The sequence below is a fragment of the Pinisolibacter sp. genome (assembly GCF_036782435.1).
Taxonomy (GTDB): domain Bacteria; phylum Pseudomonadota; class Alphaproteobacteria; order Rhizobiales; family Ancalomicrobiaceae; genus CALBKH01.
Map to the genome: position 1 here is coordinate 1 of NZ_DAIPZB010000023.1, position 57,121 is coordinate 57,121.

General features: G+C 68.8%; 46 protein-coding genes, 3 tRNA genes and 2 pseudogenes (1 of these 51 cut by a window edge). 27 read left to right on the plus strand and 24 right to left on the minus strand.

Annotation, left to right across the window (positions count from 1 at the left end; all coding sequences use genetic code 11):
• The 3 genes from V7Q42_RS11405 to V7Q42_RS11415 form a co-directional block, all read right to left on the minus strand.
• On the minus strand, positions 1-284 hold a 284-nt coding region (locus tag V7Q42_RS11405; RefSeq protein ID WP_333824195.1), incomplete at its 3' end, for a GTP-binding protein.
• Between the two features lie 113 nt (positions 285-397).
• Positions 398-471 (minus strand) — tRNA-Gly (locus V7Q42_RS11410).
• A 42-nt stretch (positions 472-513) separates the two neighbouring features.
• Positions 514-598 (minus strand) — tRNA-Tyr (locus V7Q42_RS11415).
• Between the two features lie 239 nt (positions 599-837).
• Here V7Q42_RS11415 and V7Q42_RS11420 point away from each other — a divergent pair.
• The 3 genes and pseudogenes from V7Q42_RS11420 (at position 838) to V7Q42_RS11430 (ending at position 4,755) form a co-directional block, all read left to right on the plus strand.
• Positions 838-1,699: pseudogene (locus V7Q42_RS11420) on the plus strand (TrmH family RNA methyltransferase).
• A 128-nt stretch (positions 1,700-1,827) separates the two neighbouring features.
• Positions 1,828-1,902: transfer RNA gene (locus V7Q42_RS11425), tRNA-Thr, on the plus strand.
• A gap of 444 nt (positions 1,903-2,346) precedes the next feature.
• Entirely contained in the window at positions 2,347-4,755 is a 2,409-nt protein-coding gene (locus tag V7Q42_RS11430; RefSeq protein ID WP_333824197.1) for a putative bifunctional diguanylate cyclase/phosphodiesterase, read from the plus strand.
• Between the two features lie 51 nt (positions 4,756-4,806).
• Here the strand turns inward: V7Q42_RS11430 and V7Q42_RS11435 are convergent, their stop codons facing one another.
• The 5 genes from V7Q42_RS11435 to V7Q42_RS11455 all read right to left on the minus strand — a co-directional run bounded on the left by V7Q42_RS11435 (position 4,807) and on the right by V7Q42_RS11455 (position 10,620).
• Complete coding sequence (locus tag V7Q42_RS11435; RefSeq protein ID WP_333824199.1) at positions 4,807-5,214, minus strand: hypothetical protein; 408 nt, start codon at positions 5,212-5,214, stop codon at positions 4,807-4,809.
• A 188-nt stretch (positions 5,215-5,402) separates the two neighbouring features.
• Entirely contained in the window at positions 5,403-5,978 is a 576-nt protein-coding gene (locus V7Q42_RS11440) for a sarcosine oxidase subunit gamma (RefSeq protein ID WP_333824200.1), read from the minus strand.
• The gene (locus V7Q42_RS11445) at positions 5,971-8,973 is read right to left on the minus strand and encodes a sarcosine oxidase subunit alpha family protein (protein ID WP_333824201.1); all 3,003 of its coding nucleotides are present in this window, start codon (positions 8,971-8,973) and stop codon (positions 5,971-5,973) included. Before V7Q42_RS11445 ends, V7Q42_RS11440 begins: the two co-directional genes overlap by 8 nt.
• On the minus strand, positions 8,970-9,272 hold the full coding sequence (locus V7Q42_RS11450; protein WP_333824202.1) for a sarcosine oxidase subunit delta: 303 nt from the start codon (positions 9,270-9,272) through the stop codon (positions 8,970-8,972). Before V7Q42_RS11450 ends, V7Q42_RS11445 begins: the two co-directional genes overlap by 4 nt.
• A gap of 97 nt (positions 9,273-9,369) precedes the next feature.
• A complete protein-coding gene (locus tag V7Q42_RS11455) occupies positions 9,370-10,620 on the minus strand; it encodes a sarcosine oxidase subunit beta family protein (RefSeq protein ID WP_333824203.1) in 1,251 nt (416 codons plus the stop codon).
• A gap of 290 nt (positions 10,621-10,910) precedes the next feature.
• Between V7Q42_RS11455 and V7Q42_RS11460 the strand changes: the two genes are divergently transcribed.
• A complete protein-coding gene (locus tag V7Q42_RS11460; protein WP_333824204.1) occupies positions 10,911-11,369 on the plus strand; it encodes a c-type cytochrome in 459 nt (152 codons plus the stop codon).
• Positions 11,370-11,617: 248 nt separating this feature from the next.
• Here the strand turns inward: V7Q42_RS11460 and cutA are convergent, their stop codons facing one another.
• Together cutA and V7Q42_RS11470 are read right to left on the minus strand one after the other, a co-directional pair.
• The gene (gene cutA / locus V7Q42_RS11465) at positions 11,618-12,016 is read right to left on the minus strand and encodes a divalent-cation tolerance protein CutA (protein ID WP_333824205.1); all 399 of its coding nucleotides are present in this window, start codon (positions 12,014-12,016) and stop codon (positions 11,618-11,620) included.
• Between the two features lie 188 nt (positions 12,017-12,204).
• Positions 12,205-12,720 carry a hypothetical protein gene (locus V7Q42_RS11470; RefSeq protein ID WP_333824206.1) on the minus strand — a complete coding sequence of 172 codons (516 nt, stop codon included), beginning with the start codon at positions 12,718-12,720 and terminating at the stop codon, positions 12,205-12,207.
• 827 nt (positions 12,721-13,547) lie between these two features.
• On the opposite strand from V7Q42_RS11470, the gene V7Q42_RS11475 reads away from it, so the two are divergent.
• Both V7Q42_RS11475 and V7Q42_RS11480 read left to right on the plus strand, forming a co-directional pair.
• Positions 13,548-14,342: an NAD kinase gene (locus V7Q42_RS11475; protein ID WP_333824208.1), complete on the plus strand. Its 795-nt coding sequence runs from the start codon at positions 13,548-13,550 to the stop codon at positions 14,340-14,342.
• A gap of 172 nt (positions 14,343-14,514) precedes the next feature.
• Positions 14,515-15,093: an Hpt domain-containing protein gene (locus V7Q42_RS11480; protein ID WP_333824209.1), complete on the plus strand. Its 579-nt coding sequence runs from the start codon at positions 14,515-14,517 to the stop codon at positions 15,091-15,093.
• Between the two features lie 70 nt (positions 15,094-15,163).
• Here V7Q42_RS11480 and V7Q42_RS11485 read toward each other — a convergent pair whose 3' ends face one another.
• Positions 15,164-17,035 (minus strand): DUF2336 domain-containing protein, encoded by a 1,872-nt coding sequence (locus tag V7Q42_RS11485; protein ID WP_333824210.1) that lies wholly within the window; start codon positions 17,033-17,035, stop codon positions 15,164-15,166.
• A 195-nt stretch (positions 17,036-17,230) separates the two neighbouring features.
• Complete coding sequence (locus V7Q42_RS11490; protein ID WP_333824212.1) at positions 17,231-18,727, minus strand: hypothetical protein; 1,497 nt, start codon at positions 18,725-18,727, stop codon at positions 17,231-17,233.
• Between the two features lie 124 nt (positions 18,728-18,851).
• On the opposite strand from V7Q42_RS11490, the gene V7Q42_RS11495 reads away from it, so the two are divergent.
• Positions 18,852-19,331, plus strand: coding sequence for a MaoC family dehydratase (locus V7Q42_RS11495; RefSeq protein ID WP_333824213.1), 480 nt, complete (start codon positions 18,852-18,854; stop codon positions 19,329-19,331).
• Between the two features lie 32 nt (positions 19,332-19,363).
• Positions 19,364-20,236 (plus strand): HpcH/HpaI aldolase/citrate lyase family protein, encoded by an 873-nt coding sequence (locus V7Q42_RS11500; protein WP_333824214.1) that lies wholly within the window; start codon positions 19,364-19,366, stop codon positions 20,234-20,236.
• A 343-nt stretch (positions 20,237-20,579) separates the two neighbouring features.
• Here V7Q42_RS11500 and V7Q42_RS11505 read toward each other — a convergent pair whose 3' ends face one another.
• Entirely contained in the window at positions 20,580-22,901 is a 2,322-nt protein-coding gene (locus V7Q42_RS11505) for an exopolysaccharide transport family protein (RefSeq protein ID WP_333824215.1), read from the minus strand.
• A 131-nt stretch (positions 22,902-23,032) separates the two neighbouring features.
• On the opposite strand from V7Q42_RS11505, the gene V7Q42_RS11510 reads away from it, so the two are divergent.
• From V7Q42_RS11510 to V7Q42_RS11540, 7 genes are all read left to right on the plus strand, one after another.
• On the plus strand, positions 23,033-24,562 hold the full coding sequence (locus V7Q42_RS11510) for a hypothetical protein (protein ID WP_333824216.1): 1,530 nt from the start codon (positions 23,033-23,035) through the stop codon (positions 24,560-24,562).
• A 12-nt stretch (positions 24,563-24,574) separates the two neighbouring features.
• Positions 24,575-25,744: a glycosyltransferase family 4 protein gene (locus V7Q42_RS11515; RefSeq protein ID WP_333824217.1), complete on the plus strand. Its 1,170-nt coding sequence runs from the start codon at positions 24,575-24,577 to the stop codon at positions 25,742-25,744.
• Complete coding sequence (locus V7Q42_RS11520) at positions 25,741-27,270, plus strand: glucosamine inositolphosphorylceramide transferase family protein (RefSeq protein ID WP_333824219.1); 1,530 nt, start codon at positions 25,741-25,743, stop codon at positions 27,268-27,270. Before V7Q42_RS11515 ends, V7Q42_RS11520 begins: the two co-directional genes overlap by 4 nt.
• Positions 27,267-28,580 (plus strand): lipopolysaccharide biosynthesis protein, encoded by a 1,314-nt coding sequence (locus V7Q42_RS11525; RefSeq protein WP_333824220.1) that lies wholly within the window; start codon positions 27,267-27,269, stop codon positions 28,578-28,580. Before V7Q42_RS11520 ends, V7Q42_RS11525 begins: the two co-directional genes overlap by 4 nt.
• 101 nt (positions 28,581-28,681) lie before the next feature.
• Complete coding sequence (locus tag V7Q42_RS11530) at positions 28,682-29,518, plus strand: WecB/TagA/CpsF family glycosyltransferase (protein ID WP_333824221.1); 837 nt, start codon at positions 28,682-28,684, stop codon at positions 29,516-29,518.
• 2 nt (positions 29,519-29,520) lie between these two features.
• Positions 29,521-30,672 (plus strand): glycoside hydrolase family 5 protein, encoded by a 1,152-nt coding sequence (locus V7Q42_RS11535; RefSeq protein WP_333824222.1) that lies wholly within the window; start codon positions 29,521-29,523, stop codon positions 30,670-30,672.
• A gap of 56 nt (positions 30,673-30,728) precedes the next feature.
• A complete protein-coding gene (locus V7Q42_RS11540) occupies positions 30,729-32,534 on the plus strand; it encodes a serine aminopeptidase domain-containing protein (protein WP_333824223.1) in 1,806 nt (601 codons plus the stop codon).
• Between the two features lie 40 nt (positions 32,535-32,574).
• Here the strand turns inward: V7Q42_RS11540 and V7Q42_RS11545 are convergent, their stop codons facing one another.
• Positions 32,575-33,192 carry a flavin reductase family protein gene (locus tag V7Q42_RS11545; protein WP_333824224.1) on the minus strand — a complete coding sequence of 206 codons (618 nt, stop codon included), beginning with the start codon at positions 33,190-33,192 and terminating at the stop codon, positions 32,575-32,577.
• Positions 33,193-33,197: 5 nt separating this feature from the next.
• The gene (locus tag V7Q42_RS11550; RefSeq protein ID WP_333824225.1) at positions 33,198-33,767 is read right to left on the minus strand and encodes a nitroreductase family protein; all 570 of its coding nucleotides are present in this window, start codon (positions 33,765-33,767) and stop codon (positions 33,198-33,200) included.
• 188 nt (positions 33,768-33,955) lie between these two features.
• Here V7Q42_RS11550 and V7Q42_RS11555 point away from each other — a divergent pair, with 188 nt between their 5' ends.
• From V7Q42_RS11555 to V7Q42_RS11565, 3 genes are read left to right on the plus strand one after another with little or no spacing between them, the layout of a single operon-like run.
• On the plus strand, positions 33,956-35,026 hold the full coding sequence (locus V7Q42_RS11555; RefSeq protein WP_333824226.1) for a hypothetical protein: 1,071 nt from the start codon (positions 33,956-33,958) through the stop codon (positions 35,024-35,026).
• A gap of 23 nt (positions 35,027-35,049) precedes the next feature.
• The gene (locus V7Q42_RS11560; protein ID WP_333824227.1) at positions 35,050-35,403 is read left to right on the plus strand and encodes a hypothetical protein; all 354 of its coding nucleotides are present in this window, start codon (positions 35,050-35,052) and stop codon (positions 35,401-35,403) included.
• Positions 35,400-35,822 (plus strand): CoA-binding protein, encoded by a 423-nt coding sequence (locus V7Q42_RS11565; RefSeq protein ID WP_333824228.1) that lies wholly within the window; start codon positions 35,400-35,402, stop codon positions 35,820-35,822. Before V7Q42_RS11560 ends, V7Q42_RS11565 begins: the two co-directional genes overlap by 4 nt.
• A gap of 9 nt (positions 35,823-35,831) precedes the next feature.
• Here the strand turns inward: V7Q42_RS11565 and V7Q42_RS11570 are convergent, their stop codons facing one another.
• Positions 35,832-36,338: a hypothetical protein gene (locus V7Q42_RS11570; RefSeq protein WP_333824229.1), complete on the minus strand. Its 507-nt coding sequence runs from the start codon at positions 36,336-36,338 to the stop codon at positions 35,832-35,834.
• Positions 36,339-36,590: 252 nt separating this feature from the next.
• Here V7Q42_RS11570 and V7Q42_RS11575 point away from each other — a divergent pair, with 252 nt between their 5' ends.
• Positions 36,591-37,865, plus strand: a complete 1,275-nt coding sequence (locus V7Q42_RS11575) for an O-acetylhomoserine aminocarboxypropyltransferase (RefSeq protein WP_333824230.1) — start codon at positions 36,591-36,593, stop codon at positions 37,863-37,865.
• Positions 37,866-38,069: 204 nt separating this feature from the next.
• Here V7Q42_RS11575 and V7Q42_RS11580 read toward each other — a convergent pair whose 3' ends face one another.
• Complete coding sequence (locus V7Q42_RS11580) at positions 38,070-39,344, minus strand: O-antigen ligase family protein (RefSeq protein WP_333824232.1); 1,275 nt, start codon at positions 39,342-39,344, stop codon at positions 38,070-38,072.
• A 330-nt stretch (positions 39,345-39,674) separates the two neighbouring features.
• Here V7Q42_RS11580 and V7Q42_RS11585 point away from each other — a divergent pair, with 330 nt between their 5' ends.
• The gene (locus tag V7Q42_RS11585; RefSeq protein WP_333824233.1) at positions 39,675-40,421 is read left to right on the plus strand and encodes a TylF/MycF/NovP-related O-methyltransferase; all 747 of its coding nucleotides are present in this window, start codon (positions 39,675-39,677) and stop codon (positions 40,419-40,421) included.
• A 105-nt stretch (positions 40,422-40,526) separates the two neighbouring features.
• Here the strand turns inward: V7Q42_RS11585 and V7Q42_RS11590 are convergent, their stop codons facing one another.
• From V7Q42_RS11590 to V7Q42_RS11600, 3 genes are all read right to left on the minus strand, one after another.
• On the minus strand, positions 40,527-42,092 hold the full coding sequence (locus V7Q42_RS11590; protein WP_333824234.1) for an undecaprenyl-phosphate glucose phosphotransferase: 1,566 nt from the start codon (positions 42,090-42,092) through the stop codon (positions 40,527-40,529).
• Positions 42,093-42,147: 55 nt separating this feature from the next.
• On the minus strand, positions 42,148-43,347 hold the full coding sequence (locus V7Q42_RS11595) for a glycosyltransferase (RefSeq protein ID WP_333824235.1): 1,200 nt from the start codon (positions 43,345-43,347) through the stop codon (positions 42,148-42,150).
• 244 nt (positions 43,348-43,591) lie between these two features.
• On the minus strand, positions 43,592-44,149 hold the full coding sequence (locus V7Q42_RS11600) for a polysaccharide biosynthesis/export family protein (protein WP_333824236.1): 558 nt from the start codon (positions 44,147-44,149) through the stop codon (positions 43,592-43,594).
• A 156-nt stretch (positions 44,150-44,305) separates the two neighbouring features.
• On the opposite strand from V7Q42_RS11600, the gene V7Q42_RS11605 reads away from it, so the two are divergent.
• A complete protein-coding gene (locus V7Q42_RS11605; RefSeq protein ID WP_333824237.1) occupies positions 44,306-46,468 on the plus strand; it encodes a GumC family protein in 2,163 nt (720 codons plus the stop codon).
• A 55-nt stretch (positions 46,469-46,523) separates the two neighbouring features.
• Here the strand turns inward: V7Q42_RS11605 and V7Q42_RS11610 are convergent, their stop codons facing one another.
• Together V7Q42_RS11610 and V7Q42_RS11615 are read right to left on the minus strand one after the other, a co-directional pair.
• Positions 46,524-47,738 (minus strand): GNAT family N-acetyltransferase, encoded by a 1,215-nt coding sequence (locus tag V7Q42_RS11610; protein ID WP_333824239.1) that lies wholly within the window; start codon positions 47,736-47,738, stop codon positions 46,524-46,526.
• Positions 47,739-47,944: 206 nt separating this feature from the next.
• On the minus strand, positions 47,945-48,160 hold the full coding sequence (locus tag V7Q42_RS11615) for a DUF2842 domain-containing protein (protein WP_333824240.1): 216 nt from the start codon (positions 48,158-48,160) through the stop codon (positions 47,945-47,947).
• A gap of 150 nt (positions 48,161-48,310) precedes the next feature.
• On the opposite strand from V7Q42_RS11615, the gene V7Q42_RS11620 reads away from it, so the two are divergent.
• Positions 48,311-49,429 carry a COX15/CtaA family protein gene (locus V7Q42_RS11620; RefSeq protein ID WP_333824241.1) on the plus strand — a complete coding sequence of 373 codons (1,119 nt, stop codon included), beginning with the start codon at positions 48,311-48,313 and terminating at the stop codon, positions 49,427-49,429.
• Between the two features lie 46 nt (positions 49,430-49,475).
• On the opposite strand, the gene V7Q42_RS11625 is transcribed toward V7Q42_RS11620, so the two are convergent.
• The gene (locus tag V7Q42_RS11625) at positions 49,476-50,090 is read right to left on the minus strand and encodes a LysE family translocator (protein WP_333824242.1); all 615 of its coding nucleotides are present in this window, start codon (positions 50,088-50,090) and stop codon (positions 49,476-49,478) included.
• A 261-nt stretch (positions 50,091-50,351) separates the two neighbouring features.
• On the opposite strand from V7Q42_RS11625, the gene V7Q42_RS11630 reads away from it, so the two are divergent.
• The 4 genes and pseudogenes from V7Q42_RS11630 to V7Q42_RS11645 all read left to right on the plus strand — a co-directional run bounded on the left by V7Q42_RS11630 (position 50,352) and on the right by V7Q42_RS11645 (position 55,480).
• On the plus strand, positions 50,352-51,188 hold the full coding sequence (locus tag V7Q42_RS11630) for a glycosyltransferase (protein ID WP_333824243.1): 837 nt from the start codon (positions 50,352-50,354) through the stop codon (positions 51,186-51,188).
• An 87-nt stretch (positions 51,189-51,275) separates the two neighbouring features.
• Positions 51,276-52,118, plus strand: coding sequence for a sulfite oxidase heme-binding subunit YedZ (locus V7Q42_RS11635; protein WP_333824244.1), 843 nt, complete (start codon positions 51,276-51,278; stop codon positions 52,116-52,118).
• An 803-nt stretch (positions 52,119-52,921) separates the two neighbouring features.
• A pseudogene (locus tag V7Q42_RS11640) lies at positions 52,922-54,366 on the plus strand (putative bifunctional diguanylate cyclase/phosphodiesterase).
• 229 nt (positions 54,367-54,595) lie between these two features.
• The gene (locus V7Q42_RS11645) at positions 54,596-55,480 is read left to right on the plus strand and encodes a DMT family transporter (protein ID WP_333824245.1); all 885 of its coding nucleotides are present in this window, start codon (positions 54,596-54,598) and stop codon (positions 55,478-55,480) included.
• Between the two features lie 233 nt (positions 55,481-55,713).
• Here V7Q42_RS11645 and betI read toward each other — a convergent pair whose 3' ends face one another.
• On the minus strand, positions 55,714-56,430 hold the full coding sequence (gene betI / locus V7Q42_RS11650; protein ID WP_333824246.1) for a transcriptional regulator BetI: 717 nt from the start codon (positions 56,428-56,430) through the stop codon (positions 55,714-55,716).
• Positions 56,431-57,101: 671 nt separating this feature from the next.
• Between betI and V7Q42_RS11655 the strand changes: the two genes are divergently transcribed.
• On the plus strand, positions 57,102-57,121 hold the start of the coding sequence (locus tag V7Q42_RS11655) for a choline ABC transporter substrate-binding protein (protein WP_333824247.1). Its footprint extends 922 nt past the window's final position; 20 of the gene's 942 nt are visible here — the first part of the coding sequence; the start codon lies at positions 57,102-57,104; its stop codon lies beyond the right edge, outside the window.

Sequence of the window (57,121 nt, forward strand, 5' to 3'; positions counted from 1 at the left end):
CCGGTGATCATGTTCTTGACGTAGTCGGCGTGGCCGGGGCAGTCGACGTGAGCGTAGTGACGCTTGGTCGTCTCGTACTCGACGTGCGCGGTGTTGATGGTGATGCCGCGCGCCTTCTCTTCCGGCGCAGCGTCGATCTGGTCGTACGCCTTGAAGGTGGCGCCGCCGGTCTCCGCCAGGACCTTGGTGATCGCCGCGGTCAGCGACGTCTTGCCGTGGTCGACGTGCCCGATCGTGCCGATGTTGCAGTGCGGCTTCGTGCGTTCGAACTTTTCCTTCGCCATCGACGTCGCTTCCTACTGTTGACCGTGGCCCGCCCTCGGTTGCGGCGGTCTCGGCATCGTGAATGTCGTATCGGGTTCCGATCGTACGTCCGTCACGAGGTTCGGCCGGATGGTGGAGCGGGTAGCGGGAATCGAACCCGCGTATTCAGCTTGGAAGGCTGCTGCTCTACCATTGAGCTATACCCGCACGCCTGACCGCGAAACGACGACACGTTCGGCAGAAGAGAGATGGTGGGGGAAGTAGGACTCGAACCTACGAAGGCTTAGCCAGCGGATTTACAGTCCGCCCCCTTTGCCGCTCGGGACATTCCCCCGGATCTCACTTCGACCGTTCGCGTCGGCCGCATCACGGCCTCCGAACGTTCGGACGAACGAAACGCCCCGCCTCGTCGGCGAGGATTCCCGTTGCGGCCGGTGTTATGGCGACCCGAACTCCCCCTGTCAACCGTCGAACCATCGATCGTCACGCGGTTTTTCCGCGAGCGCGAAAAAGCCCGGCGCGACGTCCGTCGGGGTGATCGGCGAGCTATTGCGCGGCGGCGCGCTTCGGGCCATCAAGACGGCACGAGATCCGCGTCCGAGGAGCCCTCCCCCGAATGTCCGAGCCCGACAAGCCCGCCCGCATCGCCAAGGCCGGACGGCATCCGACTCGACCACCGATCCATCAGCGCCGGCGCGGCAAACCGGGGTCGGGCGCGCCGGAGGGACGCGTCTTCCTCTACGGCCTGCACACGGTCGAAGTGGCGCTCGCCAATCCGAAGCGGGTGATCCACGCCATCTACACGACGCGCAACGCGCTCGCCCGTCTCGAAGAGCGGGGAATCGTCTTCCCGGTGACGCCCGAGGTGGTCGACGTGCGTTGGATCGACGCGCGGGTCGGCGAGGACGCGGTGCACCAGGGGGTGCTGGTCGAGACGCGGCCGCTGGAGCCGGTCGAACTCACCGATCTCGGCCGGGCGAAGCTCGTTCTCGCCCTCGATCAGGTGACCGACCCGCACAACGTCGGGGCGATCATGCGATCGGCGGTGGCGCTCGGGGCGGATGCGCTCATCACCCCCACCCGCCATTCGCCGCAGGAGACCGGGGTGCTCGCCAAATCGGCCTCGGGCGGTCTCGACCTCCTCACCCACATCGAAGTGGTCAATCTCGCCCGCGCCCTCGACACGCTGCGCAAGGAGGGTTTCACCGTCGTCGGGCTCGACAGCGAGGGTCCCGCGCCGCTCGAGGAGACCGAGGTCGGCCGGCGCACCGTGTTGGTGCTCGGCGCCGAGGGCAAGGGGCTGCGACCGGTGACCCGCGAGGCCTGCAACGCGCTCGCCCGGGTCGACGTGCCCGGGCCGATCAAGTCGCTCAACGTCTCGAACGCCGCGGTGCTGGCGCTCTACGTGGTGGGGCGCAAGCACGCCGTCGGCTGATTCCACGAGCGCGCCGGCACTCGTCGCGACCGCGACCGGGCCGCGCGCAACGGATCGGCGAGGCCGGCCGCGAGGGCGATCGACGGATCTTTGCCCCCTCCCCGCCCGCGTGCTAAGGGGTGGCCGGCGCCGGCGTAGCACAGCGGTAGTGCAGCGGTTTTGTAAACCGAAGGTCGGGGGTTCGATCCCCTCCGCCGGCACCATTTCTCGCATTCGTCGACGAAGAGGATCCGACCGCGGCCCGGTGATCGGCAGCGCGACGGTTCCCCTGTCCATCGAGGCGAGGCGGGACGAGGATGTTCATCCGACGATTTCCGAGATCACCGCGCGTCGACAGTCGTCATGGTTGTGGACAACTGTCGGCGACGATGAATCCCGCCGTCCCGTGCCATCTCGGTCGTTGCGAATGCCGGATGCGGTCGCACTCACCTTGCCGGCGCGATGCGGGCGTCTTTTTCGATCATGCCGAATTGTCACCGGGAACGAAACAAAACTTGCGAACGGCCACCCGAAAATTCGGGGGGATACCGACGAAACCGCCATCGGATGCATTTTCGTTAAATCGCCGTTGGGGATTCTCTCGGTAGATTCCGCCGAGTTCGGCCAACGACACTGACGGCGATGGTATGGGGAACGTCTCCTCGGAGGTGAAGAAAGGACTGCTGGCGCGCGGCGCGTGGGCCTTCTTCGGCCTGCGCTCCGACGACGTCGCGGTGGACGAGGAGACGGCACGGCGAATCCGGGGCGAACAGGTCTCGGCCATCGTCGAGCTGGTTCCGATGAGCGCGATCGCCAATCTCATGTGCGCCGCGATCGTCGCCGCCGCCTTCCAAGGAACGTCGTCGGAAGTCTTCGCGCCGATCTGGGCGCTCGCGGTCTTCGCCTTCGCCGGTATGGCTCTTCGCAACTGGTGGCGCAGCCGCGGCAAGACGCGGGTCGGCGCGAGCCCGCGCGCCATCACTCGGCTGACCACCAATTCGGTGATCCTCGGCATCCTCTGGGGCATGGCCCCGATCTTCATGTTGCCGGACTCCGACACCTATCGCCAACTGCTCCTGCAGATTCTGGTGACCGGCATGACCGCCGGCGGCGCCTTCGGTCTGTCGACGGTGGCGCGGGCCGGGCTCTCCTACGTCTGGATCATCGTCATCTCGTCGGCCATCGCGATGCTGCTCACCGTCGACGGGGAGGGCTTCCGCAGCGCCTCGGCGATCGTGGCGATGTGGCTCGGTTACGGCGTGTATCTCAGCCGCAACATCGCCATCCACGCGGCGCGCTTCTACGAGAACGTCAAGAACCGCGCCGAGATGATCGAGAAGAACGAGGTCATCGGCCTGCTGCTCAAGGACTTCCAGGAGCACGGCGGCGACTGGTTGTGGGAGACGGACGCCGAGGGGCGGCTGGTCGACCCGACGCCGCGGCTCGCCGAAGCGGCGGGGCGGACGCTCGACGAACTCGACTCGATGCCGCTCAGGGTTCTGCTCGCCGGCGGGCACGCCGAAGGCGACGACGAGCTCCTCGAAGCGATGGAGTGGTACGAGATCTTCCGCGATCTCGTCGTCACCGTGCGGATCGGCGACAAGACGAGACACTGGAGCCTGACCGGCCGGCCGGTGTTCCGTGGCAACGGCCGCTTCTGCGGCTATCAGGGCGTCGGCTCCGACATCACCGAACGGCGGGCGGCGGAGGAGCGCATCACCTACCTCGCCGAGACCGATCCGGTCACCGGCCTCGTCAACCGGACGAAGTTCTCCGCGGTGCTCGAAGCGGCGATGGTCGATCCCGGCAACTTCGGCCGCAACATCCTGTTCTATCTCGATCTCGACCAGTTCAAGTCGATCAACGACACGATGGGCCATCCGGTCGGCGACGCGCTGCTCGATCAGGTCGGTCGCCGGCTGGTCGACTGCACCGGCCCGAACGACGTGGTCGCCCGCATCGGCGGCGACGAGTTCGCCATCCTCATCCCCGGCTCGGACCGCCCCGACCACGCCGCGGAGATCGCCGAGCGGATCCTGGCGACCTTCGATCTGCCCTTCACGCTCGACGGCGCCGACTTCTCGGTCGGCACGTCGATCGGCATCGCCATCGGCCCGGACGACGGGTCGACGCCGATGGATCTGATGAAGAGCGCCGATCTCGCGCTCTATCGCGCCAAGGCGGAGGGCCGCGACGGATTCCGCTTCTTCGAGCCCGGTATGGACGAGAAGGCGCGCCGCCGCCGCCTGCTCGAACAGGGTCTGCGCACCGCGATGGACACCGACCAGCTCTATCTGGTCTACCAGCCGATCGTCGATCTCGTCTCCGATCGCATCGCCGGCTTCGAGACGCTGATCCGCTGGCGCTCGCCGGAATTCGGCAACGTCTCGCCGGCGGAGTTCATTCCGATCGCCGAGGAATGCAAGCTGATCGTGCCGATCGGCGAGTGGATCCTGCACGAGGCGACCCGGCAGGCGGCGACCTGGCCGCGCGACATCCGCGTGTCGATCAACCTGTCGCCGGTGCAGTTCCGCAATCGCCGTCTGCTCGCCACCATCGTGTCGGCGCTGGAGCATTCGCGCCTGCCGCCGAACCGGTTGCAGGTCGAGATCACCGAATCGACCCTGCTCGACGCCAGCGAGAACACGCTCGCCATGTTGCGCGACCTGCGCGAACTCGGGGTGCGCGTCGCGCTCGACGACTTCGGCACCGGCTATTCGTCGCTCAACTATCTGCGCAAGTTCCCCTTCGACAAGATCAAGATCGACAAGAGCTTCGTCGACGACATCGACCAACGCGAGCTGAGCCGCGCCATCGTCCGCGCCATCATGGATCTGACCTCGGCGCTCGGCATGTCGACCGTCGCCGAAGGGGTGGAGACGAATTCGCAGCTCGCCACCCTGCGCGATCTCGGCTGCGACGAGATCCAGGGCTACGTCATCTCCGCGGCGGTGGATGCCGAAGCGATCCCCGACATGCTCTCGGCCAACTTCGATTCGACCACCGGCGATCTGGTCGAGCCGATGGATCTCGAACTGATCGACGTCGAGCCGAGCAGATCCGGCGCGGCGGCGTGAGGCCGCCGGACAGGGCGGCATCCTCGGCAGCCGGCGCGCGGCGGCTCGCGTTCAGTGGTGACCGCGCACCGACGACGCGGCGGCGGCGGCCACCGCGGCGGCGATCATCACCGGCAGAACCACGACGATCGCGAACATCCCCGCGCTGAAGGCCGCCTGGTCGGCCGCGACGCGCGACGTCGCGGCGCCGAGGACGGCGGCGCCGAAGAAGGCGGCGAAGGTCGCGGCCAGCCCGATGCCGACGGCGCGGCCGTAGGAGACACCGTCGGGGCGCACCACCAGACGTCCCCACAGGGTGAAGACGACGAGCCCGGCGCCGACCGCCGCGCCGAGAGCGGCAAGCGGCTCGCCGACGATCTGATAGGCGAGGAGACCGGCGAGCGCGGCGAGCAGCGGTCCGGCGAACAGACGGCCGATGAAGCGGCGATGATCGAGATCGTGGTCGTGATTGTCGTTCACCGCGCCGAACTCCTCTCCGGCGCCACGCGCCCTTTCCGACTGACGGCGAAGCCATGCCCGGAACCGCCCGCCACCGCAAGGGTCGATCGTGACGCGGCGGCGACCTCAGCCTTCCCCGGACATCGCGCGGCAGCCGTCATCGCCCGTCGATCGGCGTCTCGGATCGGTCGCAACCGCGTGCCCCGGCTTCAGTCGGCGACCGCGAATTCCGCCGCCGCATCGGCGAGGACGCCGTGGACGTAAGGGGCGAAGGAGCGGCCGCATTCGAGACGGAAGCGGTCGACGGCCCGGCGCCAGAGCACGATCTCGGCCTTGGCGTAGAGCGTGCGGGTGCACATGCCGACCGGGAATGTGGTGAGGTGGAGATCGAGCGGGCAGCCGCTGGCGATCACTTTCGTCACCTCGCTGCCCGACAGGGTCACCGCGGTGTTGCGGTGGGAGACTTCGACGAGCGAATGCGGCGCTTCGATCGCCCGGAAGGCGGCGGCGATCGCCTCGCCCTCCCCGTCCGGCGCGAGGAGCAGCCATTCGTCGGGGCCGAGCCACAGGGCGGCACGCTCGGCGGCCTCGGCGGCGCGACAGGCCTCGCGCGGCAGGGCGACGCCGAAGGCGGTCGCCGCCGCGTCGATCGCCGGTCCGCGACCGCGGAAGACGAAGCGGGTCGCCGGGCCGACCGGTGTCGCGGCGAACCGGGAGCCGTGGGCGAGCGACGGCAGCGCGCCGAAGGCGTCGACGCGAGCCGGTCGGAGCGCGAGATCAGCCATCGAGGCGCTTCCCTTCCTTGTCCCAGAACACCGGATCGACCACGGTCACGGCGATCGGACCGGTGGGCATCGGCACGTGCAGCTTGGTTCCCATGCGCGACCGGCCGCCCTCGACCATCGCCAGGGCGATGCCGCGGCCGACGTTCGCCGACCAATAGGCCGAGGTGACGTGGCCGAGCGCGTGGGCGCCCTTCGCCGGGTTCGCCTCCGCGGTGATCTGTGCGCCCTCGTCGAGCACGCACTTCGGATCGTCGGGCAAGAGGCCGACGATCTCTTTGCGGTGCGGACCGGTGAGGTCGGGCCGCGCCATGCCGGCCTTGCCGACGAAATCCGGCTTCGACTTCCCCACCGCCCGGGCGAGGCCGGCGTCGGCGGGGGTCAGCGTGCCGTCGGTGTCCTGACCGACGATGATGTAGCCCTTCTCGGCGCGCAGCACGTGCATGGTCTCGGTGCCGTAGGCGCAGCCGCCGAGCGCTTCGGCGCGGGCGAGCAACGCGTCCCACAGCGCCGCGCCGTAGTCGGCCGGGACGTTCAGTTCGTAGCCGAGTTCGCCGGTGAAACTCACCCGGAAGAGCCGGCCGGGGAGCCCGAGGATGCGGCAGTCGGCGACGCTCATGTGGGGGAAGGCGGCGGTCGAGAGATCGACGCCGGCGACGAGGGGGGCGATCACCTCGCGCGCCTCGGGGCCCTGGATGGCGACGACCGCCCATTGCTCGGTGGTCGAGGTCAGCCAGACGTCGAGTTCCGGCCATTCGGTCTGGAGGTAGTCCTCCATCATCATCAGGACGCGCGGCGCACCGCCGGTGGTGGTGGTGACGTGGAAGCGATCCTCGGCGATGCGGCCGATCACACCATCGTCGTAGACGAAGCCGTCGTCGCGGCAAAGGATGCCGTATCGACATCTGCCGACGCCGAGCTTCAGGAACGGATTGACGTACATCCGATTGAGGAACTCGGCCGCATCGGGGCCGACCACCTCGATCTTGCCGAGCGTCGAGGCGTCGAAGACGCCGACGGTCTCGCGCACCGTGCGGCATTCGCGGGCCACGGCGGCGTGGCGATCCTCGCCGTCGCGCGGGAACCACCAGGCGCGCTTCCACAGGCCGACGTCCTCGAAGGGCGCGCCGCGGGCGGCAGCGGCGTCGTGGCTCGGCGTCCGGCGGATCGGATCGAAGAGACCGCCGCGGTTGACCCCGGCGAAGGCGCCGAAGGAGACCGGCGTATAGGGACGGCGGAAGGTGGTGAGGCCGACCTGCGGCACGTCGAGGCCCATGGTCGCGGCGGCGACGGCGAGGGCGTTCATGTTGGACGCCTTGCCCTGATCGGTCGCCATGCCGGTGGTGGTGAAACGCTTGACGTGCTCGATCGAGCGGAAGCCCTCGCGGGTGGCGAGGCGGATGTCCTTCGCCGTGACGTCGTGCTGGAGATCGACGAAGCACTTCACGCGGGAGGCGTCGCGGCCGTGCGGCACTTCGCCGAAGTGGCCGCCGATCTCGATGGCGAGGCCCTCGGCGGCGTAGGCGCGCTCGGCGACCTCGCCACCGGTGGCGGCGCGGGCCGCGGCGGCGCCGGCGGCGTGGCCTGCGGCGAGGCAGGCGGCGAGCGTCTCGGCGCCGTTGCAGGCGCCGGCCGAGGTCGCGTCTTCGTGCGGCTCCCCGGGGAGGAAGACGCCGCGATCCGCATCGAACCGCAGTTTGCCGCGCGATTGCGAGAAGAGATGCACCGTCGGGGTGAAGCCGGCGGAGTGGAGGACGAGGTCGCAGGCGATGGTCTCGCCCGGCGCGATCGAACCGTTGGCGGCGACGCGGGCGAGACGGACGCTCTCGACCGACAAGCCGCCGGAGGTCGCCTCGATCGTCGTGGCGAGATCGACGCGGATGCCGGCGGCGCGGGCGGCCTCGGCCGCGGGCGACGCCTCGCGGCGCAGGTCGGCGACGAGGGCGACGCTCACGCCGGCCGCCTTCGCCTCGATCGCCGCGGCGTAGGCCGAATCGGTGGCGGTGAAGACCACGGCACGCGAGCCGGCGGCGACGCCGTGGCGGGCGAGGAAGGTGCGCGCCGCATCGGCGAGCATGATGCCGGGGCGGTCGTTCTCAGGGAAGACGAGCGGGCGCTCCAGCGCCCCGGCGGCGATCACCACCCGCTTCGCCCGGACCTGCCACAGGCGTTCGCGCGGCAGATGGTCCGGCGGGTCGGCGAGATGGTCGGTCACCCGTTCGAGGAGGCCGACCATGTTGTCCTGGTACCAGCCGAAGGCCGTCGTCCGGGTGAGGAGCGTCACGGTTTCGCGGGCGGCGAGATCGGCAGCGATCGAGGCGGCCCAGGCGGCGCCGGGCTCGCCGTCGATCACCGCGGAGGGATCGGCGAGGAGCGAACCGCCGAGTTCCGGGTTCTCGTCGCAGAGGATCACGCGGGCGCCGGCGTCCGCCGCCGCACGTGCGGCGGCGAGGCCGGCGGGACCGACGCCGATCACCAGCACGTCGCAATGGGCGAAGCGGTTGGCGTAGCGATCGGGATCGGCGGCCTTCGGCGCCTCGCCGAAGCCGGCGGCGGCGCGGATGCGCGGCTCGTAGACCTTCTGCCAGAAGGAGCGCGGCCACATGAAGGTCTTGTAGTAGAAGCCGGAGACGAAGATCGGCGAGAAGAGATCGTTGAGCGCGCCGACGTCCCACTTCAGCGACGGCCAACGGTTCTGGCTGACCGCGACGAGGCCGTCGTAGAGCTCTACCGTGGTGGCGGCGAGGTTGGGCGTGGTACGGCCGTCGTCGCGGATCACGGTGACGAGGGCGTTGGGCTCCTCCGAGCCGGCGGCGACCAACCCGCGCGGCCGGTGATACTTGAAGGAGCGGGCGAGGAGGCGGACGCCGTTGGCCGTGAGCGCCGAGGCGAGGGTGTCGCCCGGGTGGCCGATCATGCGGACGCCGTCGAAGGTGAAGGCGAGCTGCTTCGATCGATCGATACGGCCGCCGCTCGCGGTGCGGAAGGCGGCGCTCATCGGGTCCCCTCCCCTGCACCGGCGGGAGCTGCGAGATCGGGCCGCGGCTCACCGACCCGGTAGGTGGCGACGAACTTGTCGGTCACGGTGTGGCGCAGCGCATCGAAGAAGCGGCCGCAGCCGGCGACGTGACGCCAGCGCTCGGCGATCACGCCTCTCGGGTTGGAGCGGACATAGAGCGACGCGGCGACCGCTTCGCCATCGGCATCGGGCGCGGCGCGGGCGACATGGGCCTCGCCGCGGGCGGCGAACTCGATCTCGGGGCGCGGTCCGCAATAGGGACAGGTGATCAGCAGCATGCGGGCGTCCTCAGTGCATGTCCCGGAAAAGTGGATACCGCTTTTCCGAATGGGACATGCTGAAATTGAAACACGAACGGTTCCTCCCGGAACCGTTCTAGTGCGCCACGGCGGCGGCGGCCGCTTCGTCGATCAGCCGGCCGCGGGCGAAGCGGTCGAGCGAGAAGGGCGCGGCGATCGGATGGGGTTCGCCCTTGGCGATGGTGGCGGCGAGCAGGTGGCCGGCGCCGGGCGTCGCCTTGAAGCCGCCGGTACCCCAGCCGCAATTGACGTAGAGACCGGGAACCGGCGTCGTCCCGAGGATCGGCGAACGGTCGGCGGTGGTGTCGACGATGCCGCCCCAGTTGCGCATCATCCGCACCCGCCGGAGCACCGGAAAGAGCTCGCAGATGGCGTCGAGCGTGTGGGCGGTGATCTGCATGCCGCCGGTCTGGGAATAGGAGACGTACTGGTCGGTGCCGGCGCCGATCACCAGATCGCCCTTGTCCGACTGGGAGATGTAGGCGTGGATGGTGTTGGACATCACCACGCAGGAGACGATCGGCTTCAGCGGCTCGGAGACCAGCGCCTGGAGCGGGAAGCTCTCGATCGGCATGCGGACGCCGGCCATGTCCATCACCACCGAGGTGTGGCCGGCGGCGGAGACACCGACCTTCTTGGCGGCGATGACGCCCTTCGTGGTGTCGAGCGCCTCGATCGAGCCGTCGGCGGCACGGCGGATGCCGGTGACCTCGCAATTCTCGAGGATGTCGACGCCGAGCGCCGAGGCGGCGCGGGCATAGCCCCAGGCGACCGCGTCGTGGCGGGCGACGCCGCCGCGCTTCTGCAGGGTGGCGCCGACGATCGGGTAGCGGATGTCCCTGGCGATGTTCAGCCCCGGGCACCAGTCGCGCGCCTCTTCCGGCGTCAGCCATTCGGTGTCGATGCCGGCGAGGCGATTGGCGTGGAAATGCCGCTTGAAGCTCTGCACGTCGTGGGTGGTGTGGGCGAGCATCATGACGCCGCGCGGCGAGAACATGACGTTGTAGTTCAAGACCTGCGAGAGGTTCTCCCACAGCTTCAGGGCATGGTCGTAGAGCGCCTCCGATTCCTCGAGCAGATAGTTCGAGCGGACGATGGTGGTGTTGCGGCCGGTGTTGCCGCCGCCGATCCAGCCCTTCTCGACCACCGCGACGTCGCGGATGCCGAACTCGGCGGCGAGATAGTAGGCGGCGGCGAGGCCGTGGCCGCCACCGCCGACGATGACGACGTCGTAGGCCGGCTTCGGTTCGGGTGAACGCCATTGTTCCGGCCAGTCGCGATGGGCGGAGAAGGCGTTGCGCAGAAGCGACAGGAACGAGAAGTGCAAGGCGCGAATCTCCCCTCGGCGCACGGCCGTCAGCGGTCGCGGCCTCTTTCGGCCACGGCACCCGGTTCGCTCCACGAGGATCGATCGAAACCGTCGCGCTGTCGATGGCCGACGGCGCATGGCTCGTCGACCCGCGACACGGTCATCGCCGCGTCCGCGAGAGTCGACGGGCGCGTTCACGTTTCTTTGAACGGTTCGCGACCGGACCGATGGCATTGCGATGCGTGCCAATACGTATACGTTGTGTCGTCACCGACGATCGGCGGCGACCGAACCCCGGGAGATCGTTCATGTCCATCCGCACCACCACCCTCGTCTCGGCCGCCCTCGTCGCCGTGATCGCCGCCGGTACCGCTTTCGCCGCCGATCCGATCGAGGCCCGCAAGAAGACCATGAAGGCCATCGGCGGATCGTTCGGCGGCGTGCTGGTCAAGATGGTCAAGGGCGAGACCCCCTATGACGCCGCCGCCGCCAAGAAGGCCGCCGCAACGCTGAACGAGACCGCCGCCGGCATCGACATCGCGGCGCTGTTCCCGAAGGGCTCGGAGAAGGGCGGCGACACCGAGGCGCTGCCGGCGATCTGGTCGGATGCGGCCGGCTTCAAGGCGGCGATGGACAAGATGAAGTCGACGGTCGCGGCGCAGGCCGGCAACGTCGACCAGGGCGCCGACAAGCTCAAGATGGCGGTCGCCGAGATCGGCAAGACCTGCAAGGGCTGCCACGACACCTACCGGGCTCAGAAGCCCTGATTCCGTCGGGCGTCGGAAACGACCGACGGAATTCCCGACGCGAATTTCTCGTGGCCGCGACGATCATGAGAAATTCGCGTGTCTTCGAAGGCCGGGTGCGCCAGCACCTTCGGCCTTCGGCACGAGGTCCGGCGCGATCCGGCGGTGAAAGAGGAGGGGCAGCGGGTTCGCCCGCGTCACGAGAGGACCCTTCACCGTCGGAGAGCCCGCCTTCGAGAAGGCCGTGTCGAGCGATCGGCGCGGCCTTCTCACGTTTCGGACCCCTCCCCTCGGCCGTCGGTCTCGGCCTCGATCCAGGCGCCGTAGGCGGCCGATGCCGCGGCGACGGGCAGGACGAGGAGGGCCGGCAACTCGTAGGGATGAGTGGCGCGCAGCGTCGCCATCACCGCCTCGGCGGCGGAGGCGCGGGTCTTGGCGAGGAGGACGGCTTCGTCGGAGCGTTCGATCGCACCCTGCCAGCGATAGACCGAGACGATCTTCGGCACGATCGCGACGCAGGCGGCGAGCCGGCGTTCGACGAGGTCGCCGGCGGCGCGCTCGGCCGCCTCGGGGCCGGGATAGGTCGACCAGACGACGGCGTATCGGCCCGGCTCGGCCGAAACCGCGATCGCGGCCGGTGGGATGGGGTCGACGGGCTCGGGCGCCATGTCGCAGCCTCCGATGGTACGATTGATCACCGGATCAGTGGGAATGGTTGATGGTGTGGCCCGTTTATTTATGGATAACGTCTTAAAATACAACGACCTGTACTTGACCACGATACTGGTCAGTGGTGCCTAACGGCGCGGATCTAGTTGAGTAATTCGTGCAGCCCCCCTCAGGTGGGCGCTTAAATTCAACTATGACCGGTCCGTGCATGGCTTCTGATGTGCACCCCGGCATGAAACACGAACGAAGATGGAATGAGGTTGGAAAATACTGGATACAATGCACCTGTAACGATAATCACAAAGAAAAATTCAATTGCGAACAACAGGGCAGCGACTGGGCTGTTCAGCATGACCGCTAGAAGCGACATTGAGTAGAAATCATTAATTTTTTTCTTCTCGATGTGGTTCAGATCGGAATACTGATCACGATAAATCTTCCCAGACAGCACCCCGTGAATTGTGGCCGGGATGACAGTCAGAACAAAAAACCACGCTATGAACGGTGATGTGATCTCGTCCATTAGCGTACAAATGTTGTCTTTCTTGGATTCTGACAAATGCCCATTCGCAATAAGATCTTCACCAAGGTTAATAATTTTGTCGCGAAGTGGTGCCGTAGCCATCATCAGCCGCCTGGTGATGAGAGCGTAAATAGTGACTACAACGAACACCGTTATGAACATAACGTATTGACCGCCCATAACTACCTCTTTCTACCGAAAGGCGAATTAGCGCCGCTTTTTTCTTCTTGACCTTCGGTGCGGCTGTCCATTTTGTTTCGATAGATCATCTCTCCGCTTATTCAGTCTTATCTGCTCTTGCCTTCGTGGTTCTGATGCGATGAGCCACCAAATTGCGACATTCAAGATGACGGTCCCGATGGCTCCTTCCGGGTATCTCTTTGCAAGCTCCCATGATGGCTCGAACCACGCCAGGGTAGCTGCTATAATTCCGTGCTTCTCGAGTACGTCATAAGCGCCTTGGGAGTCTGATATGACCCCAACAACAGCGCTATAGACCATGAATACTAGAAATAAAGCCTTAACGAGATTCTTCAAGCGGGTGCTCCGCGTTCGTGTTCTTGGTCGCCGGAGGAATGCTGCCGACCCCAGGTGCACGGAAAAATTGCGCCGACGCGTTAGCGCTAAAAGATCGTTAACGATTTTGCAATCTGGACCCCGAATTTCGCGAGCGCTGAACGGCTAGTGAAAATGAGCGCAATTAGACTATAGTATGATTCGACTTTCGTATTAATCGAACAGATTTGACCGAAAAATCGGCCCATCAATATGGGATTTCACGTTTCCCTGAGGGGAGCATCGCGAGGTTTGCGGATACGGGGCAGCTTATTCTCTAGGATATTCCGATAAACCGCGCCCCACATCGATCATGGCCCTGCGGCGTTGACCGCGGACCGGCTCGCGTGGGATCAATCGCCGCGGAGCGACGCGCCGCAGCATGGACCACGAGCCGCCCGCGAGGGAAGGCCGGGCCGAAGAACGGGCGCGGGACGCGGGGACGTGAGCGCATGACGGGTTCGAGCGAACCGGCGGGACGCAAGTTCGAGAACATCGCCTTCGTCGCCTCGGCGAGCGAAGAGGCGGAGAAGGCGCGTCGCCACCTCTCCCATCTCTACGGCTCGTCGCCGCCCGACATGGCCGACGTGATCGTGGCGCTCGGCGGCGACGGTTTCATGCTGGCGACGCTGCGCCGCTTCATGAACACCGGCAAGCCGGTCTACGGCATGCATCGTGGAACCGTCGGCTTCCTGATGAACGAGTTCCTCATCGACGGTCTCATCGAGCGGCTGGAGCGCGCCGAGATCACCTCGATCCGGCCGCTGCTGATGACCGCCCGCGACGTCGCCGGCGAAACCCACGAGGCCCGCGCCTTCAACGAAGTCTCGCTGTGGCGCCAGACCTATCAGGCGGCCAAGCTCCGCATCTCGATCGACGACAAGGAGCGGCTCGACGAACTGGTCTGCGACGGACTGATCGTCGCGACGCCGGCCGGCTCGACCGCCTACAATCTCTCGGCCCACGGTCCGATCATTCCACTCGGAGCTCCGCTTCTGGCGCTGACGCCGATCAGCCCGTTCCGGCCGCGGCGCTGGCGCGGGGCGCTGGTGCCGGATCGCGCCGTCATCCGGGTGGAGGTGCTGGACGGCGCCAAGCGGCCGGTCGGCGCGGCGGCCGATCACACCGAGATCCGCGACGTCGTCGACGTGGTGGTGCGCCAGGACACCGGCTCCGAGAGCCTGTTGATGTTCGACACCGAGCACAGCTGGGAAGAGCGCATCCTCGCCGAGCAGTTCCAGTATTGAGCGGCGTTCGGCGGATCGCTCGGCGGCGCCGGATCCGACGCATCGACAGGCCTCCCGTTCGACAACGGAAACTTAAGGGGATCGCCTCATCCTTCCGACGAGGAAGGTACGGACCGACACGGCGTGGCCGCGCGTGATCGCGGATACGGAACGGGCCGTCCCGGAGGGTGCGATGCGCAAGAAGTCCAAGACCGCGACGGCGGAACCGGAAGTCGCCGAAGAGGTGGCCGCGGAAAGCGCCGACGGCATCGAAATCGGCGCCGATGCCGAGTTCCTTCAGCCGCCGTCCGACCTTCGCAAGAAGGTCAAGCAGCGCGCATCGAAGCCGGGCGACAAGGATCCGGTGGCGGAGGCCGAAGCGGCGCTCGCCCGCATGGCGGTGAGTTTCGACGGCTGGATGAGCGAGGAGACGCAGCGGCTCGCCGAGCTGTGGACCGCCGCCGACCTCACCGATTTCGAGATCGAAGCGCGCGACGCCTTCTATCGCGCCGCCCACGACATCAAGGGACAGGCCGCGACCATGGGCTTCCCGATGGCGGGGCGGATCGCCGGCTCCCTGTGCCGGCTGCTCGACGGCATCGACGCGGGGGATCGGTTGCCGCGCGAACTGGTGCGCCAGCACGTCCAGTCGGTGCGCGCCATCATCGTCGAGAACGCCCGCGAGGACACGTCGGAGACGGCGCGGCTCCTCGCCGAACGGCTCGACGAGGTCACCGACGACTATCTCGAACGGGTGGCCCAGGCCGCCTGAGCGGCGGACCCGCGACGACAGAGAAATTCGCGGCCGGCACTTCGCCGGCCGTCTTCGTTTCGGGCGCGGATCAGGCGGCGCGGCGGTTCGGGGCGAGGACGGCGTCGAGCGCGGCGCGCAGGCCGTCGACGAAGGCATCGGTGTCGCGCGGAGCGCCGGCGGCCTCGGCCGTTGCCGATAGGACGGCGTCCGCGCCGAACGGCGGAACGTCGACCTCGAGCGATGCTTCGACCGCCGTCTCGACATCGGGGTCGACCGCGAACGCCTCGGCGAGACCGAGGGGGCGATCTTCGTCCGCCGGCTCGAGACCGAGCGCCGGCGCCGTCTCATCGTCGCCCCCCCCGCGAAGTGCGAAGCCCGCGTCGTCGTCGGCGTGGAAGCCGAAGTCGACTTCGTCGACGACGAGGCGCAGATCGGGCGTGACGGCACGGCGGATGGCGATGTCGTCGTCGCCGAAGATCGCTTCGGGCGCGACCTCCTCGTCGGTCCGCCATTCCGGCGGCAGGTCTTCCAGCCGGACGTGGGCGAAGAGCCCTTCGTACTCGTCGGCGGCGTCGTACTCGGTTGTATCCTCGAACGCGGCGAAATCGAGGTTCGTCGCCGCGGCGGGGATCTCCTCGAAGGTCGCGTCGGCCGGCTCTTCGGCGATCGCCACACCGAGTTCGGCGGCGACGGCGCCGAAGACCGCGGCGTCGACTTCCGGGGACGACGGTGCGGCGGCGCCGGTCGCCTCCGCCATCGCCTCGGCTTCGACCTCCTCGGCCTCCGGCGCGGGCAGAGAGCGGGTCGCATCGGCCATGCGTTCGGCCATGACGTGACGGACGTGATCGCGGGCGGCGTCGGCGGCGTAGCGGCGCAGGAGAACCAGCAGGTCGTCGGCGTCGCGGCGATCGAAGGCGGTGAAGCGGGTCAGGACGCGCTCGACCAGCCGGCGGGAGAAGCGGGCCTGATCGCCGGGGCGGCCGTCGAGACCGCCGGTTTCGCCGAGCAGTTCGCGGTGCACCTCGATCGCCGCATGGAAGGCCGGCCAGGCGCGATCCGGCATGGCGGCGCGACGATAGAGGGCGCGCAGCGCGCTCTCGCGGCCGTCGGCGACGAGGGCGGCGACGCGGGTCGAGGGCATCTCGGCGAGGCGCGCCAGCGCCTCTTCGACGAAGCGCAGATTGCCGACGCAGGCGGCGCGCAGCATCAATCGGGTGGTGAGCTGACCGGTGCGGCGCAGATGCTCGACCAACACGACCGTCTCGGCCGCACCGGCGGACGCCGCGAGCGCCACGGTCGCCTTGTCCTTGCTGTCGCGGGTGGTCGCCTCGGCGCGGTCCCGCCCCATCCACGACTTCACCACGACGAGATTCTCCATCGCCTCGGCGAGCTTCTCCAGCACCCGGTGGCGAACGGTGATCGGCACGTGCGGCCGATCGAGCAGGGCGCGGCGGATCTCGGCGAATTCGCCGAAGCGTTCGACGATGCGTTCGAGCGCGATCGGCGGCGTCTCGGAGCCCGGATTGGCGAGGAGCGCGGCGCAGGCCGCCCGATCACCGGCTTCGGCGAGCGCCGCGGCGACGCTCGGGCCGACGCGACGGCGACCGGCGACGGCGAGACGGATCTCGTCGCAGCCGTGGGCGACGAGATCGACCAGTTCGGCGTCGATCAGCGCCTGCGACAGGGCCGCGATCGGACGGGCGACGCTCGGGTGATCGTCGAGGAGGGTGAGGAGCAGATGGCGCGGCGCGTGGTCGTCTTCGGCGAGCACCTCGGCGAGGCGGCGGCGCACCGCCATGTCGGCGTCGTCGGCCACCAACATCAGCGCCGCTTCGATCGCCTCGAGCTCGGCGTCCGAAACGCGACGATCGTGCAGCGCCGTCACCAACGCTTCGACCGCTCTGAATTTCTGTTCGACCGTCGCCTCGGCGACCCAGGAGAAGAACCGATCGACCACCATCCGACACACCACACTCGCGGCGGATCGCTCGTCGGAGGCGATGGTGCGGCTCGGTTTCGAGCCGTTTCGCGCGCCGAGAGAGCGATCTCGACTGTTGCGAGATCGAGGTTGGCACGCCGGTCGTTAACGACGGGTTCACCATGATTCGAAATCGCCGAGGCGGCGGCGACCGTCGAAAATGCCCGGCGACGGCCGTCAGCCGCCGGTGAGGGCGCGGCGTTGCAGGCCGAGGAGGTCGAGCGGCCGATGGCTGCGGCTCGACGATCGCGCCGCCGTGGTGGGGACCGAGGGGGCGGCGGCATCGACCGTCTCGCCGGGGACCGGCGGCAACAGCGGTCGCGCCGAACCCGCCGCCGAGGATGCGGCCGGCGCCGGTGCGATCGACACGGTCTCGACCCGCGCCGCGCCGGTGGCGACGAGGCCCGAGGGCGCCGCGGCGTCGGGCGAAGCAGCGGCGGCGCCGATGAAGATGCGGCTCGGACGCACCACCGTGCCGCCGTCGACCATGGGCAGAGGCATGGCGGGGGCGCCGGTCGTCGCCGCGGTGATCAGGCGGCTGGGACGGACACCGTCGGTCGGTGCGGTCGCGGCGGCGAACAGCGGCGGCGTCGGATCGGCGCCGAGGCGCAGCGGCTGGTTGGGGTCGACGAAGGGGATGCCGCCGGCGACGCCACCGACCGCATGGCGCCCTCCGCCGGCTGCGAAACGGATCGGCATGGTGGTGGCGGCAGGGTCGGCGGTGGCGGTCGACGGCGCGGCGGCGTCGGCGGTCGAGACGGCGCCGTCGGAGCGCATCAGGGCGGAGAAGGCGTCGCTCGCCGCCTTGGCGCGCCAGCCGTCGACACGGGCGGCGGCGGCCGGGACGATGTCGCGCGACGAGCCGGGCAGGCTCTTCTCGGTGAGGGCGACCTTGGCGAAGCGCCCGCCGACCAGCCGATCGAGCCCGTCGCCACCCATCCCCTCGCCCGCCACGGTCGACGCCGCCTGGGCGCGCACCAGTCCGGCGAGCGTTTGCGGGTCGAGCTTCGGCGATCTGACGGTGGCGGCGACGGCATGGGCTTCGGCGACGCGGGTCGAGGTGTCGGAGGAGGTCGCGGTGAGCGTGGTGAGGAGTTCGGCGGCGGAGCGCGGCTTGCCGGTCTTGCCGTAGAAGAGATCGGGATTGGCCGCCGCCGCTTTGGGGAAGGCGAGCGAGGCGGAGGTGTTCGGCTCACTCTCGGTCATACGGACGAGTTTGGTCGCCCCGGCGGCGCCGAGCACGTGGGCGGCATAGACCTCGCCCTCGGTCGGCGTCCGACCGAGACTGTCGGTGAGCAGGCGGGTGTTGGCCGCGGTGAGCCGCCCGGCCATGATCGAAGAGACCAGAGGATCGGTCTTCAGCGACAGGATCTTCGCCTTGTCGGTGGCGTCGGCGACGGTCCAGCCGCCCTTGCCGTCGGAGGTGATCGCGCCGGCGAGGCGGTCGAGACCGACCGAGGGGCCTTCCTTCTTGATCAGCTCGTACCAGGTCTGATCGACGAACTGGTAGAGCCCCTTGGCGGAGGACGTGGCCGAGCCGAGATCGGTGCGGACGTCCGACTCGCGCGCCGCGGTGCGGGCGAGTTGGTCGAACGACGCACCGGTCGCCTCCGACGCGATGCGGAATGCGCCGGCGATGCGGGCGTCGATCTTCGTCCTGGCGTTGACCTGCATGGTGGACCCGTTGCCTCCGCAGAGACGGCTCGTGCTGTAAACTCTTCGTTCACAATGGTAAACGAAGCCTTAACGTCGTCATCGGTCGCCGCTTCGGCGACTCTCTCGGGAGGTGCAATACCCCATGGCCGGTCTCTATTTCGAAGAACTCGTGCCGGGTCTGAAGATCCGCCATCCGATCACCCGCTCGGTGACCGAGATGGACAACGTGTTGTTCTCCAGCCTCACCTACAATCCGCAGCCCCTCCACATCGATTTCGATTTCGCCGCCAAGTCGGAATGGGGGCGGCCACTGGTCAATTCGATGTTCACTCTGGGGCTGATGATCGGTCTTTCGGTCGGCGAGACGACGCTCGGCACGTTGATCGGCAATCTCGGCATGACCGACGTGAAGTTCCCGGCGCCGGTCTTCCACGGCGACACGATTCGGGTGGAGACCGAAGTGGTCCTGGCGCGCGCCTCGAAGTCGCGCCCCGACGCCGGTATCGTCGAGTTCCATCATCGCGCCTTCAAGCAGGACGGCACCCTCGTCGCCGAATGCCGTCGTCAAGCCTTCATGATGCGACGGCCGAATGACGGGCCGACCGATTCGGCCTCCGGCTGACCGCCTCCCCGCCCTCGACTTCGGGATCGCCCATGCGCTCGCTGCTCTTCGTCCCCGCCCTCGACGCCCGCAAGCTCGAGAAGTCGCTCACCTCCGGCGCCGACGTGATCATCGCCGACCTCGAGGATTCGGTCGCCGCCGACGCCAAGGAAGCGGCGCGTGCCGTCGTCGTCGACTTCCTCAAGGCGCACGCCGATCGCGCCGATCGGCCGCGGCTCCATGTCCGCATCAACGGCTTCGACACGCCGCACGCCGACCGCGACATCGACGCGGCGGTGGCGGCCGGAGCCGAGGGGCTGATGCTGCCGAAGGCGGCGGGCGGCATGGACGTGACCCGTCTCGACGCCAAGATCGCCGTCGCCGAGGCGGTGCACGACATCCCCGACGGGCGCACCCGGATCGTCGCCATCGTCACCGAAACGGCGCACGCGGTGTTCCAGACCGGCACCTACCGCGGCGCCTCGCATCGGCTCGCCGGCATGGCGTGGGGCGCGGAGGATCTCTCCGCCGACCTCGGCGCGGCAGTGGCGCGCGACGGCGACGGGGCGTTCCTCGACACCTTCCGCCTCGCCCGCACGCTGACGCTGCTCGGTGCGGTGGCGGCGGAGGTGACGCCGATCGACGGCGTCTACACCGACTTCCGCGATCTCGACGGGCTGCGCCGGGAGTGCGAGGCGGCGGCACGCGACGGCTTCACCGCCAAGATGGCGATCCATCCGGCGCAGGTGGCGGTGATCAACGACGCCTTCACGCCGTCGCAGGAAGCCATCGCCGAGGCGCATCGGGTGGTGGAAGCGTTCCGCGCCGCCGGCGATCCCGGCGTCGTCGGTCTCGACGGCAGGATGCTCGATCGGCCGCATCTGATCCGGGCGAAGCGGCTTCTGGCGCGCGCCGGGGTGGCGTGATGTCGTGACCGCGTGGATGTCCGGCATGCGGCTGCGCGCCGGCTCGAGTGTACCGCGGCCCGGCTCGTTCTTCCTTCTCCCCTTGCGGGAGAAGGTGCCGCGAAGTGGCGGATGAGGGGGCGCCGCGAAGCGGCATCGGGCCGAAACCACATCCGCCGAGGTCGAGGGACAGGCCCGGACCCCTCATCCGGCCTTCGGCCACCTTCTCCCGCAAGGGGAGAAGGGGTCGCCGCGGCCTCTTCAGGAAACCATCGCACCGTGGTGGTTCATGGCGGCCTCGCCCTCACGGCGCTCCTGAGGGACGAACGCCCGAGGCGACGCGAGTGGCCGGAGAGACCTTCGTTCACGCGGCGCGGTTGAGGCCGACCATCACCAGACGGTCGCCGCCGTCGGCCCACAGTTCGGCGTTCTCGGCGACCTCGTCCATGGTGTTCACGTCGCGGTCGGCGACCAGCAGGACGGCGCGGAAGGCGTCGGTCGGGGGCAGGACGTCGCGGTTCTCGTCCTCGGGCGCCGAGCTCTCCACCACCACCAGATCCCAGTGACGGGTGAGCCGCGCCATCAGCGCCGGCAGGCGGCCATCCTCGGCGAGGTCCCAGAAATCGTCGTCGCCGTCGCCGCCGAAGCTCATCACCGAGACCTCGTCGACGGTCTCGGGCGGCGGCAGGGCGGCGAGGTCGTGGCGGCCGGAGAGGACGTCGGCGAGCGAGGGGTGGACGTCGTCGGCTTCGCCGTGGTCGGTGACCACCAGGGCGGAGAGCCCGACCGCTTCGGCCATGCGGGCGATGGCCAGCGCCATGGTGGTGCGGCCGACGGCGCCGGGCACGTTGGTCACCATCAGCGCCTGACCGGGATTGGTCTTCAGGTGCGGGAAGAAGGTCTCGGCGAAGGGCATCATCGCCGGACGGGCGTCGACCACCGCCAGATCGATTTCGGCGACGGCGCGCCGCTCGCCGCGACGGCCGAGGCGCGAGTGGCCGGCCAGACGCGGCAGATCGGCGACCACCGGGGTGCCGAGTTCGTCGAAGATCGCCTGCGGATCGGGGCGGGCGGAGAGCCGGCGCGACTTCGCCCGCAGGGCCTCGAGGCGATCGGCGACGGCGCGCACCGCCGACGGTTCGACATCGGCGCGGTTCGGCTCGCGAGAGACGGTCCGAAGCGAGGCGACGGACGCGGGCTTCGCCGTCGGGCGCCGCTCGGCTTGGCGCGGCGGGTCGTCGGCGCGGTGGATGGTCTCGCCCCGGCGCTGGAAGGCGGGCTCCTCCCAGGAGGCGTGCCATTCGGGACGGGCTTCGGCGTCGCCGGAGGTCCCGCTCGCCGTCTCGGCCGCGTCCTCGGGGCGGCGGCGCAGCAGCCCGAGGCCGATCCCGGCGAGGAGGCCGGCGAAGAGGCCGACGGGGGCGACCAGCGCCACGCTCGGCTTGTTCGACTTCACCGGCGGCACCGCCTTGGAGACGACCTCGGTCTCGGGACGGGTGAGCGTCGACTGTTCGTGCGCCGACTTCTGACGGGTGAGGAACTGCTCGTAGATCTGGCGATCGGCCTCGGCCTGACGGATCAGGTCGCGCAACACCACCTCGTCCTGGTTCATCGCCAGTTCGGCATTGGTGCGCTTGGCGATGTCGGATTCGAGCGCGGCGTTCTGCTTGGTCAGGGTGTCGACCTCGGCCTTGGCCTGTTCGACGAGCCGGGTCGTTTCGGCGCGGATCTGGCTCTCGAGCGTGGCGAGGCGTTCCTGCGAGGTTTCGACGCGGGGATGGCGCGGTCCGTAGATGCGGGCGAGCTCGGCCGACTGCCGCGTCTCCTCGGAGAGCTGGTTGCGCAGCGTGGCGAGGAGGTCCGAGCGCGGCGTGGTCGTGCCGCCGAAGTCCTGCGGCTTCATCCGCCGCACCTCGTCCCAACGTGCCTTGGCTTCTTCGAGCCGGCTGCGCACCGCGGCGGCCTGCTGAGTCAGCGAGGCGAGGCGACGCTGGCCGACGGTGGCATCGGCGGCGACGTCGAGGAGCCCGTGGCTCATGCGGTAGTCGGAGACCGCCTTCTCCGAGGCGATCGCCGCGGAGCGCAGTTCGGCGAGGCGGCCCTCGAGCGCACCGGCGGCGTTGGTCGAGGCGTTGACCCGGGTGGCCGACTGGCGGGCGACGATGTCTTCGGCGACGAAGTTGGCGATGCGCGCCGACTTCTCGGCGTCCTTGGCGGTGGCGGCGACCTCGATGACGTAGGTCAGGCCGCGCCGGGTGACCTTCACCGCCCGACGCAAGGCGGCGACGGCGTCGGCCTCGGCGGCGCCGGCGAAGTCGGGATCCCGATCGAGCTTCTCCGCCCTCACCAGGGGCGTCAGCGCACCGTCGGAGGTGGCGATCTCGGCGATCGAGGCGATGGCGGCGCTGTCGCCGCCGATGCCCGGCAGCACCTCGTCGAGAGAGGTCACCTTGGCGGTGCGCGGGTCGACCATGACGAGCGCGGTGGCGGTGAACTTCGCCGGCAGGACGACCCAGGCGCCGACGGCGAGCGCCGTGCCGAGTACCCCGGCCACGGCGATGCGCGGCGCTTCGGCCCGCAGGAACGCGAGGGCGCCCGCCAGGTCGACGAAGCCCGGCTGGACGCCGTCGCGCATCGGCGCGCCTTCGCCCGTCGGTTCCTCCCAGTCGGTCGCGTCGGCACGCATACCTCACCCTTCCTCTGCGGTCGCCCGTTCTCGACGTCCATCGAGCACGATCATGGTTAACCTTTGGTTTCCGTTCGGCTGGTAACCAGAGGATCGAGCCATCGAGCCGAGATCGCGGAGACGAGTAGAGGATGGTCGCCCCCTCCCCCGGCATCGCCGCTGCGCCGGCACCGTTCCGCCTCGACATTCGGGGTGAAGCGGTCGTGACCGCCGTCGCGACCCTCGGTCTCGCCGTCGTCGCGACGGCGGTGCCGCTCACCGCTCAGTTGGTCTCGCCGCTCGTCGGACTGCCGCTGGCGGTGGCGATCGCGGTCACTCTGTCGCTGCGCCTGCCGCGTCTGGTTCCGGCAGTGGTGATCTTCGCGATGATGTTCCAGAACCTGATCGTGTCGCTGCTGTCGCCGGCGATCACCGACCAGGAGGCCTTCAACTTCATCCGCGGCTACGCCTTCCTGACCACCGTGGTGGTGTGGCTCACGCTGGTCGGCGGGTTCCTCGCCGCGCCGAACCGCCATTCGCCGCTGGTACGGCGGATGGTGCGGCAGGGGATCTGGCTGTTGATGCTCGTCGGCGGTTACGCGGCGATCGGCCTCGTCAAGAACGGGTCGGCGGCGATCATCTACACCCGCAACATCGTCACCCCGATCCTTCTGCTGCACATCATGCTGCTGATCGCCGGGCGGATGCGGGTCGGAATCGGCCCGATGCTCCAGATCTATGCCGGCATTCTCTTCGCCTGCGGCTGGTTCGAGATGCTCGCGCATCGTGAGTGGCTGACGCTGATCAGCGGATACATGTATTGGTCGTTGAACACCTCTCCGCTGTTCGGAACCGGCTACTGGGAGCAGATCCTGGCGCAGACCGGCTTCGTCTACCGCGATCTGGATGACTTCTTTCGCATCCATCTGTTCAACTCTTCGTTTTTCTCCGGAATTTCGGTGCTGCGGCTGCACGGCCCGAACATCCACGCGGTCAGCTTCGGCTACGCCCTCGCCTTCATGGCGCTCTACCTTCTGGCGGCGCGGCGCTTCTTCTTCGCCGCGCTCGCCGTGCCGTTGCTGGTGCTCGCCTCGGCCAAGGGGGCTTTCGTCGTGGTGCTGTTCGTCATCCTCGCCTGGACGGCGACCCGCGTTCTCGGGCCGCGGCCGGCGCTCATCTCGATGCTCGCCCTCGTCGCGATCTACGCGGTGGTGATGTTCGTCACCGGCCTGATGACGGGCGACTACCACATCATCGGCCTCGTCGGCGGCCTCAAGGGCTTCGTCTCGCTGCCGATCGGCCACGGCATCGGTTCGGGCGGCAACCTGACCGGCTCGGTGTCGGTCGAGGAGTGGAACAAGGCCCAGGAGATGGGCTCGTTCGACGGCGCGGTGGAGAGTGCCATCGGCGTGCTGCTCTATCAGATGGGTGCGGCCGGGCTGGCGGTCGTCGCCTACTATCTCGCGGTCGCCCGCGAAGCTTGGCGACGCTATGCGCGGTCAGGACTTCTTCACCAAGGTTCGGCTGCGTTCGGCACCCTGGTGGTGGTCGTCAACGGTCTGTTTCAGGAAGAAGCCCTATTCTCCCCGCTGGCACTCGGTCTGATGCTGGCCTTCGCCGGGCTCGTGCTCGGTTCGGCCGAACGCGTCGAGACCCGTGGAGCCCGGTCGAAGGGACCGTGACGGGGGAAGAGTATGTCGACAGCGAACGACGGGGACGCCGAGGCTCCCGACAAGGGAACGCAGCGCCACCTGCGCGTGATGATGGTGCAGACCCAGGCGGAGAACGCCGGGGCGCAGGAGATTTCGCGTCTGGTCGGCGCCGGGCTGGAGGCACGCGGCCACCGGGTCGACCACCTCTTCTTCTACAGCCGCACCGGCGGCGCCTCCGACCTCGGCAACGTCGACGTCTGCGTCGAAGGCCGGCCGCGGGATCCGATCGCGCTCGCCCGCTTCGTTCTCGCCGCACGCGCCAAGATCGCCGCCGCCAAGCCCGACGTGGTCCTCACCTTCCAGCACTACGGCAACGTGCTCGGCGCACCCATCGCCCATCTCGCCGGCGTCCATCGGGTGATCGCCAACCAGGTTTCGGCGTCCGACGTCGTGGCGCCGGCGCTGCGGCTCGCCGATCGGCTGTTCGGTCAGGCCGGGCTCTACGATCGCATCACCGTCAATTCCGACGAGACCCGTAAGCTCTACGAGAACCATCCGGCGAGCTATCGCGACCGCATCGTGTCGATCCCGCACGGTTTCGAAGTGAAACGCGGCGGGATTTCCAAGACGCAGGCCCGGACGCGGTTCGGCCTGCCCGAGGGTGTCGATCTCCTCGGATGCGCGGCACGACTGCACCCGACCAAGCGGCTCGATCTCGCCATCCGCCTGCTGCCGCTCATGCCGACGCGCCATCTCGCGCTCGCCGGTCAAGGCCCGGATCGCGAGCGCCTCGAAGCGCTCGCCGCCGAGCTCGGCGTCACGTCGCGTGTCCACTTCGTCGGCGAGCTGCAGCCGACGGCGATCGGCGAGTTCCTCGCCGCTCTCGACGTCTTCGTCTTCCCGACCGTCGCCGAGACCTTCGGCCTCGCCGCGGTCGAGGCGGCTTCGGCCGGTCTTCCGGTGGTCGCCACCGATCTGCCGGTGTTGCGCGAGGTGCTCGAAGTCGACGGCCGTCCGGCGGCGATCCTGGTCGACACCGCCGATGTCGCCGCCTTCGCCGCGGCGGTCGACGGCGTCTTCGCCGACGCCGAACTCGCCGAGAATCTCAGGGCCGCCGGCGCCGGCCTCACCCGTCGCTTCTCCCTCGATGCCATGGTCGAGGCCTATGCCCGACTGATCGACGAGGTGACCGAACGACGGAGGGCGGCATGAACCTGCTTCTCGTCGTCGAACACGGCCGCGGTCGCCGCTGGATGAACCGTCTCGCCGAACGGCTCGGCGGTCTCGGCGCCACCGTGCGCCTGGAAGCCGTGTCTCCGCAGCATCCGGAGACGCGGGGCATCGACCTCCTGCTGCAACTCGAGCGGATGGTCATGCGCCGGCAGCGGGCGGTCGGGGCCGAACCGATCGACACGGCGACGATCGCGCCGCCGGCCGACGCCGGCTTCGCGCCGAGCCTCGTCATCGATCTGACGGCACATCCGGCGCCGCGAACGGGGGCGCGGGTCCTCGCCGTCACCTGGGACGGCCATGCCGGAGAGGAAGCGGCGATCGCTCGGCTGGTGTCGGGCGCCACGCCTCTCGTCGAGGTGGTCGATTTCGCGACCGGCGAGGTGCTGGAACGCGGCCTCGCCTCGCTGGAGAACGCCTCCGGGCTCGGCGGCGCCATCGATTCGGTGATGGCTCGTCTCGTCACGCTACTGGTGGCGCGCGTCTCGGCGATCGTCGCAGGGCGGGACCGTCCGGCGCCGCCGGTCATCCCGGCATTGCCGCGGCGGCCGGGTCGCGACGTCGCCCGTCTCGCGGCGGCCTCGCTCGCCGGCTCCCTCGCCCGCATGCTCTATCGGCTCTCGTGCCACGCGCCGCACTGGCGGGTCGGCTGGCGCTTCGTCGACGGTCCCGGCATCGCCGAGACCGGCGACCTTTCCGGGCCGACGTTCAAGGTCGTGCCCGATCCCGGTCACAGCTTCTTCGCCGATCCCTTCCCGATCACCCGCGACGGTCGCACCTTCGTCTTCGTCGAGGAACTCGACCATCGCGTCGGCAAGGGATTCATCTCGGCCATTCCCTTCGACGAGACGGGGCCGTGCGGCTCATCGATCGTGGCGATCGAGGAGCCCTGGCACCTCTCCTATCCCTTCCTGATCGAACACGGCGGCGAGCTGTGGATGATCCCGGAGAGCACCAACGCGAACGACGTGGCGCTCTACCGCTGCACCCGCTTCCCCGACCGCTGGGAGCGCGCCGCGACGTTGATCGACGGTGTCTCGCTCTCCGATGCGACCGTCTTCGAAGAGGGCGGGCGCTGGTGGATGTTCGGAACGGACCACGACGGCGAAGGCGGTTGGTCGGACGTGCTCACCATCCATTCGGCACCGTCGCTGTTCGGACCGTGGACGGCGCATGCCGCCAATCCGGTGATGGTCGACCGTACCGCGGCGCGGCCGGCCGGCGCGGTCTTCCGTCGGGACGGTCGGCTCTTCCGCCCGGTGCAGGACTGCAGCGACGGCTACGGCGCCGCCCTCGCCATCGCCGAGATCACCCGCCTCGACGACGAGGGCTACGAGCAGGTGGTGCACCATCGACTGGCGCCGGGGCCGCGCTGGCCGGGCCGCAAGTTCCACACGCTCAACCGCATCGGCCGGCTCGAGGTGATCGACGGCTCGGTGGTGCGACCCAAATGGTCCCCCCTCGCCGCGATCGTCGATCGCCTGTCGGCTCCCGGAGACGCGGCATGACCACCCGTTTCCAGAGTGTGCTCTCCGAGCACCCGGTGGTGGGCGCCGTCCTGTCGCTGGGTGTGAAGGTGGCGGGATCCGGCGTGGCGCTGGTGATGTTCGCGCTCGCGGCGCGGACCATGGACGTCGCCGACTTCGGCCTGCTGGTCATCGCCTTCAACGCCGTGTCCTTCCTCGCCGTCCTCGCCGTGCTCGGCCAGGACACGCTGATTTTGAGGTCGTGGGGCGAGTTCTTCGAACGCTCGCCGGCACTCGCCCGCGGCGCCGTCGCCTACGGCCTCAAGGTGTCGGCGCTCGGCGCCGTCCTCGCCGTTTCCGGCTTCCTCGGATGGGCGACGGCGATCGACGGGCGGCTCGCCACCGCCGATCTCGTCTCGGTCGCCGCCTTCCTCTTCACCCAGACACTGCTCCACTACGGCTCGAGCCTGACGCGTGCGGTGCGCGGCGTCTTCCTCTCCGAGCCGAACCGCGAGTTGACCTGGCGGTTGCCGCTGATGATGTCGCTCGGCTGGGCGCTGCTCTCGGGCGGGCGGACGTCGATCACCTCGTTCTTCGCCGTCGCCGCCGCCGGACAGGTCGCCGCGCTCGTCTTCCAGTCGATCGCGGTACGCAACGGCATGCCGGCGGCGATCCGCACGACCACGGCCGAATACGCCACCGGCGACTGGACCCGGCGCTCGGCCGCCATGACCACCGCCGCCATGGCCGAAGCCGCCAACCAATATGCCGACGTGGTGCTGATCGGCGCCCTCGCCGGTCCGGTCGCCTCGGCCGGCTATTTCGTCGCCGCCCGCATCGCCAGCGTCTTCCCGATGCTGACCTCGGGCCTGCACAACTACTCCGCCTCACGCATCGCCGAGCTCTACTACGGCGGCCGCGCCCACGAGCTGCAGCGCCTGCTCACCCGGGTGATGATGCTGGCGCTGGCGCTGGTCGGCGCGCTGGTGGCGGTGATCGTCTTCGCCGGGCCGTGGCTCCTGTCGCTGTTCGGGGAGGCCTATCGCGACGAGTTCCTCATCCTGCTGGTGCTCGCCGGCGTCGCCGCCTTCACCACGCTGATGGGTCCGGGCAGCATGATGATGCTGACCATGGGGCGGGAGAAGCTCTACCTGAAGCTGGTGGTGGGGGCGCTGGCGGTGCGGGTCGCCGCCCTCGTCGCACTGGTGCCGACGATGGGCATCCTCGGTGCGGCGATCGCCGTCGGCATCGCCATCGCACCGTTCTCGGCACTCGTCGCCTTTCTGTGCGCCCGCGACACCGGCGTCGATCCGAGCGCCCTGGCGATCGTTCGAAATCGCCGGGATCCGTAACGTCTTCGTTAGGGTTTACGCACGTTCGTAAATGCCGAAACGGCTGATTTGGCCGTCTTTTTACCTCTGCCTCCTAGAATTCCTCGCGGAGGTACGAAGACATGCCCGAGATCACCAGCAGCATCGCCCAGACGACCTACGTCCCCGGCGCATCGACATGGGTCGACGCCGAACGGCACGTGCAGCGCCCCGGGACGATCCGGCTCGGCGGGCTGCCGATCACCGTCGTCGACCGGGCGGAAGCGGCCCGTCGCATGGTCGAGGAAGCGCTGGCGCGGCGTGGCACCGGCCTGCCGCCGCAGTATCTCACCTCCGCCAACGGCCAGGTGCTGGTCGAGTGCGCGCGCGACGAGCAGATCCGCGACCTCTTCCTCCAGGCCGACGCCATCCATGCCGACGGCATGCCGATGGTCTACGCCTCCTGGCAGATGGCGACCATCCCGCTTCCGGAACGGGTCGCGACCACCGACCTCGTCCACGACGTGATGAAACTCTCGGGCGCCGCGGGCCTGCGCTCGTTCCTGCTCGGCGCGACGGCGGAGGCCAATGCCGCCGCGGTCGCCAAACTGCGTGTCCTCTATCCGGACGTGCCGGAGATCGACGGGCGTGACGGATACTTCTCCGAAGACGAGGAAGCCGCGGTCTGCGAGGCGGTGAACGCCTACGCCCCCGACGTTCTGTGGCTCGGCCTCGGCGTGCCGAAGGAACAGGCCTTCGTGGCGCGCAACCGCCATCGCCTGACCCGGGTCGGGGTGATCAAGACCTCCGGCGGTCTCTTCGACTTCCTGTCGGGCAAGCGGGCGCGGGCGCCGAAGCTGGTCCAGGCGCTCGGCTTCGAATGGGCGTGGCGGGCGATGCTCGAACCGCGCCGGCTCGGCAAGCGCTATCTCGACACCAATTTCGCGGCGATGCGCCTTCTCCTGACCGAGACCGACTGACGATGACGTCGCGCGCCCTCCTCGTGCCGTCGATCTTCGCCGCGGCGCTCCTCGCCGCGGCCTCTGCGTCCGCCGAAGAGGCCACTCCGGCGGCGACCTGCTCGTCAGGTCACCCCGAACTGGCGCGCGGCTTCTCGCTCACCGGCTGGTTCGACGAGCCGGTGGCCCGTCCGCCGGATCTCGTCCGGCTGCGCGCCCTGTCGCGGCGCGGCTTCACCCATGTTCGCCTGCCGGTGGCGGCGGAGAGCGTGATGACGCGGTTCTCGCGCCCGGCGGAGATCGCGGCGCGGCGACGGGCGATCGGCACCGGGCTCGATGCGCTGGCGGCGGCGGGTTTCGCCGTCGTCGTCGATCTGCACGGCGGTGCGCAACTCGAAGCCCTCCTCCGCCGCGATCCCAAGGCGGCGCGCGCGGCGGTGATCGAGGCGTGGGGCGTGCTCGGACCGCTGGTCGAAGCGCGGGTGGCGCGCAAGGTGTCGGCGGAAGTGCTCAACGAGCCGCCGCTCGACGATGCGGCGTGGCGCGCGACGCAGGCGACGATCGTCGCGGCGATGCGGCGGGAGATGCCGACGGCGACCTTCGTGGTCTCCACCGGCGGACCGCAGCGGGTCGAGCGGCTGACCGCCTCGGCGCCGATCGCCGACGCGAACACCGTCTACGCGGTCCACTACTACGACCCGATGGTCTTCACCCATCAAGGGGCGGACTGGATCCGTCCCGATCCGATCGGTTGGCTGCACGACGTTCCCTTCCCGATCCGGGCGGGCGATCCGAAGTTCGCCGCGCTTCTCGCCTCGTTCCGCGCCACCGGTCCGAAACCGGTCGCCGACTATCTGGCGAGCCTTTCGGGTCGTTCCTTCGGCGTCGCCGACGTCGAGCGCGACATGCGGGCGCTCGGCGCCTGGAGCCGGAAGTACGGCCGCGACGTGGTGATCGGCGAATTCGGGGTCTATCGCGCCCGTGTCGCACCGGCCGACCGGGTGGCGTGGCTCGCGGCGGTTGCCGGCGCGGCGGCGAGGAACTGCATCGGCTGGACCCATTGGGACTATCGGGACGGCTTCGGATTCGTCGACGCGAAAACCGGCGAAGCGGACGAGGCGGTGCTCTCCGCCCTCTTCGGACGGCGAAGCGGCGGGGCGTCGCCGCGGTCGTGAGGACCGGCGCGGCGACGAAGACATGCGGCGGGACATCCGTCGCGGAGGGAGGAACGATGGAAGCGATCGCACTCGACGGAGCGGTGGGCTGGTTCCACCCGGCGACCGGTGGGCGTGGCGTGATCGTCGTCGGCGCACACGGCTACGAGGATCTGTGCTCGCGCGTCACTCTGCGCAGCCTCGCCGACGGACTGGCCGCGGCCGGTCTGCCGACGCTCCGGATCGATCCGCGCGACACCGGCGACGCCGCCGATCTTCCCCCCGAGGCGGATCGCGTGGCGGCATGGACCGCCGACACGATCGCCGCGGTGCGCTGGATGCGCGACACGGTCGGGGTCGGCGAGATCGTCCTCGTCGGACTGCGGGTCGGCGCGCTCGTCGCCACCGCGGCGGCGCTCGACCTCGGCGACGTCGACCGACTGGTGCTGCTGGCGCCTCCGGCGAACGGCCGGGCGCTCCGGCGCGAACTCTCGATCCTCGCCCGGCTGGTCGACGGCATGGGCGGCGGAACCCACGACGACGGGTCGATCGAGATCGCCGGATTCCGTCTCGATGCGGCGACGCTCGGACGGCTCGAGGCGATCGATCCGACCACCCTCCCCCGCGCCCCGGCGCGCGACGTGCTGCTGGTCGGCGACATCGGCGCGGCGGCTTTCGGCCGTCTCGTCGCGGCGATGGAGACGACCGGCGCGACGGTCGCGACCCTGCCCTTCGAGGGCTATGCGCGGATGATGTGCGATCCGACGGCCTCCGAGCCGGCGGTGGAGACGGCGGCCGCGGTGATCGGACGGCTCGCCCGCGATCTTCCCGCCGCAACGGTCGCGCCGGCGAAGCTCGCCGTGGCGCGCCTTTCCGGTGACGGTTGGATCGAAGAGCGCTTCGTCTTCGGCGACGGGCTCGCCGGCATCCTGTGCCTGCCGACGGCCCCGAGCACGCCGCGCCGTTCGGCGATCTGGCTCAACTCGGGGCGCAACCACCACATCGGTTGGGCGCGCCAGACGGTCGATCTGTCGCGGCGGCTGGCGCGGTCCGGCGTGGCGGTGCTGCGCATGGATCTCGCCGGCATCGGCGACAGCCCGGCCCATGCCCACACTCCGCCGACGGCGCTCTACCACGATGTCGGCAAAGACGATGTCGTGGCGGCGCTCGACGAGATGGCGCGGCGCGGCCACGCCCGACCCTGGGTGATCGGCGCCTGTTCGGGCGCCTATCAGGCGTTCCATACCGCGGTCGACGACCCGCGCATCGCCGGCATCGTGCTGATCAACCAGCTCTGTTTCATCTGGGACGCGAGCTATGCGGTGCATCTGTCCGCCTGGATGAAGGCGCGGCCGCACGAGTTCGAGGCGGAAGCGAAACGCGCCGAAGAGGGCGATGACGACCTGGGCCGCAACGGCCCGCTGGCGCTCGCTTGGCGGCTCGCCAAGCGCGGCGTCCGTATCGGTCTCGACGGCTATCGGCGGCTGCGCGCCGGCGGCGCGAACGGTCGCCCCGGGCCGATCGAGAGCCGCTTTCGGGCGCTTTCGGCGCGCGGCGCCGGCGTGTCGATCGTCCTGTCGGAGGGCGACAAGGCGGTCGGCGAACTCGAACTCCACACCGGCCGCGACGGCGAGCGCATCGCCGACCTGCCGGGTGTCGAAATTCTGATCATACCGGACTCCGACCACTCGCTGACGCCGCCGGCGGCGCGCGAGCGGCTCGGCAACCATCTGGTGGCGCGATTGGCCGAGGCCGACGGCGATCATGGCCGGCGCGCACCCCGGCCGTCGGCCGACGATCACGAGGAGGGTCGGCAGGTGGTGACGCCGACGACCTTCGCGGCGGCAGCGCGGGCCGCGTTCGCGCGCGGCATGACCACCTGACCGATCGCTCGGCCGCCGATCGACGGCGGCCGGACCGACCTCAGGCGCCGTTGCCGCCGCCCTTGGGGCGGGGCATGCGGAAGAGTTCGGTGACGTGGAAGAAATCCGAATAGCCGCAACGGCCGATGGTGCCGGCGCGCACCATGTCGAAGCGGCCGTCGATCATGCAGTCGTCACGGATGTGGACGCCGACCACCTCGCCGAAGACGACGTGATTGCCGGTCGCCCGTCCACCCACCGTTTTCGGATTGAGGATCTCGGTGACCCGGCATTCGAGCGAAGCCGCCGCTTCGCCGACGCGCGGCGGGCGCACCAGCCGCGACGCCTCTCGCGTCAGGCCGACATGGTCGAATTCGCTCACACCGCGCGGCAGGGGCGCCGAGCTTTCGTTCATCGCGTCGCGCAGGTCGAAGCTGGCGAGGTTGACGACGAATTCGCGCGTCTCGGCGCAGGCCGCCACCGTGTCCTTCCATCCGTCGGAGGAGAACATGACCATCGGCGGCGCGGCGCAGACCGCATTGAAATAGCTGTAGGGCGCGAGATTGACGCGTCCTGTGGCGTCGATGGTCGAGATCCAGGCGATCGGGCGGGGCGCGACGATCGCCTTGAACGGATCGATGGCGAGGCCGGGCAGCCCGTCGGCGACGGCGTAGAACATGGGCCTCAGGCGCTCCACTCGGTGACGATGTCGTCGAAGGCGGGACGCGGGCGGTCGACCGGCGGCACCGTCGGCGTGCCGATGGCGATCAGGCCGGCGAAGCGTTCGCCCGGCTTCGCGCCGAGGATGGCGGCGGCTCGCTCGTCGTAGCAGCACCAGCCGGAAAGCCACTGGCCGGCGTAGCCGAGGGCGTGGGCGGCGAGGAGCAGGTTCATGCAGGCGGCGCCGACGGAGAGTTCCTGCTCCCAGACGGGGATCTTGAAGTGCTCCTGGGTGCGAGCGATCACCCCGACGGTGAGCGGCACGCGCTGGAACCGGGTCATCTCGAACTCGGCCTTCTCGGCCGGCACGTCGGGGAACTTCGCCCGGTAGAGCGGTTCGAGTCGCGCGTCGAGGGCGGCGCGACCGGGGCCGCGGTAGAGCACGAAACGCCAGGGCGTGAGTTTGCCGTGGTCGGGCACGCGGGCGGCGACGGCGACGAGACGGCGGATCTCCGCCTCGCTCGGGCCGGGTTCGGCGAGCTGGGCGGCGGCGATGGTGCGGCGGGTCTCGAGCAGTTCGAGCGCGTCGGGCATGAGGTCCTCGGAGCGAGTGGATCGGGTCGTAGCGAGAGGGAAGCCGCATCGACAGATGCTGTCAACGGCGGTCGATGCGGTCGCCGCGACGAGGTGCGACTTGAAATCGCCACCCTTCTCGGGTTCCAGTTCGGTCGGGGACGAGTCGAGGCGCAGAAGCGCCCGATCCGCGTTGCCCGAGAGGAACCATGGGTCGTCAGCTTTTCCGTCGGAGTTGCCGTTTCGCCGCGCCGGTGACACGCGCGAGGTCGGGCCGGGTTTCCGCCGTTCTGGTGGCCGCCGCGCTCGGGGTGGCGCCGACGCCCGGCTTCGCCCAGGCGCCGGGACAGCCGCTCGCCCTCTCGCCGCCGCCCGTCGAACCGATTCCCTACGCGCCCAATCCGCCGCCGGGGCCGCCCTTGGCGCTGCCGGCGCCGTCCGGGGGACCGGGCTCGACCGAACCGATCGCGGTCGGCGAGGCGGCACGTACGCTGCGCGCCAACCTGAAGCTGGCGGCGCTCGTCACCGAGGAGAGCCAGCCGATCCGCTCCGGGCTCGTCTGGCGCATCTTCAAGGAGAACGACAAGAACCGCGCCGAGGATCGGCTCCAGGCGGTCGCGACCGCGTCCGGCGGCGACGCCGAGTTCCGGCTCGAGCCGGGCTCCTACCTCGTCCACGCCGCCTACGGCCGCGCCGGGGCCACCACCCGCGTCACGGTGGAGGCCGACAAGCTGCGCAAGGAGACGGTGATCCTCAACGCCGGCGGCCTCCGGCTGACGGCACTCGGGGTCGGCGACCAGCAGCTGCCGGCCGACAAGATCAGCTTCGACGTCTATTCGCGCGACGTCGACCAGCGTGGCGAACGTCAGGCGCTGGTGACCGGCGCCAAGCCCGGCGGCATCATCCGCCTCAACGCCGACACCTATCGGGTGGTCGGTCACTACGGCGATCTCAACGCCGTGGTGCGCGCCGAAATCCACGTCAATCCGGGCAAGCTCACCGAGGCGACGGTCTACCACAAGGCGGCGCAGGTGACGCTGAAGCTGGTCAACGAACCGGGTGGCGAAGCGCTGACCAACACCTCGTGGATGGTGCTGACGCCGTCCGGCGACATGGTGACGGAGAGCGTCGGCGCCTTCCCGACCATCGTGCTCGCCGAGGGCGACTACGCCCTCGTCGCCAAGAACCAGGATCGCATCTTCACCCGCAACTTCACGGTCCAGCCGGGCTTCGATCGCGAGATCGAGGTGGTCGCCTTCGACCAACCGGCGAAGCCGTGAACGACCCAGAAGGCGATGCATCGATGAGCGAGACCCCTCGGCCGTCGCCGGCCGCTTCCGTTGCGCGATCCTCCTCGCCGACGCCGCCCCCGTCGTCTTCCCCTCCCGCGCCCCCTTCCCCGCCGCCGTCGGCCTTCGCGCGCGCCTGGCGCTGGCTGCTGCCGTTCGGCCTCGCCGTCATCGCGGCGGCGCTGGGGCTCGGGGTGTTCGATACGTCGGCGGCCTCGGCCTGGGTCTTCGTCGCCGGTTGCCTCGTCGGCCTCGTCGGTCTGGCGAGCCTCGCCAACCACCTCTTCGACCTCGGACGGCGCGAAGTGCGCGACCTCGAGCAACGGCTCGAGAACGAACTCGACAGACGCGGAAACGGACGGACATGAATCACGACAGCTACCCGGACGCCTACATCGTCGACATCCTGCGCTCGGTGAAGACCATCGCGGTGGTCGGCGCCAGCCCCAACGAGGCGCGTCCCTCCTTCGGTGTCACCCGCTTCCTGAAGACCAAGGGTTACGACGTCGTGGCGATCAATCCGGGCCACGCCGGCGGCGAGATCGCCGGCTGCCCGGTCTTCGCCTCGCTCGCCGACGTGCCGCACGCGATCGACATGGTCGACGTGTTCCGCAATTCGGACGCCGCCGGCGAGGCGGTCGACGAGGCGATCGCGATCGGCGCCAAGGTGGTGTGGCTGCAGCTCGGCGTGCGCAACGACGAAGCCGCGGCGCGAGCCGAAGCCGCCGGGCTGAAGGTCGTCATGAACCGTTGCCCGAAGATCGAATGGCCGCGGCTGATCGGCTGAGACCGCGGTTCAGCGATAGGGTGCGAAGATCTCGGCGAGCGTCCAGGGCATCTCGCCGCCCTTGCGGGCGATGTCCGCGATACGCCAGCCGCCGGCTTCGCGCACCAGTGTGAACTCGAGCACGGTCCGAGGTTTCTGGCCGGCCTCGGCCTTGCGATCGGGGAAGAGCGCGACGGCGAGCTTCGCCCGGTCGAGAGCCGTCTCGACGCCCCGGAGAGTGAACCGACGGACCAGAGGGTCCTGGCTGTCGGTGAAGGGATCGAACTCGATCGGGCCGATCTCGCCGCTCTTCTCCGCGTCGTCGTCCGCCTTGTTCCAGATCTTCACCAGATCGGCCGCGAAGATGCGCGACCGCCCCGCGCGGTCGGTGAAAGGGGCGCCGCCGGTGGTCCCGTCGCCGGCGACGATGCGGGTGTAGATCGCCGTCAGGAACGCCTCCGGTGTATCGGCCGCGGCGCGCGCCGGGGCGGCGAAAGTGGCGAGGACGGCGGCGAGGACGAGACGGCGCGAGACCATGGCGACTCCGAAGCGTGAAATACCGGAAGTCGCACTCTACCCTCCCCGCCGCCCGCCCGCCTCCCCCATGGGCCCCAGAAGATCCGGCACTGTTGCGGTGCGGCAGGGTCATTCGGGTAATTACGCAAAACCATTCTCGAAACTGCCGATCAGACAGTAGACATTGGTTTGCGCGGCACGTCATGATCGGCGAAAAGAAACACGGTTCCATACGAGAGGCCCGCACCAGGGGCTCGCCAGGAGGATGTCACGATGAGCCCGCAGCCCGGATTCTCCACCCTCGCCGTCCATGCCGGCGCTCAGCCCGATCCGACGACGGGCGCGCGGGTGACGCCGATCTATCAGACGACCGCCTTCGTGTTCGAAAACGTCGACCATGCGGCGTCGCTGTTCGGGCTGCAGGCCTTCGGCAACATCTACACCCGCATCACCAACCCGACGACGGCGGTGCTCGAGGAGCGCGTCGCGGCGCTCGAGGGCGGTACGGCGGCGGTGGCGGTCGCCTCCGGCCACGCGGCGCAGCACCTGATCTTCCACACCATCATGGGACCGGGCGACGAGTTCGTCGCCTCGAAGCGCCTCTACGGCGGTTCGATCAACCAGTTCAACCACGCCTTCAAGAACTACGGCTGGACGGTGAAGTGGGCCGATCCGGACGACCTTTCCACCTTCGAGGCGGCGATCGGCGAGAAGACCAAGGCGATCTTCGTCGAGAGCCTCGCCAATCCCGGCGGCGTCGTCACCGACATCGAAGGCATCTCGGCGATCGCCAAGAAGCACGGCATCCCGCTGATCGTCGACAACACGCTGGCCACCCCCTACCTGTGCCGGCCGTTCACCCACGGTGCCGACATCGTCGTCCATTCGGCGACCAAGTTCCTCGGCGGCCACGGCAACTCGATGGGCGGTGTCGTCATCGACGGCGGCACCTTCGACTGGAAGGCCTCGGGCAAGTATCCGATGCTGTCGGCACCGCGCCCCGAATATCAGGACATGGTGATCGCCGACGTGTTCGGTAATTTCGCCTTCGCCATCGCGGTGCGCGTTCTCGGCCTGCGCGACATCGGCCCGGCGATCTCGCCGTTCAACGCCTTCCAGATCATCACCGGCATCGAGACGCTGCCGCTGCGGATGGAGAAGCACTCGGCCAATGCGCTGGCGGTCGCCAAGTGGCTGAAGTCGCGCCCCGAAGTGGCGTGGGTGAGCTATGCCGGCCTCGAGGACGACAAGTATCACGCGCTGGCCAAGAAATACGTGCCGAAGGGCGCGGGCGCGGTCTTCACCTTCTCGCTCAAGGGCGGCTACGAGGCCGGCGTCAAGCTCGTCTCCAACGTCAAGCTGATCAGCCATCTCGCCAACATCGGCGACACCCGCTCGCTGATCATCCACTCCGCCTCGACCACCCACCGCCAGCTCACCGACGCGCAGAAGACCGCCGCCGGCGCCGGTCCCGACGTGGTGCGCCTGTCGATCGGCATCGAGGACGTCGCCGACATCATCGCCGACCTCGAGCAGGCGCTCGCCTGATCTCGTCGGACGCGATCCGAAACGCGGAGCGGGCGTCGAGAGAGATCTCGGCGCCCGCTTTCGTTCGCGAAGGACGTGCTCATACCATCGGCCATTGGAAATGACCGAGGGTAATCCTGACGCGAATTTCTCATGCCTCCGACGCAAATGGGAAATTCGCGTGTGTTCGAAGGCCGGGTGCGTCAGCACCTTCGGCCTCTGGTATCAGCCGCCCGCACGCCCCGCCGCCGGCGCGCCGGCGGGAGCCGGCCGCGTTCGCATGTGGCGATGACGTGCCTCGAGGGCGATGATCGCCCAGGCGAGGCCCCACAGCAGGAAGAAGTGGCGCCAGTGGTCGCTGTCGATGATCCAGCTGACGGCGAGATGGCCGGCGAGCAGCACCCAGACGACCTGCGCCACCGCCTTCCACGGGCGCGGCAGCAGCATCGGCGCGAAGAGCTTCGCCAACGTCCAGAACGACAGCGCGGTGTAGGTGACGAAGCCGAGCCAGCCGTAGACCATCAACGCCTTCAGGAAGACGTTGTGCGGGTCCTCGGGGAAGATGTGGCCGAATTGATAGGGCCCGAGGCCGAGCGGCAATTCGGTGGCCATGAGGAAGCCGATGCCGTGGCGGGCGAAGCGGCCGAGGCGGGCGCCGTCGTAGCTCTGCACCAGCTTGGCGCGCTCGTCGAAGAGATCCCGCACCTCCGGGAACGACAGGGCGAAGGCGAGCAGCGCCACGATGCCGAGGAGCGAGGCGAGGCCGATCGTGATCAGCCTCAGGCGGCCTTTCGCGGTGCGCTCGTCGACGTAGAGGACGAGGCCGAGCATCAGCAACGTGCCGGCGGCGAGGCCCCAGGCGGCGCGCGACATCGACAGGAAGACGCCGGCGACGATGATCGCGGCCCAGATGAACTGCGGCCAGATCTTCCTCAGTTTCTCGGTCAGGATGAGGCGCGCCAGATAGACGAGCGGCACCACCAGGAAGGGACCGAAGACGTTCGGGTCCTTGAAGGTGGATTTGGCGCGGCCGGCGCGCATCAGCGCCTCGATCTTGAGGCCGTAGCCGAGGATGCCGAGCACCGACACCAACACGCCGGCGGCGACCAGCGCCTTCATGACGATGGCCAGGCGATGGGGTCGTTCGGCGCAGATCGCGGCGAAGAAGACGGCGTTGACCGCCAACATCAAGGAGATGGCGACGAAGATGAAGGGATGGCCGTGGTCGGCCCCCGCCCACCAACGCACCTGGGTGACCGAGATGATGCCGCCGATGTTGAAGAGCGCCAGGAGAACGACGGCCGGCACCACGGCGCGCGGCAGGGCGAGGCCCATGGCGAGCGCGACCATCGCGTGGATCAGAATGAAGAGATCGGAGGGTGCGGGCTCGAACATGACGATGCCCGAGGAGGCGACCGTCAGGAACAGGAAGGCGTCGCCGAGACGCTCGGCCGACACCGTCCGGTCGATGGGCGCGTGCGGGGCGACGGCATCGGTCAAACGGGCACTCCTCGATACTGGGCTCATGAAATTCTGACGAGTCCGGATTCCATGAGCGTCACGGCCCGGCCGGCCGAGGCCCGTTCGGGCTCGCCTTCGCCGACGATGCTTCGAAAAGGTCGGAACATCGTCGGCTCGGTTCTCAGACGTACGCGACACTCGACCGCCGGCTGGACGGCCGTGGACGACCTCACCGGGATACACCACGGACGTTAAGAAACCCGTTTCTGCCCGATCTTCGCGGCGAAACGGGGTCGACGGCGGCGCGCCGAGATCGTATCACCGAGCCCGGCCGCCGGACCCCTCCGCCGCCGAAACCGGAAGATCGTCATGGGCATCCTGCAGAAACTGGGGCTCGCCAAGCGCAAGACCCACTTCAATCCCACCTCGCTCTCGCGCTACTGGCGCGCCGAGAACGGTGGGGATCCCTATCTGCGGCTGTTCGACGAAGCCCGTCGGGTCACCGGCTCGACCGACAACTTCCTCAAGCAGTGCCGCTTCTTCAATCTGATGCAGATGGTGCGCCACGTGCTCGACCACTCCGTCGTCGGCGACGTCGCCGAATGCGGCTGCTGGCGCGGACAATCGGCGTGGATGATCTCCTCGGCGCTGAAGGAGCGGAACTGGCAGGGCCGGTTCTTCATCTTCGACAGCTTCGAAGGCGGCCTCTCCGACCTCACGGCCGAGGACCGTGTCGGCGCCGGCGACAAGGGCGCGCGCACCGAGGCCCGGCAGAAGGCGCATTTCGCCTCGCGTCGCGACGACGTCGCCGCGGCGCTCGCCTCCTACCCCTTCGTGTCGCTGCACGAGGGCTGGATCCCGCAGGTCTTCGACACGGTCGATCTCGGCGATCGGCGCTTCGCCCTCGTCCACGTCGACGTCGACCTCTACGAGCCGACCCGCGACAGTCTCGCCTTCTTCCACCCGCGCCTCGCCGAAGGCGGGGTGATCGTCGTCGACGACTACGGGTCCTCGGGTTTCCCGGGCGCGCAGACCGCGGTCGACGAGTTCCGCGCCGCCCATCCGCCGAAGCTCTTCCTAGAAGGCCAGGTCGGCGGCGCCATCCTGGTCTACTGAGGCTCTCCGAAGCGAAACGACCGCTCCGGGCGGCGGAGCGGTCGTCGAGGGATGCGATCGAGAAAAGGCCTCGGCAGGCGTTTTCGGCGGGTCCGAAGCGCGGCCTCAGTAGGCGTTGTCGGAATGCTGCAGCAGGCTGATCGGCGTCATCACCAGGATCTTCAGGTCGAACAGCACCGACCAGTTCTCGATGTAGTGGATGTCGTGCTCGACGCGTTTGCGGATCTTGTCCGGCGTGTCGATCTCGCCGCGCCAGCCGTTGATCTGGGCCCAACCGGTGACGCCGGGCTTGACCTTGTGGCGGGCGAAGTAGCCGTCGACCACCTGATCCCACATGCGGTTCTCGGTCTGGGCGTTGACCGCGTGCGGGCGCGGGCCGACGAGGGAGAGTTCGCCCATCAGCACGTTGAAGAGCTGCGGCAACTCGTCGATCGAGGCCTTGCGGATGAAGCGGCCGACCTTCGTCACCCGCGGATCGCCCTTGGTGACGATCTTGGCGGCGGCGAAGTCGGACTGATCGGTGTACATCGACCGGAACTTCCAGACGTCGATGACCTCGTTGTTGAAGCCGAAGCGCTTCTGACGGAAGAACACCGGGCCCTTGCTGTCGAGCTTGATGGCGATCGCGGTGGCGATCATGACAGGCGCGAGGGCGATCAATGCCAGCGCGCCGATGACCAGATCGAAGCTGCGCTTGGCCACTGCGTCCCAATCGGCGAGCGGCTTGTCGACGACGTCGAGGAAGGGCACCGAACCTTCGTAGGAATAGTTGCGCGGGCGGAAGCGCAGGCGATCGGCGTGGGCCGACAGGCGGATGTCGACCGGCAGCACCCACAGCTTCTTGAGCAACTGATGGACGCGCGCCGCGGCGGTGATCGGCAGAGCGACGATCAGCATGTCGAGCTTGGTGATACGGCCGAATTCGACCAGTTCGGGGATGGTGCCGAGCTTGGGATAGCCCTCGACCATCGACGGCGAGCGTTCGTCGTCGCGGTCGTCGAAGATGCCGCAGATGCGGATGTCGTTGCCGGGCTGGGCCTCGAGCGAGCGGATCAGATCCTCGGCGAGCTTGCCGCCGCCGACGATGACGGCACGCCGTTCCAGCCGACCGTCTCTCGTCCAGCCCGACACCAGCCGGGTGAGGACGAAGCGGAAGACGAAGAAGAAGGCGAGCCCGAGGAAATACCAGCGCACCAGACGCCGGGCGTCGTCGCTGTCGCCGAGACCGGCGAAGAAGGCGAGCGCGGTGAGCGCGGCGAAGACCATCGACCAGGAGGCGACGAGCCGGCCGAGCTGGAAGGCGTAGTCGCGGAAGGCGGCGATCTGGTAGCCGTCGAAGGCCTGGACGAAGAGCAGCGTCAGGGCGGCGCCGAAGGGCACGGCGGCGAGATGCAGCGGATCGAGGGCGCCCGTGCCGAAGCCGGTGAAGTACAGCGCGGCATAGCCGCTGACGACGATCGCGACGAATTCGATCGCCCGGACCGAGCCGGCGAGCAACCGGCGCGAGATCGGCCGGTCGGAGAACAGCATCGCGACGTCGCGCGCCTGTTCCGACAGGGTCGCGGTCGCCCGCGGTACCGCCGGCAGGGCGTCGAAACTGTTTCCCTCGGGGGCCATCTCCTGGATGTCGACGGCCTGTCGATAGAGGGTCCTCGGGTCGATCTGTTTCATCGGTCTGCTCCGGGGAAGTTCGCTTCCTTGGCGGAACGGGTTCGGGTCTCGGGCGTCATGGCGACGGCTCGCGGACACCGAGGGTGTGAATGTCGGGATCGTAGGCGCCCGAGCCGATGGCGGGGCGCAATCCCACCGGATCGCTCAGCCGGGCGTAGAAGGCCCCGATGGTGCGCATCATCGTCTCGACGGTGAAGCGGGCGGCGACCGACCGACGCATCTCGACGGCCAGTGCGACGCCCTCCTCCGGCTCGGCGAGGCGGCGATGCATGGCGTCGGTGAGGGCGACGACGTCGCCCGGCGGCACCAGATGGCCGACGTGACCCTCGTAGATCTCGGGGATGCCGCCGACATGGGTGGCGACGAGCGGCACGGCGGCGGCGAGCGTCTCCAGCACCACGTAGGGCAGCGATTCGGCGCGCGACGGCAGCACCACGGCATGCGCCAGCGGCAGCGCTTCGCGGATCGGCATCGGATCGCGGAAGGTGATGGCGTCGCTCAGGCCGAGGTCGCGCACCATCGCCTCGTAAGCGGCGCGTTCGTCGCCGACGCCGACGATCAGCGCCGTCGCTCTCTCGCCGCGGGCGCGCAGATGTTCGATCGCGCGGATGAAGACGTCGGTGCCTTTGAGCTGGCGCAACATGCCGATGTAGAGGAAGTCGACCGCATCGGGCCGCGGCGCGATCGGCTCGAACTCTTCCGGCATCAGACCGTTGTAGGCGAGAACGGCGGGGACTTTCGGCCGGCCGATCTTCTCCTCGTAGGAACGACGCTCGTAGTCGGAGACGAAGACGAGGCCGTCGGTCATGCGCTCGAGGATGCGCTCGAGGGCGAAATAGATGCGTCCTTCGAGGCTCGACGTGGCGAAATGCAGACTACCGCCGTGCGGGCAGTAGATACGGATCGGCCGCTGCCCCTCGAGCCGCAGGCCGGTGCCGATCAGCCGGGCGAAGGACCCTCCCTTGGAGCCGTGACCGTGAAGAACGTCGGGTTCGAGCGCGGCGACATGGGTCCACAGACGCCACGTCGAGGCGAGGTCGGCGGGCGACAGCGCCCGACGCATCGGGAACCGGGTGATCCCGAACGCCAGTTCGGGCGCCACACGGGCGATCCACTCGGCCTCGAAGTCGCCGCCGGTCAGGCTGTCGCAGACGATGCCGACCGAGTGACCCGCGGCCGTCTGCGCCGTGGCGAGATCGACCACGTGGCGAAAGATGCCTCCGATCGGTGCGCGCACGCAGTGAACGATGCGCATGGTTCCGTTTTCCGACATTCTCATCCCCGTCCGAACCTCGGACATCTCCCGTTTCCGTCGGGGAGACTGCGCCGGGGAACGTGAAGTTCGAGTTGATGTCGGACGTACGGGAACTTCGCGATCGCGGAATAAAATCGTTAGTCTTAAAAAAGCGGCGGCGAAGACGGTGAAGAATGTATCGATCGACGCGAGATGCGTCCGCAGAGGCGATTTCGTCGGGGAAATCTCACGCTTCGATCGCAGATCAGAAGTATCGCTCGCGAACGTAGATGGTGTCGCCGGGACGGATCGGATCGGTCACCGGGACACGCCCGACCAGGACTTCGCCGTTGATCTGGCGGGTGACGTCGAGGTTCGCCTGATCGGCGCGGGCCGAATAGCCGCCGGCGATCGCCACCGCGGTCTGGGCGGTCATGCCGGCGACATAGGGGTACTGACCGGCGTTCTTGACTTCGCCCATGATGAAGAAGGGGCGATACTGGTCGATGTCGACCGAGACGTCGGGACGCTTGAGGTAGCCGTTGCGCAGCTTGGCGGCGATCTCGGCTTCCAGTTCGGCGGCGGTCCGGCCGCGCGCCGCCACTCCCCCGATCAACGGCATCGAGATGTTGCCGGAGGCGTCGACCAGATAGGTGTTGGTGAGGTTGGCCTGATCGAAGACGGTGATGCGCAGCTTGTCGCCGGCATCGAAGCGATAGGGCTGAGTCAGAACCTCGTGGAAGGCGGGATTCGGCCGCACGTAGTTCGAGCAGCCCGCCAGAATGGCGGCCGACACGATCGCCGCACCCAGTCGCAGAAGCATGGTCGAACCCCTCACGGACGTCATGCCCGCACATTGGTTCGATATGGTTAACGAAGACTGAACGCGCCGCGACGCTCGGGTTCATACGCTACGGATTAACCTCTCACTTACCTTAATGAATTCATATTGGGGTGAGTGGAGTCGGGAGTACCGTGCATGAATACGGTCCAGGTGACCAACGTCGACGACGTGACCATCGACCTCGGAGTGGTGCTCCGGGCTCTGTGGCGCGCACGCCTGCGCATCCTGCTCCTCACTCTCCTCGCCGCGGTCGCGTCCTACGCCGCCTTGTCGACGATGACGCCGAGCTACAAGTCCGATACCCGTCTCGTCATCGAGACCCACGACCTGCCGGTCGGCCAGCAGACGCGGCAGGGCGAAGCGGAACGCGCCCTCCTCGACGAACAGGGCGTCGGCAGTCAGGTCCAGCTCCTCACTTCGCGCGACATCGCGCGCCGCGTCGTCGCGTCGCTCGAGCTGATGAAGGACCCCGAATTCGCCGGTGGCGGTTCGTTGCTCGGCCTCATCGGCCTGGGGCGCGGCTCCGGTGGATCGTCGGAAGAGCGGGTGCTGGAGAAGTTCATCGAACATCTCAACGTCTTCCAGGTGGAGAAGACGCGCGTCATCCAGGTGGAATTCGCCTCCCGTGATCCGGAGAAGGCGGCGAAGATCGCCACCGCCGTCGTCCAGGAGTATCTCGCGGCGGCGGCCGAGGCGAAGGGCCGCAGCTCGGCGGAGGCCTCCAAGTTCCTCTCCTCCGAGATCGAGCAACTGCGCCGCCGCGTCTCGGATGCCGAAGCCAAGGTCGAGCAGTATCGCGCCGGAGCCGACCTCTTCGTCGGCCAGAACAACGTCAAGATCTCCGAGCAGCAGATCGGCGAACTGAACTCGCAGCTGACCGCCGCCAAGGCGCAGCGCTCGGAGACCGAGGCGCGGGTGCGTCAGTTGAAGCGGCTCCTGGAGAGCGGCGCCGGGCTCGATACGGCGTCGGAAGTGACCTCGGCGCCGAGCGTCCAGCGCCTGCACGACCGCCAGTCGGCGCTCAAGGCGCGCGCCGCGGAACTCGCCACCACCTATCTGCCGAATCATCCGCAGGTGCAGGCGATCAACGCCCAGATCGCCGACATCGACGGCCAGATTCGCGCCGAGGCGCGCAAGGTGCTGGCGAGCTACGAGAACGAATCGAAGGTCGCCGAAGGGCGCGTGAAGCAGCTCACCGCGCAGTTCAACGAATTCAAGTCGCAGGCGGCGAAGGCCGGCGAAGAGGACATTCAGCTCCGGGCGCTGGAGCGCGAGGCCAAGGTGCAGCGCGATCAGCTCGAGGAGTTCCTGGCGCGCTATCGCGATGCCCTCGCCCGGCAGGTGAGCGGGGCTCAGCCGGCCGACGCGCGCGTCATCTCGGCGGCGACGGTGCCGGTCAAGCCGGCGTTCCCGAAGGTGATGCCGCTCACCCTGGCGATCACCGCGTCGACCTTCCTGTTCGTCTGTCTGTGGATCGTCTTCCGCGAATTCGCCGCCGGAAACGTGCTGCGCCGGACCGCGACGGTGGACGCCCCGACGGGCACCGCCGCACCCGCCGCCGCGGTTGCCGCCGCCGCTCCGATTCCCACCGCCGGCGCCGCGCCGGTCGATGGTCGCATCGGAACGCATCGTCTCGAAGCGCCGGGGATCTCCGGCCTGTTGCCGCACGCCACCTCGTCGGCGTTGGAGAAGGAGGCGGCCGCCTCGCTCGAGCGGATCTGGAACGAGATCTCGGCGGAGGCCGAGGACGGCCAGCGCATCGTCGTCACCTCCGCGACCTCCGATCACGCCGCCCATCTCGCGGCGCTGGCATTGCTCAGGGTCGCGGCCAAGCGCGGCGCCAAGGTCTGTCTCGTCGATCTCGCCGCCAACGGCGAGGATCTCGCCGATCTCGTCGGCGAACCCGACATGCCGGGCCTCTCCGATCTCGTCGCCGGCGAAGCACGCTTCGCCGACATCATCTTCCGCGACCGCGCCTCGCGCGGCCACGTGGTGCTGTCGGGCCGCGACGGACTCGACGCCGACGATCTCACCGGTGACGAACTCACCGGCGCGCTCGAGGCGCTCGACCTCACCTACGATCACCTGATCCTCGACCTCGGCCTGATCGTCGCCGGACCGGGAACCGCCGATCTCGTCGCCTCGGCCGACACGGTCGTCCTCGCCGGCGACGGCGCCGGCACCGATCCGCACACCGCCAAGGCGCACGAGGCGTTGATGGCGGCGGGGATCGATTCGATCCGGGTGCTGGCCGTCGACGGCGGCGACGTGAAGTCGGTCGCCGACGTCGCCGCCTGACCGGCGGCTTCGGACCCGACGACCCGCGACACCGATGGCTCCCGGTCGAGCCGCCTCACCTCTCGTCGCCGGTCTCCTGCGCCGCGCGCGTCGCGCCGCGACCGGCGAGACGGGCGCGCCAACCGGCGACGAACGCCCAGGCGCGTTCGTTCCGACGGATCGCCGCCTTCGCCCGCCCGACCGCCGTCGCGACGGCGAGGAAGAGGTGTCCGGCGAGCGTCACCGGCAGACGCAGATCGACCAGCTCGACCGTCTCGTCACACCAGCTCGCCTTGTAGCGCTCGCGACCCGGGCCCATGTCGTAGACGGCGAGACCGCGCCGGCAGGCCTCTTCGATGTGCCGGAAGAACAGGGTCTCGCCCGGGCTCGCCCGCGCCAGTTCGTCTTCGGCGAAGGACGCGAAGAGGGCGTAGAGCCGTCCGCCACGGATCGATGCGCCGATCACGGCACGGATCTTCCCTCCGGCTTCGAGCCGGGTCAGCTCGACGAGCGGCGCGGCGGACCCGAGCGACGTGTGTGCGAGACGGCGGAACGCGTCGCGCACCGCGGTGGGCGCGAAAGGATCGGCGATGCCGCGGGCGGCGAGCGAGGCGCTCTTCTGGTCGAAGAAGGCGGCGAGCGTCGCCTCGACCTCCGCCGAGGTGGCGGCGATCGAGACGCGATAGTCGCCGGCGGCGACGAGGAGTTTCTCCTTGGCCTTGACCTTCTTGCGCTTGTGACCGGCATTGCGGCCGGCGAGCAGCGCATCGAAGGAGGGACCCAAGCGGAAGACGTGGCCGTCGTCGAGCGAGGGGGCGTGGGGCAACGCGGCGACGAGCGGGTTCGCCACCCCGTCCCAGACCGTCGGTACGGCATCGAGGACGAAGGCGTCGACGCCGGCGGCGCGACCGACGGCGAGGAGACCGGTGCGGATCTCCGCGGGCGGGATTTCGGCGGCGAGGTCGCGCCAGGCGCCGAGGACGTAACCGGCGTGGCTGCCGGCGAGGCGGCGGGCGACGGTGACCGGACCGACGCGTTCGATCACCAGCGGCAGCAGAAATTCGGTCGTCCCACCGCGCCGGCCACGGATCACCAGCGGTCGCGATCCCGGCGGCGTCGCACCGGCGGCGATCCAGGCCTCGACCCAGTCGTAGGCCTGGAAGGGCAGGACGCCGCCGCCCGTCTCGATTTCGCGCCACGCGTCCGCGACCGCCGCCGGATCGGCGACGGCGTCGAGCACCAGAGGCGCGCGAGGTTCGATCGAGGAGGGGCGAGACTTCGTTTCGGCCATCGCGGCGAGCGGTCCGTCGTCGGCGGATCGCGGCGGGAGAGCGATCCGTTGGCGAAGCTTAGTGCATGTTCCGTTCGGGTTGGAACGACCCGATCGAAAAGAAGCTGCTGCGCGTGGGACCGGACCGGTTTTCCGGAGATCGCGGCCCCGGCCGTGTGGCGTGCGCAGGATGTTCGGGCGGCGCGGCCCGCGCCGGCGCCGGCGTCTCACTCCTTCGGGCGGACGGGCGCATACATCCATTTGACCAGCACGGCGGCGGGCGCCGCCCACAGGAAGCCGGCGACGAGGAAATAGACGAACTGCACCCAACCGGGCTTGGTTGCGACGATCACGTCGCCGATCGCCACGGCGAAGAAGACGTAGATCAACAGGAAGATCACCAGGACCAGGGATCCGACGAGGCGGCGAGAAGGTGAGGTCATGATCCGGCGTCCCACTGGAATGACAAAACGCGAGCGACGAACCGTCGCACGTTCGGAGGCGAAATGCGGCCCCACCGCGACCTCCCGTGCGATGGTCGGCTCCACCGGGTCGGTCTATATCTCGGATCGAGGCACGGAGTGAAGTCGACGATGGCGATCGGAACGTTCGGCGGCGAAGACGGAAGCGGAGGCGCACGCTCGGACGAGCGGTCGGCTCCGCTGGTGCGCACCTGGCTGTTCGTGGTCGCGGCGATGATCTTCGCCATGGTGGTGGTGGGCGGCGCGACGCGGCTCACCGGGTCGGGTCTGTCGATCACCGAATGGGCGCCGATCATGGGGGCGATCCCTCCCCTCTCGGAAGCCGACTGGGCGGCCGCCTTCGCCAAGTACAAGGAGATCCCGCAATATCGGCTGGAGAACGCCGGCATGAGCCTCGGCGATTTCAAGTCGATCTTCTGGTGGGAATGGTCGCATCGGCTGCTCGGGCGCTCGATCGGGGTGGTCTACGCGCTGCCACTCCTGTGGTTCGTCGTCACCGGCCGGATCGGGCGGGCGCGCCTGCCACGCTTCCTCCTCCTCCTCGTCCTCGGCGGACTGCAGGGCTTCGTCGGCTGGTGGATGGTGGCCTCCGGCCTCGTCGACCGGGTGACGGTGGCGCCCTATCGGCTGGCGGTCCATCTGACGCTCGCCGCGGTGATCTTCGCCGCCATCGTCTGGACGGCGCTGACCTGCGGCCCGTCGTCGATGACGCGGCGGCGCTCACCGATCCTGAGGGTCGGCGCCGGCGCCGTGCTCGGCTGGACGGTGTTCCAGATCTTCCTCGGGGCGCTCGTCGCCGGCAATCACGCCGGGCTCGTCTACAACACGTGGCCGTCGATGAACGGCTATTTCGCGCCGCCCGACCTGATGACCTGGGAACCGTGGTGGCGGAACTTCTTCGAGAACCACGCCATGGTGCAGTTCCTGCACCGCATGGGCGCCTACGTGCTGTTCGCCCTGGCGATCGCACAGTTCACGCTGGTCGTGGTGACGGCGCGGACCTCGGCGGCCCGTGTCTCGGCCTTCGTGCTCGGCTTCGCCGTCGCCTTCCAGATGCTGGTCGGCATCGCCACGTTGCTGACGCTGGTGCCGCTGTCGCTGGCGCTCACCCATCAGGCCGTGGCCATGGTGGTCCTCACCGCGGCGGTCGTCCACGCGGTCAGCGTCTTCGCTCCCGGACACATCGCGACCGGCCTGCCCGAAGTCGGCGGACGAGCGCCTGCCGGATGACGGTTCGGACTTTTCGGACTTCCCTGCGCGCGACGCGTGCCGCGCCTCAGGCGCGGCGGATCTGATCGGCGCCGAGGACGGCGAGGACGACACCGGCGACGCGATCGATCCACAGCCGCACCTTGCGGCCGAGCGCGTGGCGGACGCCGGAGACAACCGCCACCACGCCGACCCACCAGGCGAGCGAGCCGCAGAGGACGCCGAGGACGGTGACCGCGGCGACGATCGGATCGAAGCCGGAGGACGGCGCCAGCGCGGTGAACACCGCGGCGAACATGACGATGGTCGGCGGGTTGGTGAGCGTCAGCATCACCGAGCCGAGAAAGGCGGCGGAAACCGATGCGACGGCGGCCACTTCAGCCGGTTTGTCGGTGTCCTTGGTGAAGAAGGTCTTCAGGCCGAGCCAGATCAGGAAGAGACCGGCGGCGAGATGCAACTGCTTCTCCCAGGCGAGGACGAAGGCGGAGACGCCGGCGAGACCGAGGGCGGCGACCGCGGCGTAGATGGCGTCGCCGACGGCGATGCCGGCGCCGGTCGCCAATCCCCAGCGCGGGCCCTGGGTCAGTGTGCGGCGCATACACAGGAGGCTCATCGGACCGACGGGCGCGGCGACGGCGAGACCGATGCCGGCCGCCTTGAGAAAGAGGAGAACGTGGTCCACGGGTCGGGCCTCTCGCGTCGATGGTGAAGCCCGAGCCTAGGAGCGATCCGACGCGCCGTCCAGCGCGACGGACGGCGGCTTCGGAGGTCGCCTCGTCGCGGCTTTCCGCCCGCCCGAACCGCCCTCGACCCATGTGGACGACAAGACGACGGGTCCGTGTCATAGTCCGAGCCGCTCGGTTCTCGACTCGCTGGCGATCGACGGGACGGAACGGCGCAAGATCACAAGCTCGGCCGCAGCCGACAGATTCGGGACCCGCACGTGAACGATTCCACGGCCAACGACAGCGCGACGCGCCGCGTCGTCGTTTTGATGGCGGCCTACGATGCGGCCGGAACGATCGCCGAAGCGGCCTCGAGCATTCTGGACAACACGTTGGCCGCCGACCTGCTGATCGTCGACGACTGCAGCCCGCAGCCGATGGCCGACGCGCTCGCCGGCCTCATCGCCACCCACGGCGACCGCCTCAGGGTCGTGCGCATGCCGGTCAACAGCCGGCAGAGTTCCTGCCTCAACACCGCACTCTTCGACGTGTTGCCGAAGGGCTACGAGTTCGTCGCGCTGATGGACTCCGACGACATCGCCCTGCCGCAGCGGCTCGCCGAACAGGTCGCCTTCCTCGATGCGCATCCGGATGTCGGCGCGGTCGGGACCTGGATGCAGACCTTCGACGAGACGACGCTCGAGCCGATGTACGTCCACCGGCATCCCATCGACGACGACGCCATCCGCGACGCGATGTATTTCAACAGCGCCATGGTGCACCCGAGCATGATGGTCCGGGCCGAAGTGTTCCGCACCATGGGCGGCTACAATCCGGCGCTCCAGGCGGCGGAGGACTACGAGCTGTGGCGGCGCATCCAGAGCCGTTGGAAGCTCGCCAATCTGCCCATCGTGCTGCTGCGCTACCGCCTGTCGTCGAAGGGTCAGTCGATGGCGGGGCGGCGGAGGCAACTGGCGATCCGGCTCCGGGTGCAATTGCTCTATTTCCGACCGTCGAAGTGGCGGGCCTGGGCCGGCTTGGCTCTCACCCTGGTGCTCTTCGTCGTACCGCTGCGCGCGCTCGTCAACTTCAAGGCGGCGATGTGGAAAGAGTGATGTCGCTCGCGGCGACGTGATGAAACGAAACCGGCGCCGGGACCGTAAGGAGAGACGACCTCCCTCCTCCCCGAACCCCGGATCCCGATGACTTCGCGCCTTCCCCGATTCCTGCCCTGGACCGACCGCAACGGCCGCTTTTCGCTGCTGCGCGCCGCCGTCTTCATCGTCCTGTGGTTGCCGGCATTCGACCTGATCCGCCGCTGGGCGGGCGCCGATCTGGGACCGCGACCGCTCGCCGAAGCGATCCACGTCGCCGGCGACTGGGCGGTGCGGCTCGTTCTCGTCGCGGTCGCGATCTCGCCTCTGCGACATCTCTCGGGCTCGGCGCGGTTGATCGGGGTGCGCCGGATGATCGGCCTCGCGGGGCTCGGCTACGCGATCCTCCACGTCGGCCTGTGGGCGGCAGATCTCGGCTTCGCGGCGAACATGCTGGCGTTCGAGATCGCCGTGCGGCCCTATCTCATGCTCGGCTTCGTCGCCTTCGCCGGGCTCGTGGCGATGGGGGTGACATCGAGCGACGCCATGGTGCGGCGGCTGGGAGCGGAGCGTTGGAAGCGTCTGCACGGGCTGGTGCATCCGATCCTGATCCTCACCCTCGTCCATCTCTTCCTGCAATCGAAGCTCGACCTCTCCCAGGGCGCCATCCTCTCCGGCCTCGCCTTCGCCGGACTGGCGACGCGGATGCGGATCGAGCGGCGCGGTTCGCTCGGCGTCGCCGCGGTGTTGATCGCCGCCGCGAGTGCCTTCGTCTTCGCCGCCGCCTCTGAGGCGGTCTGGTTCGTCGCCAAGACCGGTCGTTCGCCCCTGCCGCTCGTCGAGGCGAACTTCGTCTTCGTCGCACGCATCGCTCCGGCATGGTGGGCGGCGGCGATCGCTCTGGCGGTGACGGGCGGGGCGGTCGCCTTCCGGCGGTTCGTGCGCCGCTGAGGTCGGCACCCGGTGCTCGTCCCGCCGGCGGGCGAATGTCGAAGAATCGAGGAAAAATTTACCAACAAGCCGACGAACCGAATTCGACGGCCGTTTTCTTAAGGTTCTCCCGAAAGGATCGATCTCATGGGACGCACGAGCCGTCGAACGGTTCGGCTCACGGGGGACCGATGGAAGTTTCGTCTCGATCGACCGGCGGGATCCTCCCGTCCAGAGCAACGACCAGATCGCACGGCATGCGTTACGCCGTGGCGTTGGCGCTGCTGATCGCCCTGACGATCTCCTCCTTCGTGATCATGCGCATCTTCGTCGTCGACGAGCGGCAGCTCGACGCCACCATGAGCGCCATCGGCGAACTCAGGGTGGAACTCGCCACGCAGCAGATCACCATGCGCGACCTCATCACCGAACTGCGCCGGCCGGTGCCGGACGACATTCGGGTGCGCGGGCTGCGCCGGGCGCTGACCGCATCGCGCGAGCGGCTGTTGGTCGATCGGGCGACGCTGGTCCGGACGATGCGCAACAGCAGCGTGTCCCAGCCGGCCTGGAAGATCCTGCAGGACGCCCCCTACCATCTCGACCAGATCATCGGCGACATGTCGGCCGATGTGCACATCGCCCTGCGCGACGGCTCACCGGCCGAAGACGAGGACATCGCCGTCATCGGCGACGCGCGCGAGGACGGGTTCCTGGTCATCACCGATTCCCACGCCACCGCGGCGCGTCTGGCTTCGGAACGGCTCCTCGCCGAGCTGCGCAACGAGACCGAGGCGCGCAAGGTGTGGCGCGAAGAGCTCCACACCATGCTCGGCTGGGCGACGGTGTTCGTGCTGATCGGCGAAGCCTTCATCATCTTCTGGCCGCTGCTCGGCAATCTCGGTCGAGAGGCGCGCCGCGCCGACGCGGCGCAGAACGAACTGGCGCGCCTCGCCCGCCACGACGCGCTGACCGGGCTTCTCAATCGCGCCTCGCTGATCGACGAGATCGAACACGAGATCGCCGCCGCCGATCCGCGGAGCCGGCAGCTGGCGGTGATGCTGATCGACCTCGATCGCTTCAAGCCGATCAACGACATGTTCGGACATGCGGCCGGCGACGGCGTGCTGATCGAGGCGGCGCGTCGTGTGACGGCGGCGCTGCGTCCCGGCGACGTGGTGGCAAGGCTCGGCGGCGACGAGTTCGTGGTGGTGCTGCCGCAGCCGCACGACGCCGACGAAGTGCGCCACATCGGCCTGAGGATCAACGACACGCTCGGTCGCGAGATGGAGATCGAGGGGCATCGTTTCGAACTCGGCGCCTCGATCGGCTGCGCCTTCTGGCCGGCGGACGCCCGCGACGTCGACGGGCTGCTGTCGGCGGCCGACCTCGCCATGTATCAGGCGAAACGCTCCGATCTCGACGATCCGGTGTTCTTCGACGAAAAGCTGCGGTCCGCGGTGGCGCGGGTGCGCTCCGAGGAAGCCGATCTGAGGCGCGCGATCGCGCTCGACGAACTCGTCCTCCACTACCAGCCGATCGTCTCGCTCGACGGCACGAGCATCCACGGCTTCGAGGCGCTGGTGCGGTGGAACCATCCGACCCGCGGCCTGATCGAGCCCGAGCTGTTCCTGCCGACCGCCGGCCGCGCCGGGCTGATGAGCCAGTCACCTCCTGGGTGCTCGACAACGCCTGCCGGCAATATGCCCGGTGGTCGGCCGAGGGATTCGTCCCGGCCTCGCTGTCGATCAACGTCGCCGACACGTTCCTCACCCAACCCGATGCGATCGGCCAGGTGCTGGCGATCGCCGAACGTCATGCGGTTCCCGGCGGGACGCTGGTGCTCGAAGTCTCGGAGCGGGTGATGAGCGAGGAGAACCACACGCCGATCGCTCGCCAACTGGCGGCCGCCCACGCGGCGGGGCTGCGGATCGCCGTCGACGAATTCGGGCTCGGTCGCAGTTCGCTCATCCATCTGCGCAAGCCGGAGATCGACATCCTCAAGATCGATCGTGTCTTCGTGCGCGATCTGGTCTCGGCGCCGGAGAACGCGGCGATCGTCGGGGCGATGATCGAACTCGCCCGCATCCTCGACAAGCAGGTGGTGATCGAAGGCGTCGAGACGGCCGACCAGATCGCGCTGCTCGCCGTCTCCGATCAGGCCTGGGTGCAGGGCTTCCTCTATTCGCGCCCGCTCGCGGCGTCCGACGCCGCCGACTTCGTGGCGAAGATGAACGCCGAAGTCGACGAGCCGCGTCGGCGGCGCGCCTGAGAGATCGGGCGGCCTTGCGCGCGTCGACGGTCGACGCCAAGCCGCCTCGCTTCCCATCCTGCTTCCCGCCCCTTCGTCGCGCCGGCTTCGGCGGGCGTCGCGCGACCGTGATGACGGTCCCGTCCGCGCCCTCTTGAACATGTGTCCGAGAGCGGGCATGAGGAGGAGACGGAGCCGCGCGGCGGGTTCCGGCGATCCCCACGTCTCGAACCCAACGGCGACGGCACCCATGAACCGGACCACCGCCAATCTCGCCATTCTCCTCGCCGCCGCCATCTGGGGGGCGGCCTTCGTGCCGCAGCAGACGGCGATGCAGTCGCTGACGCCGATGTGGTTCCTGGCGTTGCGCTTCGCGCTGTCGATGGCGGTGACGGCGCCGCTTCTCGTCGTCGAGCACACCCGCTCGCCGATGCCGTTGACGCGGCGCTCGTGGGGGTTGGTCGGAGCGGTGGCGACGGTGTTCCTCGGCGCCAGTCTCCTGCAGCAGTTCTCGCTGGTGACGACCTCGGTCACCAACGCCGGTTTCCTCACCTCGCTCTACATCCTCTTCACCCCGTTCGTGGCGATGATGCTGACCCACGAGCGGCCCGGGTTCGGGGTGTGGCCGGCGGCCGGGCTCGGGCTCGTCGGGGCCTGGATGCTGGCGGGCGGCGGTGGGACGGCCCTGGTGATCGGCGACGGCCTCCTGATGGTCGGCGCGATGTTGTGGGCGGTGCAGATCGTGCTGATCGGCATGGCGATGCGCCATTTCAATCGGCCGCTGCTGCTCGTGATGGCGCAGTATGCGGCGATCGCGCTCTTCGCCGGCGTCTGGGCCGTCCTCCACGATCCGATCTCGTGGGAGGCGGTGCGCGCCGCTGCCCCCGAGATCCTCTATGCCGGCGTCATCTCCGGCGGTGTCGGCTACACGTTGCAGGCCCTGGCACAGCGCCACACCCACGCCTCCGACGCGGCGATCATCTTCTCCACGGAGGCGCCCTTCGCCGCGCTCTTCGGCATGTGGCTGCTCGGCGACCGGCTGACGCCGGAGCAGTGGGCCGGCTCGGCGGCGATCTTCGCGGCGGTGCTGATGGTGCAGCTGTGGCCGGGACGCACGACCGTCGCCGGGCATTGAAGCTCATGCATCGAGTCCGCGACTTCACGCGATGATTCCGCCGCGCGACCCGCGGCGGCGACCTCATGTTCGGATTCCGATTCCGGCGGGCGAGACTTCGATTCCGCCGGAGGGCGCAAGTCACTGACCGCGAATCGAATTCGGCGGGACTTCAAGTGATGATTCCGCGACCTCGCCCATCGATTCGGCGGCGGCGAAACAGCGGACTTCCGCCCGTCTTCTCACGCGTCGATTCAAGTTCGCGACCCGTCGCGATCCCCGGTATCCACGGCGCCGTGCGTCTCGGACGGCCGCTGCAGCAGCGCCAGATCGAGCAGCGCCAGCCGGCCTTCGACGAAGGCGCCGACGAGATCGCGGGCGCGGGCGCCGTCGTCGTCGCCGGGCGCGAGCGTGGCGCGCAGCCACGATCCGTCGATCATCGCCGCGGTCGCCTCGGCGAGGCGGGCGGCCTCGTCGCGGCCGAGGCGGGCGAGGGTCGGATGGGCCCGGAAGCCGGCGCGCAGATTCGATTGCAGGCGGGCGACATAGATGCGTTGGATGCGAGCGAAGCGCGGCACCACCGGCACGCGTGCCCAGAAGGCGAGCCAGACCGAGCCGATACGGCGGTCGAACTGGGCCGGTCCGAGGGTGGCGTCGACCACCGCCATGATCCTCTGGCGCGGCGTCGTCGCCTGCCGCTGCAAGGCCACGAGGCTCGAGGACAGATGCGACGCCAGATGCCTCAGGGTCGCTTCGAGCAGGCCGTTCTTGTCGCGGAAATAGAAGGCGACGAGACCCGGCGAAACACCGGCGCGACCGGCGATCTCGGCGAGCGTCGTTTCCTGGAAGCCGACGTCGGCGATCGCCTCGACGGTCGCTTCGATCAACTGGCGACGGCGGACATCTTCGGCGGCGTGGCGGCGCGGGCGGGCGGAGGGTTCGGCGGCGGCGCGCGGGGCGACGGTGGACATCGGATCTCCTGGCGGCCCGCGACCGACGACGCAGCGGGAACGGACGGCGGCACGCCCGGCGGTTCCAGCCTGATCGCGGTGGCTCGATCGGCCTCGCGAGCCCCGCCAGCATATTTTGAACACCTGTTCAGTCAATCGAGCTCCGGGGGCTTCACTCGGCGGAACGAAGTCACGGCGGCTGCGATCGCCGAGCCCGGGCGCGAAGGCGCTTCGACTTCGAGCAACGATTCAACCGAGGTCGCGGGGATTGCGAGTTCGATTCCGCCGACGACTCGAGTCGTCTGTTCGGTTTGGCTTTTTCGCTCAAGAGTGACGCTCGACCGCACACGACACCGAGCCTTCGCATCCTTCCGGCATCCGCTCGCGCTTTGCTCCGGCGGCTCAGCGTTTTTCGCCGACTTCGTGCTCTCGAACGCGAAAACGACCCGAAACCCGCGAAATTGAACGATCACTCAATACTCGAGATGGGCGGCCGTTCTTCCTTGACGAACGGTTCGGAACGTGGCCCGGGTAGGCGCGACGTCCTCTCACAGGCGCGCGAACGACGCGTGTGACGGGCGACGTCGATGCGGCCGGGCGCGAAAGCTTCCGGGCTCGACGACCGCCGCAAGAGCGCGCCCGACGCGCCGTCCCTCGCTCGAACGATCCCGATCCATCGGGAGGAGTTGTCCATGATCGCCATCCGTACCGT

Bases quoted from the DNA above. Each gene is read 5' to 3' on its own strand.
- V7Q42_RS11440 (WP_333824200.1), bottom strand. From the start codon at position 5,978: ATGGCTGATCTCGCGCTCCGACCGGCTCGCGTCGACGCCTTCGGCGCG.
- V7Q42_RS11445 (WP_333824201.1), bottom strand. From the start codon at position 8,973: ATGAGCGCCGCCTTCCGCACCGCGAGCGGCGGCCGTATCGATCGATCG.
- V7Q42_RS11450 (WP_333824202.1), bottom strand. From the start codon at position 9,272: ATGCTGCTGATCACCTGTCCCTATTGCGGACCGCGCCCCGAGATCGAG.
- V7Q42_RS11460 (WP_333824204.1), top strand. From the start codon at position 10,911: ATGTCCATCCGCACCACCACCCTCGTCTCGGCCGCCCTCGTCGCCGTG.
- cutA (WP_333824205.1), bottom strand. From the start codon at position 12,016: ATGGCGCCCGAGCCCGTCGACCCCATCCCACCGGCCGCGATCGCGGTT.
- V7Q42_RS11470 (WP_333824206.1), bottom strand. From the start codon at position 12,720: ATGGGCGGTCAATACGTTATGTTCATAACGGTGTTCGTTGTAGTCACT.
- V7Q42_RS11475 (WP_333824208.1), top strand. From the start codon at position 13,548: ATGACGGGTTCGAGCGAACCGGCGGGACGCAAGTTCGAGAACATCGCC.
- V7Q42_RS11480 (WP_333824209.1), top strand. From the start codon at position 14,515: ATGCGCAAGAAGTCCAAGACCGCGACGGCGGAACCGGAAGTCGCCGAA.
- V7Q42_RS11485 (WP_333824210.1), bottom strand. From the start codon at position 17,035: ATGGTGGTCGATCGGTTCTTCTCCTGGGTCGCCGAGGCGACGGTCGAA.
- V7Q42_RS11490 (WP_333824212.1), bottom strand. From the start codon at position 18,727: ATGCAGGTCAACGCCAGGACGAAGATCGACGCCCGCATCGCCGGCGCA.
- V7Q42_RS11495 (WP_333824213.1), top strand. From the start codon at position 18,852: ATGGCCGGTCTCTATTTCGAAGAACTCGTGCCGGGTCTGAAGATCCGC.
- V7Q42_RS11500 (WP_333824214.1), top strand. From the start codon at position 19,364: ATGCGCTCGCTGCTCTTCGTCCCCGCCCTCGACGCCCGCAAGCTCGAG.
- V7Q42_RS11505 (WP_333824215.1), bottom strand. From the start codon at position 22,901: ATGCGTGCCGACGCGACCGACTGGGAGGAACCGACGGGCGAAGGCGCG.
- V7Q42_RS11510 (WP_333824216.1), top strand. From the start codon at position 23,033: ATGGTCGCCCCCTCCCCCGGCATCGCCGCTGCGCCGGCACCGTTCCGC.
- V7Q42_RS11515 (WP_333824217.1), top strand. From the start codon at position 24,575: ATGTCGACAGCGAACGACGGGGACGCCGAGGCTCCCGACAAGGGAACG.
- V7Q42_RS11520 (WP_333824219.1), top strand. From the start codon at position 25,741: ATGAACCTGCTTCTCGTCGTCGAACACGGCCGCGGTCGCCGCTGGATG.
- V7Q42_RS11525 (WP_333824220.1), top strand. From the start codon at position 27,267: ATGACCACCCGTTTCCAGAGTGTGCTCTCCGAGCACCCGGTGGTGGGC.
- V7Q42_RS11530 (WP_333824221.1), top strand. From the start codon at position 28,682: ATGCCCGAGATCACCAGCAGCATCGCCCAGACGACCTACGTCCCCGGC.
- V7Q42_RS11535 (WP_333824222.1), top strand. From the start codon at position 29,521: ATGACGTCGCGCGCCCTCCTCGTGCCGTCGATCTTCGCCGCGGCGCTC.
- V7Q42_RS11540 (WP_333824223.1), top strand. From the start codon at position 30,729: ATGGAAGCGATCGCACTCGACGGAGCGGTGGGCTGGTTCCACCCGGCG.
- V7Q42_RS11545 (WP_333824224.1), bottom strand. From the start codon at position 33,192: ATGTTCTACGCCGTCGCCGACGGGCTGCCCGGCCTCGCCATCGATCCG.
- V7Q42_RS11550 (WP_333824225.1), bottom strand. From the start codon at position 33,767: ATGCCCGACGCGCTCGAACTGCTCGAGACCCGCCGCACCATCGCCGCC.
- V7Q42_RS11555 (WP_333824226.1), top strand. From the start codon at position 33,956: ATGGGTCGTCAGCTTTTCCGTCGGAGTTGCCGTTTCGCCGCGCCGGTG.
- V7Q42_RS11560 (WP_333824227.1), top strand. From the start codon at position 35,050: ATGAGCGAGACCCCTCGGCCGTCGCCGGCCGCTTCCGTTGCGCGATCC.
- V7Q42_RS11565 (WP_333824228.1), top strand. From the start codon at position 35,400: ATGAATCACGACAGCTACCCGGACGCCTACATCGTCGACATCCTGCGC.
- V7Q42_RS11570 (WP_333824229.1), bottom strand. From the start codon at position 36,338: ATGGTCTCGCGCCGTCTCGTCCTCGCCGCCGTCCTCGCCACTTTCGCC.
- V7Q42_RS11575 (WP_333824230.1), top strand. From the start codon at position 36,591: ATGAGCCCGCAGCCCGGATTCTCCACCCTCGCCGTCCATGCCGGCGCT.
- V7Q42_RS11585 (WP_333824233.1), top strand. From the start codon at position 39,675: ATGGGCATCCTGCAGAAACTGGGGCTCGCCAAGCGCAAGACCCACTTC.
- V7Q42_RS11590 (WP_333824234.1), bottom strand. From the start codon at position 42,092: ATGAAACAGATCGACCCGAGGACCCTCTATCGACAGGCCGTCGACATC.
- V7Q42_RS11595 (WP_333824235.1), bottom strand. From the start codon at position 43,347: ATGCGCATCGTTCACTGCGTGCGCGCACCGATCGGAGGCATCTTTCGC.
- V7Q42_RS11600 (WP_333824236.1), bottom strand. From the start codon at position 44,149: ATGCTTCTGCGACTGGGTGCGGCGATCGTGTCGGCCGCCATTCTGGCG.
- V7Q42_RS11605 (WP_333824237.1), top strand. From the start codon at position 44,306: ATGAATACGGTCCAGGTGACCAACGTCGACGACGTGACCATCGACCTC.
- V7Q42_RS11610 (WP_333824239.1), bottom strand. From the start codon at position 47,738: ATGGCCGAAACGAAGTCTCGCCCCTCCTCGATCGAACCTCGCGCGCCT.
- V7Q42_RS11615 (WP_333824240.1), bottom strand. From the start codon at position 48,160: ATGACCTCACCTTCTCGCCGCCTCGTCGGATCCCTGGTCCTGGTGATC.
- V7Q42_RS11620 (WP_333824241.1), top strand. From the start codon at position 48,311: ATGGCGATCGGAACGTTCGGCGGCGAAGACGGAAGCGGAGGCGCACGC.
- V7Q42_RS11635 (WP_333824244.1), top strand. From the start codon at position 51,276: ATGACTTCGCGCCTTCCCCGATTCCTGCCCTGGACCGACCGCAACGGC.
- V7Q42_RS11645 (WP_333824245.1), top strand. From the start codon at position 54,596: ATGAACCGGACCACCGCCAATCTCGCCATTCTCCTCGCCGCCGCCATC.
- betI (WP_333824246.1), bottom strand. From the start codon at position 56,430: ATGTCCACCGTCGCCCCGCGCGCCGCCGCCGAACCCTCCGCCCGCCCG.